The organism is Streptacidiphilus melanogenes (genome assembly GCF_000787835.1).
In the GTDB taxonomy this organism is placed as follows: domain Bacteria; phylum Actinomycetota; class Actinomycetes; order Streptomycetales; family Streptomycetaceae; genus Streptacidiphilus; species Streptacidiphilus melanogenes.
The window spans coordinates 3114-59548 of record NZ_BBPP01000026.1 but is presented as its reverse complement, the minus strand read 5'-3'; the positions used below and the strand labels follow the sequence as shown (position 1 = coordinate 59548).

General features: G+C 72.7%; 53 protein-coding genes (1 of these 53 only partly in view). 36 read left to right on the top strand and 17 right to left on the bottom strand.

Annotation, left to right across the window (positions count from 1 at the left end; genetic code table 11):
* Window positions 1-354: the 3' portion of a hypothetical protein gene (locus TR49_RS24955; protein WP_042385501.1), read on the top strand. 891 nt of this gene lie to the left of the window's left edge; 354 of the gene's 1245 nt are visible here — the last part of the coding sequence; its start codon lies off the left edge, out of view; its stop codon occupies window positions 352-354.
* A gap of 69 nt (window positions 355-423) precedes the next feature.
* Here the strand turns inward: TR49_RS24955 and TR49_RS24950 are convergent, their stop codons facing one another.
* Window positions 424-1593: an NADH-quinone oxidoreductase subunit D gene (locus tag TR49_RS24950; protein ID WP_042385498.1), complete on the bottom strand. Its 1170-nt coding sequence runs from the start codon at window positions 1591-1593 to the stop codon at window positions 424-426.
* Window positions 1590-2690 (bottom strand): SAM-dependent methyltransferase, encoded by a 1101-nt coding sequence (locus TR49_RS24945; protein ID WP_042385495.1) that lies wholly within the window; start codon window positions 2688-2690, stop codon window positions 1590-1592. The genes TR49_RS24950 and TR49_RS24945 overlap by 4 nt, the downstream gene beginning before the upstream one ends.
* A 167-nt stretch (window positions 2691-2857) precedes the next feature.
* On the opposite strand from TR49_RS24945, the gene TR49_RS24940 reads away from it, so the two are divergent.
* Window positions 2858-4033: a sensor histidine kinase gene (locus tag TR49_RS24940; RefSeq protein WP_042385491.1), complete on the top strand. Its 1176-nt coding sequence runs from the start codon at window positions 2858-2860 to the stop codon at window positions 4031-4033.
* A gap of 56 nt (window positions 4034-4089) precedes the next feature.
* Complete coding sequence (locus TR49_RS24935) at window positions 4090-4767, top strand: response regulator (protein ID WP_042385488.1); 678 nt, start codon at window positions 4090-4092, stop codon at window positions 4765-4767.
* A gap of 18 nt (window positions 4768-4785) precedes the next feature.
* On the opposite strand, the gene TR49_RS24930 is transcribed toward TR49_RS24935, so the two are convergent.
* Entirely contained in the window at window positions 4786-5940 is a 1155-nt protein-coding gene (locus tag TR49_RS24930) for a threonine aldolase family protein (protein ID WP_042385486.1), read from the bottom strand.
* A 148-nt stretch (window positions 5941-6088) separates the two neighbouring features.
* Here TR49_RS24930 and TR49_RS24925 point away from each other — a divergent pair, with 148 nt between their 5' ends.
* The 14 genes from TR49_RS24925 to TR49_RS24860 all read left to right on the top strand — a co-directional run bounded on the left by TR49_RS24925 (window position 6089) and on the right by TR49_RS24860 (window position 19055).
* Complete coding sequence (locus tag TR49_RS24925) at window positions 6089-6760, top strand: lysophospholipid acyltransferase family protein (RefSeq protein ID WP_236653515.1); 672 nt, start codon at window positions 6089-6091, stop codon at window positions 6758-6760.
* A 232-nt stretch (window positions 6761-6992) separates the two neighbouring features.
* Entirely contained in the window at window positions 6993-7928 is a 936-nt protein-coding gene (locus TR49_RS24920) for a Rossmann-like and DUF2520 domain-containing protein (RefSeq protein WP_042385484.1), read from the top strand.
* Window positions 7925-8785: a pantoate--beta-alanine ligase gene (gene panC, locus TR49_RS24915; protein WP_042385482.1), complete on the top strand. Its 861-nt coding sequence runs from the start codon at window positions 7925-7927 to the stop codon at window positions 8783-8785. The genes TR49_RS24920 and panC overlap by 4 nt, the downstream gene beginning before the upstream one ends.
* Before the next feature lie 55 nt (window positions 8786-8840).
* Window positions 8841-9287, top strand: coding sequence for an aspartate 1-decarboxylase (gene panD, locus TR49_RS24910; protein ID WP_042385479.1), 447 nt, complete (start codon window positions 8841-8843; stop codon window positions 9285-9287).
* Window positions 9284-10951 carry an L-aspartate oxidase gene (locus TR49_RS24905; protein ID WP_042385475.1) on the top strand — a complete coding sequence of 556 codons (1668 nt, stop codon included), beginning with the start codon at window positions 9284-9286 and terminating at the stop codon, window positions 10949-10951. The genes panD and TR49_RS24905 overlap by 4 nt, the downstream gene beginning before the upstream one ends.
* 149 nt (window positions 10952-11100) lie before the next feature.
* The gene (gene nadC, locus TR49_RS24900) at window positions 11101-12054 is read left to right on the top strand and encodes a carboxylating nicotinate-nucleotide diphosphorylase (RefSeq protein WP_042385473.1); all 954 of its coding nucleotides are present in this window, start codon (window positions 11101-11103) and stop codon (window positions 12052-12054) included.
* A gap of 29 nt (window positions 12055-12083) precedes the next feature.
* Window positions 12084-12866, top strand: coding sequence for a type III pantothenate kinase (locus tag TR49_RS24895; RefSeq protein WP_042385470.1), 783 nt, complete (start codon window positions 12084-12086; stop codon window positions 12864-12866).
* Window positions 12867-12969: 103 nt separating this feature from the next.
* Window positions 12970-13863, top strand: a complete 894-nt coding sequence (locus TR49_RS24890) for a hypothetical protein (RefSeq protein ID WP_236653514.1) — start codon at window positions 12970-12972, stop codon at window positions 13861-13863.
* Window positions 13864-14001: 138 nt separating this feature from the next.
* On the top strand, window positions 14002-15690 hold the full coding sequence (locus tag TR49_RS24885; RefSeq protein WP_042385464.1) for an LPXTG cell wall anchor domain-containing protein: 1689 nt from the start codon (window positions 14002-14004) through the stop codon (window positions 15688-15690).
* A gap of 195 nt (window positions 15691-15885) precedes the next feature.
* Entirely contained in the window at window positions 15886-17415 is a 1530-nt protein-coding gene (gene lysX / locus TR49_RS24880; RefSeq protein ID WP_084725381.1) for a bifunctional lysylphosphatidylglycerol synthetase/lysine--tRNA ligase LysX, read from the top strand.
* 10 nt (window positions 17416-17425) lie between these two features.
* Window positions 17426-17572 (top strand): hypothetical protein, encoded by a 147-nt coding sequence (locus TR49_RS44600; protein WP_042366215.1) that lies wholly within the window; start codon window positions 17426-17428, stop codon window positions 17570-17572.
* Window positions 17573-17659: 87 nt separating this feature from the next.
* The gene (locus TR49_RS24870) at window positions 17660-18100 is read left to right on the top strand and encodes a BlaI/MecI/CopY family transcriptional regulator (protein WP_042385461.1); all 441 of its coding nucleotides are present in this window, start codon (window positions 17660-17662) and stop codon (window positions 18098-18100) included.
* A gap of 9 nt (window positions 18101-18109) precedes the next feature.
* Complete coding sequence (locus tag TR49_RS24865; protein ID WP_042385458.1) at window positions 18110-18613, top strand: amino-acid N-acetyltransferase; 504 nt, start codon at window positions 18110-18112, stop codon at window positions 18611-18613.
* 91 nt (window positions 18614-18704) lie between these two features.
* Window positions 18705-19055, top strand: coding sequence for a histone-like nucleoid-structuring protein Lsr2 (locus TR49_RS24860; RefSeq protein WP_042366218.1), 351 nt, complete (start codon window positions 18705-18707; stop codon window positions 19053-19055).
* Here TR49_RS24860 and TR49_RS24855 read toward each other — a convergent pair.
* Window positions 18986-19432 (bottom strand): hypothetical protein, encoded by a 447-nt coding sequence (locus TR49_RS24855; RefSeq protein WP_042385455.1) that lies wholly within the window; start codon window positions 19430-19432, stop codon window positions 18986-18988. The genes TR49_RS24860 and TR49_RS24855 overlap by 70 nt on opposite strands.
* A 420-nt stretch (window positions 19433-19852) precedes the next feature.
* Here TR49_RS24855 and TR49_RS24850 point away from each other — a divergent pair, with 420 nt between their 5' ends.
* Window positions 19853-22375: an ATP-dependent Clp protease ATP-binding subunit gene (locus TR49_RS24850; protein ID WP_042385453.1), complete on the top strand. Its 2523-nt coding sequence runs from the start codon at window positions 19853-19855 to the stop codon at window positions 22373-22375.
* 81 nt (window positions 22376-22456) lie between these two features.
* Here the strand turns inward: TR49_RS24850 and TR49_RS24845 are convergent, their stop codons facing one another.
* Window positions 22457-25684, bottom strand: coding sequence for a serine protease (locus TR49_RS24845; protein ID WP_052434613.1), 3228 nt, complete (start codon window positions 25682-25684; stop codon window positions 22457-22459).
* A gap of 8 nt (window positions 25685-25692) precedes the next feature.
* Complete coding sequence (locus TR49_RS24840; protein ID WP_042385449.1) at window positions 25693-26010, bottom strand: trypco2 family protein; 318 nt, start codon at window positions 26008-26010, stop codon at window positions 25693-25695.
* Between the two features lie 155 nt (window positions 26011-26165).
* Here TR49_RS24840 and TR49_RS40330 point away from each other — a divergent pair, with 155 nt between their 5' ends.
* Complete coding sequence (locus tag TR49_RS40330; protein ID WP_052434612.1) at window positions 26166-27125, top strand: hypothetical protein; 960 nt, start codon at window positions 26166-26168, stop codon at window positions 27123-27125.
* Between the two features lie 37 nt (window positions 27126-27162).
* Here the strand turns inward: TR49_RS40330 and TR49_RS24830 are convergent, their stop codons facing one another.
* The 5 genes from TR49_RS24830 to TR49_RS24810 form a co-directional block, all read right to left on the bottom strand.
* Window positions 27163-28275: a ferritin-like domain-containing protein gene (locus tag TR49_RS24830; RefSeq protein WP_042385446.1), complete on the bottom strand. Its 1113-nt coding sequence runs from the start codon at window positions 28273-28275 to the stop codon at window positions 27163-27165.
* A gap of 173 nt (window positions 28276-28448) precedes the next feature.
* Window positions 28449-29060 carry a TetR/AcrR family transcriptional regulator gene (locus tag TR49_RS24825; protein WP_042385444.1) on the bottom strand — a complete coding sequence of 204 codons (612 nt, stop codon included), beginning with the start codon at window positions 29058-29060 and terminating at the stop codon, window positions 28449-28451.
* Between the two features lie 103 nt (window positions 29061-29163).
* Window positions 29164-30045, bottom strand: a complete 882-nt coding sequence (locus TR49_RS24820) for an iron-sulfur binding domain-containing protein (protein ID WP_042385440.1) — start codon at window positions 30043-30045, stop codon at window positions 29164-29166.
* 209 nt (window positions 30046-30254) lie between these two features.
* A complete protein-coding gene (locus tag TR49_RS24815) occupies window positions 30255-31721 on the bottom strand; it encodes a sensor histidine kinase (protein WP_236653513.1) in 1467 nt (488 codons plus the stop codon).
* Window positions 31718-32425, bottom strand: coding sequence for a response regulator transcription factor (locus tag TR49_RS24810; RefSeq protein WP_042385434.1), 708 nt, complete (start codon window positions 32423-32425; stop codon window positions 31718-31720). The genes TR49_RS24815 and TR49_RS24810 overlap by 4 nt, the downstream gene beginning before the upstream one ends.
* Window positions 32426-32580: 155 nt before the next feature.
* On the opposite strand from TR49_RS24810, the gene TR49_RS24805 reads away from it, so the two are divergent.
* Together TR49_RS24805 and TR49_RS24800 are read left to right on the top strand one after the other, a co-directional pair.
* Window positions 32581-33438, top strand: a complete 858-nt coding sequence (locus TR49_RS24805) for a hypothetical protein (protein ID WP_160311634.1) — start codon at window positions 32581-32583, stop codon at window positions 33436-33438.
* A 111-nt stretch (window positions 33439-33549) separates the two neighbouring features.
* Window positions 33550-34995, top strand: coding sequence for a chloride channel protein (locus tag TR49_RS24800; RefSeq protein ID WP_063770163.1), 1446 nt, complete (start codon window positions 33550-33552; stop codon window positions 34993-34995).
* Here the strand turns inward: TR49_RS24800 and disA are convergent.
* Window positions 34986-36092 (bottom strand): DNA integrity scanning diadenylate cyclase DisA, encoded by a 1107-nt coding sequence (gene disA / locus TR49_RS24795; protein WP_042385433.1) that lies wholly within the window; start codon window positions 36090-36092, stop codon window positions 34986-34988. The two genes, TR49_RS24800 and disA, sit on opposite strands and share 10 nt — an antisense overlap.
* 202 nt (window positions 36093-36294) lie before the next feature.
* Window positions 36295-37851, bottom strand: coding sequence for a DNA repair protein RadA (gene radA, locus TR49_RS24790; RefSeq protein WP_084725379.1), 1557 nt, complete (start codon window positions 37849-37851; stop codon window positions 36295-36297).
* A gap of 166 nt (window positions 37852-38017) precedes the next feature.
* Here radA and TR49_RS24780 point away from each other — a divergent pair, with 166 nt between their 5' ends.
* Entirely contained in the window at window positions 38018-39658 is a 1641-nt protein-coding gene (locus TR49_RS24780) for a BACON domain-containing protein (RefSeq protein WP_052434610.1), read from the top strand.
* A gap of 33 nt (window positions 39659-39691) precedes the next feature.
* Here TR49_RS24780 and TR49_RS24775 read toward each other — a convergent pair whose 3' ends face one another.
* Window positions 39692-40513: a DUF3109 family protein gene (locus TR49_RS24775; protein ID WP_169790005.1), complete on the bottom strand. Its 822-nt coding sequence runs from the start codon at window positions 40511-40513 to the stop codon at window positions 39692-39694.
* 138 nt (window positions 40514-40651) lie between these two features.
* Here TR49_RS24775 and TR49_RS24770 point away from each other — a divergent pair, with 138 nt between their 5' ends.
* The 4 genes from TR49_RS24770 (at window position 40652) to TR49_RS24755 (ending at window position 44994) form a co-directional block, all read left to right on the top strand.
* A complete protein-coding gene (locus tag TR49_RS24770) occupies window positions 40652-41581 on the top strand; it encodes a Ppx/GppA family phosphatase (RefSeq protein ID WP_042385426.1) in 930 nt (309 codons plus the stop codon).
* Between the two features lie 108 nt (window positions 41582-41689).
* Window positions 41690-42559 carry a sugar phosphate isomerase/epimerase family protein gene (locus TR49_RS24765; RefSeq protein ID WP_042385424.1) on the top strand — a complete coding sequence of 290 codons (870 nt, stop codon included), beginning with the start codon at window positions 41690-41692 and terminating at the stop codon, window positions 42557-42559.
* A gap of 39 nt (window positions 42560-42598) precedes the next feature.
* Complete coding sequence (gene ilvD / locus TR49_RS24760; RefSeq protein WP_042385420.1) at window positions 42599-44449, top strand: dihydroxy-acid dehydratase; 1851 nt, start codon at window positions 42599-42601, stop codon at window positions 44447-44449.
* A 35-nt stretch (window positions 44450-44484) separates the two neighbouring features.
* Complete coding sequence (locus TR49_RS24755; protein ID WP_042385418.1) at window positions 44485-44994, top strand: hypothetical protein; 510 nt, start codon at window positions 44485-44487, stop codon at window positions 44992-44994.
* Window positions 44995-44997: 3 nt separating this feature from the next.
* Here the strand turns inward: TR49_RS24755 and TR49_RS24750 are convergent, their stop codons facing one another.
* A complete protein-coding gene (locus TR49_RS24750) occupies window positions 44998-46134 on the bottom strand; it encodes an SCO2583/SCO2584 N-terminal domain-containing protein (protein WP_042385415.1) in 1137 nt (378 codons plus the stop codon).
* 130 nt (window positions 46135-46264) lie between these two features.
* Window positions 46265-46720 carry a hypothetical protein gene (locus tag TR49_RS24745; protein ID WP_042385413.1) on the bottom strand — a complete coding sequence of 152 codons (456 nt, stop codon included), beginning with the start codon at window positions 46718-46720 and terminating at the stop codon, window positions 46265-46267.
* Window positions 46721-46869: 149 nt separating this feature from the next.
* Here TR49_RS24745 and TR49_RS24740 point away from each other — a divergent pair, with 149 nt between their 5' ends.
* From TR49_RS24740 to TR49_RS24730, 3 genes are all read left to right on the top strand, one after another.
* Window positions 46870-47799 carry a proline dehydrogenase family protein gene (locus tag TR49_RS24740; RefSeq protein ID WP_439654126.1) on the top strand — a complete coding sequence of 310 codons (930 nt, stop codon included), beginning with the start codon at window positions 46870-46872 and terminating at the stop codon, window positions 47797-47799.
* 91 nt (window positions 47800-47890) lie between these two features.
* On the top strand, window positions 47891-48700 hold the full coding sequence (proC, locus tag TR49_RS24735) for a pyrroline-5-carboxylate reductase (protein WP_042385409.1): 810 nt from the start codon (window positions 47891-47893) through the stop codon (window positions 48698-48700).
* Between the two features lie 57 nt (window positions 48701-48757).
* Window positions 48758-49399 (top strand): HAD family hydrolase, encoded by a 642-nt coding sequence (locus TR49_RS24730; RefSeq protein ID WP_042385632.1) that lies wholly within the window; start codon window positions 48758-48760, stop codon window positions 49397-49399.
* A gap of 17 nt (window positions 49400-49416) precedes the next feature.
* Here TR49_RS24730 and TR49_RS40325 read toward each other — a convergent pair whose 3' ends face one another.
* On the bottom strand, window positions 49417-50964 hold the full coding sequence (locus tag TR49_RS40325; RefSeq protein ID WP_152627443.1) for a peptidoglycan DD-metalloendopeptidase family protein: 1548 nt from the start codon (window positions 50962-50964) through the stop codon (window positions 49417-49419).
* A gap of 164 nt (window positions 50965-51128) precedes the next feature.
* On the opposite strand from TR49_RS40325, the gene TR49_RS24720 reads away from it, so the two are divergent.
* The 7 genes from TR49_RS24720 to TR49_RS44000 all read left to right on the top strand — a co-directional run.
* Window positions 51129-52337 (top strand): MFS transporter, encoded by a 1209-nt coding sequence (locus tag TR49_RS24720; protein ID WP_042385406.1) that lies wholly within the window; start codon window positions 51129-51131, stop codon window positions 52335-52337.
* Window positions 52334-53494, top strand: a complete 1161-nt coding sequence (locus TR49_RS24715; RefSeq protein WP_042385404.1) for an acetoin utilization protein AcuC — start codon at window positions 52334-52336, stop codon at window positions 53492-53494. Before TR49_RS24720 ends, TR49_RS24715 begins: the two co-directional genes overlap by 4 nt.
* A 49-nt stretch (window positions 53495-53543) precedes the next feature.
* Window positions 53544-54389 carry a phosphatase gene (locus TR49_RS24710; RefSeq protein WP_042385402.1) on the top strand — a complete coding sequence of 282 codons (846 nt, stop codon included), beginning with the start codon at window positions 53544-53546 and terminating at the stop codon, window positions 54387-54389.
* A gap of 125 nt (window positions 54390-54514) precedes the next feature.
* Complete coding sequence (locus tag TR49_RS24705; protein WP_037602249.1) at window positions 54515-54724, top strand: helix-turn-helix domain-containing protein; 210 nt, start codon at window positions 54515-54517, stop codon at window positions 54722-54724.
* Between the two features lie 176 nt (window positions 54725-54900).
* Window positions 54901-54990: a 30S ribosomal protein bS22 gene (locus TR49_RS41740; protein WP_438363660.1), complete on the top strand. Its 90-nt coding sequence runs from the start codon at window positions 54901-54903 to the stop codon at window positions 54988-54990.
* 131 nt (window positions 54991-55121) lie between these two features.
* Complete coding sequence (locus TR49_RS24700; protein ID WP_042385401.1) at window positions 55122-56174, top strand: NAD-dependent epimerase/dehydratase family protein; 1053 nt, start codon at window positions 55122-55124, stop codon at window positions 56172-56174.
* 5 nt (window positions 56175-56179) lie between these two features.
* On the top strand, window positions 56180-56435 hold a 256-nt coding region (locus TR49_RS44000; protein ID WP_042385399.1), incomplete at its 3' end, for a hypothetical protein.

Genomic DNA, 56435 nt, shown 5'->3' with positions numbered 1-56435 from the left:
CCGACGCGGGCCCCGGCCTGGGCCCGTGCCGCGCTCCCGCCGCTGCGGCCGGCCGCAGCGGTCCCCCCGCAGTCGGCGCTGCCGCGCCAGGGCGGCACGCCCTCAGGCGCGTTCAACTTCTTCTCCCGCCAGGAGGCGGCGATCGGCAGCAAGCTCGGCGCTCCGGCCGAGCAGGACGCCGCCGACGTCATCGGCGAGGAGGCGGCCGCCGCCCAGGCCCGCTACGTCGCCGCGCCCGAGGCCCCCTCGGTCCTCCCGACGCACGCGCACGAGCGCACCGAGCACGCGATCGTCGACCTCACGGCCGAGGACGAGACCGAGCCCATCGACGTGCGGGCCATCCGCGCCGTCTAGTTGCCACACCTACCTCAGCGGAGCCCCGCGCCCCTGGACAGTGCAACCGGCCCTTGGTGAAGAGTGCGGCTACTTGTCGACGTCTCCGACGACGAAGAACATCGAGCCCAGGATCGCCACCATGTCCGGGACCAGCGTGCCCGGCAGGACCTCGCTGAGGATCTGGAGGTTGTTGAAGGACGCGGAGCGGAGCTTCAGGCGCCAGGGGGTCTTGTCGCCGCGGGAGACCAGGTAGTAGCCGTTGATGCCCAGCGGGTTCTCCGTCCAGGCGTAGGTCGCACCCTCGGGGGCCTTGAGGACCTTGGGGAGGCGCAGGTTCACGGGCCCCTGCGGGAGCTCCGCGATGCGGGTGAGGCAGGCGTCGGCGAGGTCCAGGCTGTTGTGCAGCTGGTCGAGGAGGATCTCGAAGCGGGCCAGGCAGTCGCCGCTCTGACGGACCGGGACCTTGAGGACGTCCGCCAGCTCGCCGTAGGCGAGGTACGGCTCGTCGCGGCGGAGGTCGAAGTCGACGCCCGAGCCGCGGGCGATCGGGCCGCTCACGCCGTAGGCGTGGACCAGCTCGGGGGAGAGCACGCCGACTCCGGCCGTGCGCGCGCGGAAGATCTCGTTGCCGAGGACCAGGCGGTCGAAGACGTCCATCCGCGACCGGACCGCCGCGACCGCGCCGCGGACGCGGCCGTACCAGCCGGCCGGGAGGTCCTCCTTCAGGCCGCCGACGCGGTTGAACATGTAGTGCATGCGCCCGCCGGAGGCCTCCTCCAGGACGGACTGGAGGCGCTCGCGCTCGTCGAAGGCGTGGAAGATCGGGGTGATCCCGCCCAGTTCCAGGGGGTAGGAGCCGAGGAACATCAGGTGGTTCAGCACCCGGTTCAGCTCGGCCAGCAGCGTCCGCGTCCAGGTGGCGCGGACCGGGACCTCCATGCCGAGCATGCGCTCGACGGCCAGGACGACGCCGAGCTCGTTGGCGAAGGCGGAGAGCCAGTCGTGCCGGTTGGCCAGCATGATGATCTGGCGGTAGTCGCGCGCCTCGAAGAGCTTCTCCGCGCCGCGGTGCATGTAGCCGATGATCGGTTCGGCCTCGCCGATCCGCTCGCCGTCCAGGCGCAGCCGTAGCCGGAGCACACCGTGGGTGCTGGGGTGCTGCGGCCCGATGTTCAGCACCATGTCGCTGGTGCCCAGCTCCGTGCCGCTGCCCGCCAGGCCCGCGCCTGCGCCGATGCCGACCGTCGTCTCCGTCATGACACCAGAGTCTGCCATCCTCCGGCAGGCCCGCCGTCGCCCATGTCCGCAGCTTGGATGCCAACCGTCTGCACGCCCCACAGGAAGGAGCCGAGGCCTCCGGTCGCGGTCAGCTCGGCGGCCTCCCCTGCGGACGCCAGGGCGCGCAGGTATGCGGACGGGTCGCTCGACGCCAGCGCGAGCGGGGGCCGCGCGCCGTTCACGCCCAGCGCGTGCAGCGCGGCGCGCTGCGTCGTCCACAGGCTGTGGGTGACGCGCGGGTTCGCCCGCGCGGCCGCGTCGAGGCAGGCGTCGAGGGCGACATGCGCGGTCAGGTCGCAGGAGCCGTCCGGGACGGGTTCGACCTGGCGGCCGTCCCGGTAGCCGGTGAGTGTGCCGAACGGCGGCCGGTCCGCGCGGGTGTGCGCGTAGTCGACGGCGACCGCGAGTCCGCGTCCGACCGCGCCGACCGCCTCCGCCCACGCCTGGTCCCGCCACCGGCCGAGCTCCGCACGCTCCACGGACGGGGTGTCGGACGTGGGGTCGGTCCGCGCGCCCGACGAGGCCCCGTCCGGCCCGGCGGAGAACCAGTCCCGCAGCCACGCGGCGTCCGCCGCGTCCAGCGGACCGCCCGGCCGCTCCGCCCCCGTCGCCGGATCGACCAGCACGTAGCGCGGGACGCCGTCCTCGTCGGCCTCGGCAACCTCGCACGGGATGTTGTCCAGCCACTCGTTGGCGAAGAGCAGCCCCGTCGGGATTGGTTCGATCCGGTCCGTCCAGGTGATCCAGGCGGGCAGCCCCTGTGGACGCGCGGCCCGTTCCACGGCGACCAGCCGCAACCGGTCGGCCAGCTCCGGGTCGGCCGCGCGGGCCTGCGCGCCGAGCGCGAGCAGCAACTCGCCGCGGCCCGCCCCGACGTCGCAGACGGTCAGCTGCTCCGGACGGTCCAGCGCCTCGTCCACCCACCGGGTCAACCGCAGCACCGCCTGGGCGAACAGCGGCGAGGCGTGGACGGAGGTGCGGAAGTGCGCGGCGGGTCCGGTCTCTTCGTTCACGAAGAACCCCTGCGGGCCGTACAGGGCCCGCTCCATGGCCGCGCGCCAGGGCAGATGGCTCATGCGTCCAAGCCTCCCAGCGGTCCCGGCCCCCGATCCAGTCGGCCGATCGGCCGGGGCCGGTCTACGCTGGAACGATTGCCGCCGGCAACCAACTCCGACTTCCGGAGGATGCCGGAGTCACCCCGGCGACGGAGGGCGCGGCTTTGCGCGCTGCCTAACCTGGAAGCGTGCAATTCCTCTACAGCTGGTTCCGCAGCCACCCGATGGTGTCCGACACCGTGTGGGCCGTGCTGCTGTTCCTGCTGTCGATGCCCGAGGCGATCTCGCAGGACAGCCTGGGACAGGTGCTGCTCGCGCTCGCGCTCTGCACCCTCGTGGCGATCCGCCGGCGGCATCCGAACTTCGCGCTGTGGGCGGCGGCCGCCGTGGCCTTCGTGCAGCTTGCCTACGGCCGCAACATCCACGCCTCCGACCTGGCGCTGCTCGTCCTCGGCTACGGCGCGGCCGCCTTCGGCAAGCCGTGGACCGCGCGGGCAGCGCTCGCACTCGGCTTCGTCTCCGGGCCGCTGGCCTTCGTCGCGTTCGGCGACACCTCGCTGAACCGGCCCCAGGACATCGTCTTCTCGCTGGTCGCCTCCACGCCGTTCGTGCTCGCCTGGCTGCTCGGCCGGTTCACCAGCATCCGCCGCGCCTACTACCTGGAGCTCGAGGACCGGGCCGCCCGGCTGGAGCGCGAGCGCGACGCCCAGTCCAAGGTGGCCGTCGCCGCCGAGCGCGCCCGCATCGCCCGCGAGCTGCACGACGTCGTCGCCCACAACGTCTCGGTGATGATCGTCCAGGCCGACGGCGCCTCGTACGTCATGGACACCTCCCCGGAGCAGGCCAAGGAGGCGCTCGGCACCATCGCCGCCACCGGCCGCCAGGCGCTCGCGGAGATGCGCCGCCTGCTGGGCCTGCTGCGCAGCGAGGAGTCCACCGGCGAGTACGTGCCGCAGCCCGGCGTCGAGCAGCTGCCGGACCTGCTGGAGCAGGTCCGCAGCGCGGGGCTGCCGGTCGCGTTCACGGTCGAGGGGGAGCCCCGCCCGCTGCCGCGCGGCGTGGAGCTGACGGCGTATCGCATCGTCCAGGAGGCGCTCACCAACGCCCGCAAGCACGGCGGCCCCGCCGCCAGCGCGACGGTGCGGATCCGCTTCCAGGACAGCGACCTCGCCATGGTCATCGAGGACGACGGCCGCGGCGCCAGCGCCGAGCTCGTCCACGCCGGAGGTGAGGACGGCTTCGGGCATGGTCTGATCGGGATGCGCGAGCGTGTCGGCATGGTCGGCGGCAGCCTCGACGCGGGCCCGCGCGTCGGCGGCGGCTTCCGCATCGAGGCCGTGCTGCCGCTCGGCTCCGCCCGTTAGCGGACCGCAGGACAGAGCACCGAGAACAGAGCACCCAGAACAGAGGGAGAGCCCGCGTGACCGTCCGGATCATGCTCGTCGACGACCAGGAGCTGCTGCGCACCGGCTTCCGCATGGTGCTGCAGTCCCAGCCCGACATCGAGATCGTCGCCGAGGCCGGCGACGGCGCCCAGGCGCTGGAGGTCCTCTCCGCCGTCGAGGTCGACGTGGTCCTCATGGACGTGCGGATGCCGCGCCTCGACGGCGTCGAGGCCACCCGCCGTATCTGCGACCCGGCGACGGAACTCGCCTCGCGGCCCAAGGTGCTCATCCTGACCACCTTCGACCTGGACGAGTACGCCTTCTCCGCGCTCAAGGCGGGCGCGAGCGGCTTCCTGCTCAAGGACGTCCCGCCGGTCGAGCTCGTCGCGGCGATCCGCGCGGTCGACAGCGGCGAGGCCGTCGTCGCGCCGACGACGACCCGCCGCATGATCGACCGCTTCACGACCGTGCTGCCCGCCGCGGCCGAGCCCAAGCTGACGCCGGAGCTGGAGCGGCTGACCGAGCGCGAGCGCGAGGTGCTGCTGCTGGTCGCGCAGGGCCTGTCCAACGGCGAGATCGCCGAGCGCCTGGGTCTGTCCGAGGCCACCGTCAAGACGCACGTCGGCCGCATCCTCACCAAGCTGGACCTGCGCGACCGGGTCCAGGCCGTGGTCCTCGCCTACGAGACCGGCCTGGTCCGCGCGTCCCGCTGAGCCCCCGTTCGGCCCGGCCTAGCGGAGCATCTTCAGGAACTGCCCCAGCGCGTCCTCGATGTCCTGCGGGGACCACTCCAGCGCCGGCCCGGCGACGGTGATCTCCGTGAAGGACATGCCCGGCACCGCCGTCGCCCGCCAGCCCCGGAACAACGCCCTCCCGGTCTCCTCGGCCTGACGCAGCGTCGTCTCGTTCAGCGTGTCGGCGGCGTACGGGAGCAGGTACTGGAACTGGTGCGTCTGCGGCACGCCCGGGTTGACCCGGCTGCCCGGCACCGCGGCCAGCGCCTTCGCCACCACCTTGGCGTGCTTGACGTACTCGGGCAGCCGCGGCAGCTCCCGCTCCAGCCCGACGAGTGCGGAGAGCACGGCCGGCCACTGCTGGTACAGCTGGCCCCCGTAGCGGTGGCGCCACGCCTTGGCCTGCGCCACGAACTCCTCCGGCCCGGCGAGCGCGGCGCCGCTGACGCCGCCGAGGGTCTTGTAGAAGGACACGTACACGGAGTCCGCCAGCTCCGCGATCTCCGGCAGGGTGCGCCCGAAGTGAGGCGTCGTCTCCCACAGCCGCGCGCCGTCGAAGTGCACGACGGCGTCCCGCTCGCGGGCCGCCTCGACGGTGGCCGTCAGCTCCTCCCAGCTCGGCAGCACGAAGCCGGCGTCGCGCAGCGGCAGCTCCAGCATCAGCGTGCCGAAGGGCTCGTCGCAGTCGGCGACCTCGTCGGCGTTCGGCAGCCGCGGCTCGCGCGTCGGCCAGACGCTGCGCAGGCCCGTCAGCTGGGCGTAGGCCTGCCGCTCGTGCACCTCGGGGTGGGCGAGCGGATGCATCGCGACGAGCTGGTTCCCGGTTCGCTCGGCCCAGCAGCGCAGCGCGACCTGCTGCGCCATCGTCCCGGTCGGGAAGAACGCGGCGGCCTCCATGCCGAGCAGCTCGGCGACCCGGTCCTCCAGCGCGGCGACGATCCCGTCGCCGTAGAGGTCCGTCCGCCCGTCGAGGTCGTACGCGGCCCGGCCCGCCTCACCGGACAGCTCCGCCAGCCACTCGCCCAGACTGAGCGGGCGCGCACCGGACAGCAGCCGCTCCGCCCCGCGCACCGCCGCGAAGCGGCGCTCGGCGCCGTCCACGGGGGGCTCGGCCGACGGGGGCACGGACGCGGAGGAGTGTTCGTTTGCCATGACGTCAGCCTCCCAGACCAGGGCCCGTACGTCGCCGGACGTGCGCTCCCCGACCGGGCGACATGACGTAGCATCCGCAAGGCCCGTCCCTCTCTCGTCCGCTCTCGTCCGCTTCGCCCACGGCTTGATCTGTTCAGGAGCAGCCACCTTGTCCCAAGCCCTCGCCAAGCTGGTGCTGTCCCCGATGACGCGGGCGGTGTACCGCCCGGTCGTGCTCGGCCGCGAGAACGTCCCGAGGACCGGCCCGGTCATCATCGCCAGCAACCACCTCGCCGCGATCGACAGCGCGGTCATCCCGCTGGTCGCGCCGCGCCCCGTGGCGTTCCTGGCGAAGGCGGAGTACTTCACCGGCACGGGCGTCAAGGGCAGGGCGAACAAGATCTTCTTCTCCTCCATGGGCTCCATTCCGGTCGAACGCGGCACCCACCGCGCGGCGCAGGCCGCGTTGGACGCGGGCCTCGCGGTCCTCCAGGAGGGCGGCGCCTTCGGCATCTACCCGGAGGGCACGCGCTCGCGCGACGGCCGGCTGTACAAGGGCCGCACGGGCGTCGCCTGGCTCGCACTCGCCTCCGGCGCCCCCGTCGTCCCGGTCGCCCTGACGGGCACGGAGCGGATCCAGCCGGTCGGCAAGCTGATGCCCCGGCTGCGCCGGATCACGGTGCAGTTCGGCAAGCCGCTGGACTTCTCCGACCGCATCGGCATCACGCCGGTGGGGCCGGTCCGCAGGGCGATCACGGACGAGATCATGCAGGCGATCCACGCGATGAGCGCCCAGCCTCTGGCCGACGCCTACAACGAGCCTCCGAAGGAGGCTTCCTAGCCGGGGGTGCGGCTCCGCTGATCTGCGGCTCTGCCGCGCGGGCGCGACACGGCCCCCGGTGCGGTCAGATCCCGGTGCGGTCAGATCCCGAGCGAGCAGGGCCACCCGCCTCGGTCGGTCTCTCGTGCCCCTGGCCGGAGAGTGGCTGGGGCCACAGCGAGTGCTCGGGCTTGCGCCGTAAACTGGCCGGGAACGTCTGGTACCTGCGTAGGACTGGAACGGAAACCGCACCATGGACGACCTCGGGCTGCCCGCCTTCGGCGATCCCGACCCCACCGCGCCCGACAACCGGCCCGGGCGACTCGCCGTAGGCGTCGTCGGCACCGGCCGCGTCGGCCCGGCCCTCGGCGCGGCGCTGCAGTATGCCGGGCACAAGGTCGTCGCCGCCTCCGGCGTCTCCCTCGCGTCCCAGCGCAGAGCGAACGCGCTGCTGCCGGGCGTTCGGCTGGTCACCCCGCCCCAGGTGATGGCCGCCGCCGACCTCGTGCTGCTGACCGTTCCCGACGACGCGCTGGAGGACCTCGTCGCCGGTCTCGCCGCGACCGGCGCGGTGAGACCGGGGCAGATCCTCGTGCACACCTCCGGCGCGAAGGGCATCGCCGTGCTGGAGCCCGCCACCCGCGCGGGTGCGCTGCCGCTGGCCCTGCACCCGGCGATGACCTTCACCGGCACCTCCGTCGACGTCGCGCGCCTCGCGGGCTGCCCCTTCGGGGTGACCGCGCCGGAGGAGCTGCGGCCGGTGGCCGAGGCGCTGGTCGTGGAGATGGGCGGCGAGCCCGAGTGGATCCCCGAGGATCGGCGGCCGCTCTACCACACGGCCCTTGCCCACGGCTCGAACCACCTGGTCACCCTGGTCGCGCAGGCGATGGAGCTGCTGTCGCGCGCAGGGGTCGCCGAGCCAGGGCAGATGCTGGGCCCGCTGCTCGGCGCGGCCCTCGACAACACGCTGCGGGCGGGGGACCTGGCCCTGACCGGGCCCGTCGCCCGGGGGGACGCGGGCACCGTCCGCACCCACATCGAGCAGCTGCGCGGCACCACGCCGCAGCTGCTGGAGGCCTACCGGGCCATGGCCCGGGCCACCGCGGACCGCGCGCTGGCCAACGGAACACTGAAGCCCGAGGCCGCCGAGGCCCTGCTGGACGCCCTCGCCGAGGAGAACAACCGATGACCGTCCTGGTGCACACCAAGCGCGAGCTCGAGGCCCAGCGCGGCGGCGGCGCGACGGGCCCGCGCGCCGTCGTGATGACGATGGGCGCCCTGCACGAGGGGCACGCGGCCCTGATCCGCGCCGCGCGCGAGCGCGCCGGGGCCGAAGGCACGGTCGTCGTCACCGTCTTCGTCAACCCGCTCCAGTTCGGTGCGGGCGAGGACCTGGACCGCTACCCGCGCACCCTGGACGCTGACCTGATGCTGGCCAGCGAGGCCGGCGCCGACGTGGTCTTCGCGCCGGGCGTGGACGAGGTCTACCCCGGCGGCGAGCCGCAGGTCCGGCTGTCCGCCGGGCCGATGGGCCGCGGCTACGAGGGCGCCTCGCGCCCCGGCCACTTCGACGGCATGCTGACCGTCGTCGCCAAGCTGCTCCACCTCACCTCGCCCGACGTGGCGTTCTTCGGTGAGAAGGACGGCCAGCAGCTGGCGCTGATCCGGCGCATGGTCGCCGACCTGAACTTCCCGGTGGAGATCGCGGGCGTGCCGACCGTCCGCGAGGCGGACGGGCTGGCGCTGTCCAGCCGCAACCGCTTCCTGACCGCCGAGGAGCGGGAGCGCGCACTCGCGCTCTCCCGCGCGCTGTTCGCCGGGCGTGACGCCCGCGCGGCCGGCGCGGCCCCGTCGGCGGTGAAGAAGGCGGCTTCAGCGGTCCTCGAGGGGGCGGGAAGCACCATCGCTCTCGACTACCTCGGCCTGATCGACCCGTCCGACTTCACCGAGATCGACCGGGAGGACTTCACCGGCGAGGCGGTTCTGGCCGTCGCCGCCAAGGTGGGGGCCACCCGCCTCATCGACAACGTCCGCGTCCGGTTCTGACGGCCCTCGTCAGCGCCCCCGGCATGTACTTCCCCACAGGAGACGTGACCACGCCATGATCCGCACGATGCTCAAGTCCAAGATCCACCGCGCCACCGTCACCCAGGCCGACCTGCACTACGTCGGCTCGGTCACCGTGGACGAGGACCTGCTCGACGCCGCCGACCTGCTGCCCGGCGAGCTGGTCCACATCGTCGACATCGACAACGGCGCGCGCCTGGAGACCTACACCATCGCCGGGGAGCGCGGCACCGGCGTGATCGGCATCAACGGCGCGGCGGCCCGCCTGGTCCACCCCGGTGACCTGGTCATCCTCATCGCCTACGGTCAGATGGAGGACGCCGAGGCCCGCGCCTACGAGCCGCGTATCGTCTTCGTCGACCGCGACAACCGGATCACCCACACCGGTGCGGACGCCGCCGCTGCTCCAGAGGGCAGCGGCCTGACGCGGGGAGACGCGATCGTCGCCGCCCCCGCCCTCGCAGTACGGAGTCACGAATGAGCAGCACGGCCTTTGTGCCCAGCCCCTCGGTGCGCAGACTCGCAGCCCCCGCGCCGGGTTGGACGAAGACGACCGACGTGGTCGTCGTCGGCTCCGGCGTGGCCGGGCTCACCACGGCCCTGCGCGTGCGCGAGGCGGGCCTGCGCGTGCTGGTCGTCACCAAGGCCATGCTCGACGACGGCTCGACCCGCTGGGCGCAGGGCGGCATCGCCGCCGCGCTCGGCGACGGCGACACCCCCGAGCAGCACCTGTCGGACACCCTCGTCGCGGGTGCGGGCCTGTGCGACGAGGACGCGGTGCGGATGCTGGTCACCGAGGGCCCCGGCGCGGTGCGCCGCCTGATCGCCACCGGCGCGGCCTTCGACCGCGACGACGAGGGCGAGATCCTGCTCACCCGGGAGGGCGGCCACCACCGTCGCCGCATCGCCCACGCGGGCGGCGACGCGACCGGTGCGGAGATATCGCGCGCCCTGGTCGAGGCCGTCCGCACCGACGACGACCTCGAACTGATCGAGCACGCCCTGGTGCTGGACCTGCTGACGGACGCGAAGGGCCGCACGGCGGGCCTGACCCTGCACGTCATGGGTGAGGGCCAGCGCGACGGCGTCGGCGCGGTCCACGCCCGGGCGGTCGTCCTCGCGACGGGCGGCCTCGGTCAGGTCTTCTCCGCCACCACCAACCCGGCCGTCTCCACCGGAGACGGCGTTGCCCTGGCGCTGCGCGCGGGCGCGGAGGTCGCGGACCTGGAGTTCGTGCAGTTCCACCCGACGGTGCTGTGGCTCGGCCCGGACGCGGAGGGCCAGCAGCCGCTGATCTCCGAGGCGGTCCGCGGTGAGGGCGCGCACCTGGTCGACGCGGACGGCGTCCGCTTCATGGTCGGGCAGCACGAGCTCGCGGAGCTCGCCCCGCGCGACATCGTCGCCAAGGGCATCATGCGCCGCATGCACGAGACCGGCGCGGAGCACATGTTCCTCGACGGCCGCCACTTCGGCGCGCAGATGTGGGAGGAGCGCTTCCCCACCATCCTCGCCTCCTGCCGCTCCCACGGCATCGACCCGGTCACCGAGCTGATCCCGGTCGCCCCCGCCGCGCACTACGCCTCCGGCGGCGTGCGTACCGACCTGCGCGGCCACACCTCGGTCTCCGGCCTCTACGCCTGCGGCGAGGCCGCGTGCACCGGCGTCCACGGCGCGAACCGTCTGGCGTCGAACTCGCTGCTGGAGGGCCTGGTCTTCGCGGAGCGGATCGCGGCGGACATCATCGAGCGGGACCGTCTCGGCAAGCTCGCCCCGCGCCACGAGGACACGACCCGTCCGGTGGAGGTCGTCCCGCTGCTGGCCGCGGAGTCGCGCGCCGAGATCCAGCGGGTCATGACGCGCGGCGTCGGCGTGCTGCGGTCCGCGGACAGCATGGCCGCGGCGGTCGAGGGCCTGGCCGCTCTCGCGGAGCCGGACGCGGACCCCGACAAGTCCGAGTTCCCGCAGGTGGAGACCTGGGAGGCCACCAACCTCCACCTGGTCGCCTCCGCCTTGTCGGCTGCCGCCTTGTTGAGGGAGGAGACCCGCGGCTGCCACTGGCGCGAGGACTTCCCCGACCGGGACGACGTGAACTGGCAGAGGCACCTGACCACGACGCTCGTCGCAGGACGTCTCCACGTGGGATGAGATATCAGGGGCGCGGGGAACTGCGCGAGCAGCCACCGGAGTACGGATGGCCCTGCTCGTTCGGCGAATCCGCGCCCTGGCTGGCTGCTCGCGCAGTTCCTCGCGCCCCTAAATAGTGCAACTCCCCTTCTCCACAAAGGATTTCCCCAGTGTCCACGCACGAAGACCTCCCCCTGATCGAAGACGGCTGCGGCGACGACTGCGCCTGCGGCGAGTACGAGACCGCTCTCGACCCCGCGCTCGCGGCCCTGCTGGAGGACGCGGGGCTGGACCCGGTCGAGGTCGAGGACATCGCGACCCTGGCCCTGGCCGAGGACCTCGCCGGTGGGGAGGACGTCACGTCCGTCGCCACCGTCCCGGCCGAGGCCGTCGCGACGGCCGACTTCGTCGCCCGGCAGGCGGGCGTGGTCGCCGGACTGCGGGTCGCGGAGGCGGTGCTCTCGCTCGTCGCCGAGGAGGAGTTCACCGTCGAGCGACACGTCGAGGACGGCGCGCAGGTCGAGGCCGGCACCGTGCTGCTGAGCGTCACCACCCGCACCCGCGACCTGCTCACGGCCGAGCGCTCCGCGCTCAACCTGCTGTGCCACCTGTCCGGCATCGCCACCGCGACCCGCGCCTGGGCGGACGCCCTCGCCGGCACCGGCGCCGTCGTCCGCGACACCCGCAAGACCACGCCGGGCCTGCGCGCGCTGCAGAAGTACGCGGTGCGCTGCGGCGGCGGGGCGAACCACCGCATGGCGCTGTCGGACGCGGCGCTGGTCAAGGACAACCACGTGGTGGCCGCCGGCGGCGTCGCGGAGGCGTTCAAGGCCGTCCGCGCGGCCTACCCGGACCTTCCGGTCGAGGTCGAGGTGGACACCCTCGCGCAGATCGCGCCCGTGCTGGAGGCCGGCGCGGACCTGATCCTGCTCGACAACTTCAGCGTGGCGGAGCTGCGCGAGGCCGTCGCGCTGGTCGCGGGTCGGGCGAAGCTCGAGTCGTCCGGCGGGCTGACCCTCGACACTGCCCGCGCCGTGGGCGAGACCGGCGTCGACTACCTCGCCGTCGGCGCTCTCACGCACTCCTCGCCGATTCTCGACATCGGCCTCGACCTGCGCGGTTAGTCACCCCCTTCCCACGAGAAAGCGCGCCCATGCTGCTCACGATCGACGTCGGCAACACCCAGACGGTCCTCGGCATCTTCGACGGCGAGGAGATCGTCGAGCACTGGCGCGTCTCCACGGACCCGCGTCGGACCGCCGACGAGCTCGCGGTGCTGATGCAGGGGCTCATGGGCGCGCATCCGGTGCTGAAGAACGAGGGTGTGGACGGGCTGGCGATCTGCTGCACCGTCCCCACCGTCCTGCACGAGCTGCGCGAGGTGACCCGGCGTTACTACGGCGACGTCCCGGCGGTCCTGGTCGAGCCGGGGGTGAAGACCGGGGTGCACGTGCTGACCGACAACCCCAAGGAGGTCGGCACCGACCGGATCGTCAACACGCTGGCGGCCAAGCACCTCTACGGCGGTCCGTGCATCGTGGTGGACTTCGGCACCGCGACGAGCTTCGACGCGATCAACGAGCGCGGCGACTTCGTCGGCGGCGCGATCGCGCCGGGCATCGAGATCTCCGTCGAGGCGCTGGGCGTGCGCGGCGCGATGCTGCGGAAGATCGAGGTGGCCCGACCGCGCAGCGTGATCGGCAAGAACACCGTAGAGGCGATGCAGTCCGGCGTGCTGTTCGGCTTTGCCGGGCAGGTGGACGGCATCGTCAACCGCATGGCCGCCGAGCTGGCGGAGAACCCGGACGACGTCCAGGTGATCGCGACGGGCGGTCTGGCGCCGCTGGTGCTGGGCGAGGCGACCAGCATCGACGTCCACGAGCCGTGGCTGACGCTGATCGGTCTGCGTCTGGTCTACGAGCGCAACACAGCGTGACCTGAACCGCCCGCTGGGCCGAACGACTGTCAGTTTTCCGGAAGACCCGCCGACATGCGGCGGGTTCATCCGATTTTCCCTTTTCGTTACGTACAGTCGTCCCATGCCTACGCCTCACGGTTCGCGCGGCGGCATGGCCTTCAGCGCGGACGAGCTCCGGGTCCTTCGGCGGGCCCTGGCCCACGTGCTCAACCCCTCGGCCGCCACGGACAGCAGACCGGGCGGGACGGCCGCTCGTGCCGTCTGGGTCGAGGACGTCCAGGACGTGCTGCGTCTCTCCGAGGCGATCGAGGAGGCGGTTCTCGAAGGCGGCCGGATGCGCGCCTTCGCCCTCGCCGAACTGGTCCGCTACCGCACCGCCCTGCCCGGCAGTGCCTCGGGGTACCTGCAGCGCCTGGAGGAGGCCGTCGCCGACGGCTACCTTCCGGACTCCGACGACCTCTCCGCGCTGCGCGCGCTGAACGCCCTGCCCTGCGCCCAGGCCGAACACCGCCGCCGGACCCAGCTCCGCAAACGGTGCGCCGAGTTGGCGGAGGCGGGGGTGCGCCGCCGGCTCGACCTGCCGACCGTCCCGCCGCCCGCGCCCGCGCCCGCAGCCGCCGCCCCCGCGCCGACGGTGGTGGCGTTGGTGCCGCCGCGCGCCGCCCCGGCCCTGCGGGAGATCCCGCGGCCGCCGCGGATCGCGAGCGTGTCGATCGGCGGGAAGGTGGCGGACTTCGCCCGCGCCAACCGTCCGGTGAGGCTGCGCGAGCCGGGCTCGGTCGAGCACGGCCGCGTGGAGTCGTATCCCCTGCCCATCCGACGTGGAGGAACGAGCGACATGAGCAGCAGCAACGAGCACCCCGCCCCGGCCACGCCCCCGGCGCAGGGCAAGCCGAAGCCGAAGCCCGCGGCCGACCGCCCGGTCCGGCCGATCCCCACGCCGGGCGACATCTTCCCGCGCGGAGTGCGCCGCACCGGTGGTGAGGACGAGGAGCTGGCCACCGGTACAGGCTGATTGATCCGGTTTCAGGCAGGGCGGCGGGTATCCGGACGATAACGTTCGGGCCACCGCCCTGGTCTGCGTGTTTCCCCAGGTGCTTGGATCTTGCTCGTTTCACACCTCACGTACCTCTTCCTCACCGGGGAACCACAGATGTCCTTCGTTCGTGCGCGAGGGGCGGTCCGTTTCGGAGCCGTCGCCGCCGCCGTCCTCATGTCCGGCGGTCTGACCGCCCTTCCCGCCGCGGCGGCCGGAGGCAGCACCTTCGCCGCGATCGTCAGCACCGCCGACGCGACGCTGCTGCCGCAGACCGACGGCGCCGCGGCGCAGGCGTTCCACCAGGTCGACCTCGCGGTCATCGCCGAGGACGCGCCGCTGAGCGGGGTCGCCGTCGACGTCGACGCCAGTGGCGCGACCGGCGTCGTCGAGCTGTCCCTGCCCGTGGGCTGCAGCTACTCCGACGCCGCCAAGCTGCACGAGCACTGCGCTCTCGGCTCGGTGGAGTCGATCGGCCAGCTGGAGATCGGCATGCGCTCGGCGGCCGGCGCGGCGCTCGGCGCCAAGGGCACGGTGCGCTTCACGGTGACCGCCGCCAACGCCACCGTGGACAAGCACAACCCGCCGACCGTCACCACCGTCACCGTCGGATCCGGCCCGGACCTCGCCGTCGACGCGCTGCCCGCGACCGTGGGCGTGAAGCCCGGTCAGGCCACACCGGTGAACCCGGTCGTGCGGAACGTCGGCGACCAGGCCGCCACCGGGGGCGTCACGCTCGTCCTCGACACCGGGAGCGGCACCTACGACTTCGGCGGCGGCTTCGGCAACTGCTTCTACGGCGGCGCGGCCGCCGTGGTCTGCCACTTCGACACCGTGATCAAGCCGGGCCAGGCCTACCAGCTGTCCACCCCGGTTCCGTTGACCGCAGGTCAGCAGGCGCAGAGCGGTGACGCGCTGCTGTACGGCTGGGACGTCAAGGGCGGCGCCATCGACACCCAGCTCGGCGGCGGCACGCCCGGCAAGGGCGCCCCGCTGACCCTGGTGCCGGCCCCCGCGCAGCCGCAGGCGCACACGGCCGACATCAACTACGACAACAACCTCCGCATCTCCGAGCTGCACCTGGTCAGCCAGAACGACCTCGCCGCGGTGGCCCCGCACCGGATCACCGGCACCGTCGGGCACACCGTCGAGGCCACCTTCGGCGTCCGCAACGCGGGCAGCGTCCCGACGTCGGTCTTCCCCGGCACGAAGGACATCACCGCGGGCGTGATGGTGCTGCTGCCGAAGGGCGTCTCGGTCAGCGCACTGCCCAAGGACTGCGAGCTCCTCCCCGACACCCCGCCGTCCACCCAGCCGGGCGACGCGTCCGGCAGCCTCCAGGGCCTGCTGCCCCACGCCGGCTTCGGCGCGCACGCCGTCACCCGCGCGAGCGGCGCCGCGTCCGACCCGTCCGACCCGTACGGCGCGATCTACGCCTGCGCGGTGCGCCAGGTGCTGAAGCCCGGCGCGCAGGCCGGCTTCACCTTCGGCCTCAAGGCCACCAAGGCGCTGAAGCAGGCGCCCGGCCTGGCCGGCGTCGTGAGCGCGCAGCCGGACAACAACCCCGCCGACGACGTGGCCCCGTTCACGGTGACCGCCACCACGGTGACCGCCACCGCCACGCCCACCCCGGCCGGCTCCGCCCCGGCGTCGGCGTCCCCGACCACCTCTGCGACCGGCGGCCTCGCCCACACCGGTGGCGGCTCCGCCGCGCTCCCGCTGGCCGCGGCCGGCTTCGCCGCGGTCGCGCTCGGCACGGGCGCGGTGCTGCTGACGCGCCGTCGCCGCCGCAGCGGCCACGCATAGTCTTCCGACGACCGGCCTGACGACGACCGGCCTGACGACGACCCCGAAGGGCGGCCCCTGTGGCCGCCCTTCGGCGTCCCTGCGGGCCGCCTCGGCCGTACGACTGAATCCGGTAAGAACTGCCACCCCGATCCGCCGGGCGCGCGGGGTTTAACGAGTGGCGGGGCACGCCCGTGCGGTCGATACCCTGGTGGGGTGAGCGATCAGCAGACCCCCGCAGCCCCGGCCGTAGCAGGCGCCGACGACCTCCCCGAGCAGATGCGGGTGAGGCGCGAGAAGCTGGAGCGGCTCAAGGCCGCCGGCGTCGATCCGTACCCCGTCGGGTTCCCGCGCACCAGCACGCTGGCCGATCTGCGCGCCGCTTACCCGGGCCTGGAGCCCGACACCGCCACCGGCGACCGGGCCGGCGTCACCGGCCGCGTCATGCTCAGCCGCACCGGCGGCAAGCTCTGCTTCGCGACGCTGCGCGACGGCACCGGCGACCTCCAGGTCATGCTCTCGCTCGACAAGCTCGGCGAGGAGCGCCTCGCGGCCTGGAAGGCCGACGTCGACCTCGGCGACCACGTCGGCGTGGAGGGCGAGGTGATCACCTCCAAGCGCGGCGAGCTGTCGATCATGGTCGACCGCTGGGAGCTCACGTCCAAGTGCCTGCGCCCGCTGCCGGAGAAGCACAAGGGTCTGGCCGACCCGGAGGCCCGCGTGCGCCAGCGCTACGTGGACCTGATCATGAACCCCGAGGCCCGCGAGATGATGCAGCTGCGCGTCCGCGTGCTGCGCTCGCTGCGCGACACCTTCGAGCGCCGCGGCTTCCTCGAGGTCGAGACGCCGATGCTGCAGCCGATCCACGGCGGCGCCAACGCGCGTCCGTTCACCACGCACATCAACGCGTACGACATGACGCTGTACCTGCGCATCGCCACCGAGCTCTACCTCAAGCGGCTCATGGTCGGCGGCGTGGAGAAGGTCTTCGAGATCAACCGGAACTTCCGCAACGAGGGCGCCGACGCGACCCACAACCCCGAGTTCACCGCGATCGAGTCCTACGAGGCCTACGGCGACTACGACACCCAGGCCGAGCTGACCCGCGACCTGATCCTCAGCGCGGCCAAGGACGCGCTGGGCACCACCGTCATCAAGGGCGTGGACCAGCACGGCGAGGAGGTCGAGATCGACCTGGCCGACCCGTGGGAGGAGGTCAGCGTCTACCCGGGCATCAGCGCCCACCTCGGCGTCCCGGTGACCCCGGAGACCTCGGTGGACGAGCTGCGCAAGCTCGCCGACGAGCACGGCGTGCCCTACGAGAAGAAGTGGGGCCACGGCCAGCTGATCCTGGAGTTCGTCGAGCGCCTGCTGGAGCACAACGCGGTCCGGCCGACCTTCATCCGGGACTACCCGACCGAGGTCTCGCCGCTGACCCGCAAGCACCGCTCGATCGACGGCGTCGCGGAGAAGTGGGACCTGGTGATCTTCGGCAAGGAGATCGCCACCGCCTACTCCGAGCTGATCGACCCGGTCGACCAGCGCGAGCGGCTGACCCAGCAGTCCCTGCTGGCGGCCGGCGGCGACGTCGAGGCCATGCAGGTGGACGAGGACTTCCTGCGGGCCCTGGAGTACGGCATGCCGCCCACCGGCGGTATGGGCCTCGGTGTCGACCGCCTGGTGATGCTGCTCACCAACAAGTCGATCCGGGAGACCCTCCTCTTCCCGCTCGTGAAGCCCGAGTAGAGTCGGGCCCATGCAGTACATCGAGGCTCTGACTCCGCCGGTCGTGATGGCCATCGCCTTCGGCTTCATGATCCGCACGCTCTTCCGCAACCAGGGCGGCGCGAACGCGTCCAAGGAGGACGCGGCGGCCGAGGCGATGACGGCCTCCCAGGAGTAGTACGAACGGACCGGGGTGTGGGGTCTGCTGACCCCACACCCCCTTCTGTCGTGGATTAATTCGGGCAAAAGTGATATTTGCACTGTCATGGTGCGCCCACTCGGTGAACTCGAGAACGCGGTCATGACCCGGCTCTGGCAGTGGAACCGGCTCGTGACCGTTCGCGACGTTCTGGAGGATCTCCAGCAGGAACGGGAGATCGCATACACCACGGTGATGACCGTGATGGACAAGCTGTTCCAGAAGGGCTGGCTGCGCCGGGAACAGGAAGGGCGCGCGTATCGATATGCGCCCGTCTCCACCCGCGAGGCCTATACCGCGGCGCTGATGAACGACGCGTGGGAGACGAGTGACAACCCGGCGGCGGCTCTGGTGCACTTCTTCGGCATGATGTCGCCGGAGCAGCAGGAGGCACTCGGCGACGCTCTTCGCATCTTCGCGCCTTCCATCTTCCCGGTCGAAATCGACGCGGGCGAGGCCCGTTCCTCGCCGGAAGGCGGGTCATCGCAAGAGGGTGAGGCGCGGTAGCGTCTGCGCATGCAGGTCACCATCCGCCGTGCGCGGACCGCCGATGTGCCCACGATCCGACGTCTGGTGGACGGGTACGCCCGCGAACGGATCCTGCTCAACAAGCCCACGGTGACCCTCTTCGAGTCGCTCCAGGAGTTCTGGGTCGCCGAACGCGACGACAGTGCGGAGGTCGTCGCCTGTGGCGCGCTGCACGTCATGTGGGAGGACCTGGCCGAGGTCCGCACCCTGGCCGTGGACCGTTCCTGCCGCGGCACCGGCATCGGGCACGCGCTGCTGCAGAAGCTGGTGGACACCGCCCGATGGATCGGCGTGCGTCGTATTTTCTGCCTGACGTTCGAAGTCGAGTTCTTCACCAAACACGGCTTCCAGGAGATCGCCTCGACTCCGGTCGACGCCGCCGTGTACGAGGAGCTCTTGCGCAGCTACGACGAAGGTGTCGCGGAGTTCCTGGATCTGGAACGCGTCAAGCCGAACACCCTCGGCAACACCCGGATGCTGCTGCATCTGTGAGAGATGAGTTCTCGGGGGCCGGTTGAATTTTTCGCGGAAAGACGGTTTGCTTTCCTACGAGTAATCCAGGCTTTTGAGGAAAGGGACACCCGTGGCGCAGAAGGTCCAGGTCCTTCTTGTCGACGATCTCGAAGGCGGCGAGGCGGACGAGACGGTGACGTTCGCTCTCGACGGGGTTGCCTACGAGATCGACCTCACCCACGCGAATGCGGGCAAGCTGCGCGAGCTGCTGGCCCCCTACACGGACAAGGGCCGCAAGCAGAGCGGCCGCTCCGCCGGCGGCCGCGGCCGCGGCCGGGCCGCCGTCGCGGCCCGTCCGGTCGGCGGCAACCCGGACACCGCCAAGATGCGGGCCTGGGCCAAGGAGCAGGGCTACGAGGTCAACGAGCGCGGCCGCGTGCCGAGCAACATCCGTGAGGCGTACGAGAAGGCGCACGGCTGATCGGGCCGTCCGGCCCGTAGCAGCTCCAGGTGGGCGCAGGCGTCGGCGCAGGTGTCGAGCAGCCGCGTGAGCGGTTCGGGGCAGGGCGTCACGCCCGGCCGTAGCGGGACTGCCGCCGCGGCGGTCCGGGACCGCGTCACGCTCAGCAGGCCGTGCAGATGGCCCCAGCCGAGCCAGTGCAGCAGCCCCGGCAGTTCGTCGGCCGCCCCCGGAGGAACCGGGAGCAGCAGGCGGTCGCCGAGCGTCCACGCCGCTCCGGTCGGTCGGCCGCGCAGGTCCATCCGGGCCAGCGCGAGCAGACCGCCGACCAGGGGTACGTCGAGCAGGTCGCAGCTCTCCGGAGGGGGAGAGGCGGCCTGCTTCGCTGCGAAGGGCACATATCAACCAACCGGTGGCCACTCATTCCGGTTACGCTCGAGATAGGGAATCGCCGGATTCCTCGGTCAGCGAACACCGGACGCCGTCGCCCCGGGAGTCACCCAGCCCGGGACGGGGTACGCCACTGGGTATGAATGCCCAAGTGGGGAGCCCCGTGAGCGGTGGGGTCGCGGCGTGTCGGTGACGCCCTTCGGGGGGCGTTCGCCGTCGGCGTAGCGATTCCAGGTGGATCTGCCTGGCCTGCGGGAACACCATCCCGCAGCATTCGGTTTGAGTCATTGTCGGCCGTCGCACGGTCCCCCACCAGCGGGTGTCGACGGTTGGAGTGAGGAGCTGTTCCGGCCTCCGGGACTAGCATGCGGTAGGACAGGGAGGGGATTTTCCCTCACTGCCCCGACCGCTCTGAGGAGCGATTAACGATGTTCGAGAGGTTCACCGACCGCGCGCGGCGGGTTGTCGTCCTGGCTCAGGAAGAAGCCCGGATGCTCAACCACAACTACATCGGCACCGAGCACATCCTCCTGGGCCTGATCCACGAGGGTGAGGGTGTCGCCGCTAAGGCCCTGGAGAGCCTCGGGATCTCGCTCGAGGCGGTTCGCCAGCAGGTCGAGGAGATCATCGGCCAGGGCCAGCAGGCCCCGTCCGGTCACATCCCCTTCACCCCCCGGGCGAAGAAGGTCCTGGAGCTGTCGCTCCGCGAGGCACTTCAGCTGGGCCACAACTACATCGGCACCGAGCACATCCTGCTCGGCCTGATCCGCGAGGGCGAGGGCGTCGCCGCCCAGGTCCTGGTGAAGCTGGGCGCCGATCTCAACCGGGTGCGCCAGCAGGTCATCCAGCTGCTCTCCGGTTACCAGACTTCCGGCGGCAAGGAGTCCGCCACGGCCGGCGGTCCGGCCGAGGGCACCCCGTCGACCTCCCTGGTCCTCGACCAGTTCGGCCGCAACCTGACGCAGGCCGCCCGCGAGGCCAAGCTCGACCCGGTCATCGGGCGCGAGAAGGAGATCGAGCGGGTCATGCAGGTGCTGTCCCGCCGCACCAAGAACAACCCGGTGCTCATCGGCGAGCCCGGCGTCGGCAAGACGGCCGTCGTCGAGGGCCTGGCCCAGGCGATCGTCAAGGGCGAGGTGCCCGAGACGATCAAGGACAAGCAGCTCTACACGCTGGACCTCGGCGCCCTGGTCGCCGGCTCCCGCTACCGCGGTGACTTCGAGGAGCGCCTGAAGAAGGTCCTCAAGGAGATCCGCACCCGCGGCGACATCATCCTGTTCATCGACGAGATCCACACCCTGGTCGGTGCGGGCGCCGCCGAGGGCGCGATCGACGCCGCCTCGATCCTCAAGCCGATGCTGGCCCGGGGTGAGCTGCAGACCATCGGCGCCACCACGCTGGACGAGTACCGCAAGCACCTGGAGAAGGACGCGGCCCTGGAGCGCCGCTTCCAGCCGATCCAGGTCGCCGAGCCGTCGCTCGCCCACACCATCGAGATCCTCAAGGGTCTGCGCGACCGCTACGAGGCGCACCACCGCGTCTCCATCACGGACGCCGCCCTGGTGGCCGCCGCCACCCTGGCCGACCGCTACATCTCGGACCGCTTCCTGCCGGACAAGGCGATCGACCTGATCGACGAGGCCGGTTCCCGGATGCGCATCCGCCGGATGACGGCTCCGCCGGACCTCCGCGAGTTCGACGAGAAGATCGCGGATGTGCGGCGCGAGAAGGAGTCCGCGATCGACGCGCAGGACTTCGAGAAGGCCGCCTCGCTGCGTGACAACGAGAAGCAGCTCCTGACCGCGAAGGCCAAGCGCGAGAAGGAGTGGAAGGCCGGCGACATGGACGTCGTGGCCGAGGTCGACGAGGAGCTCATCGCCGAGGTCCTGGCCACCGCCACCGGCATCCCGGTCTTCAAGCTGACCGAGGAGGAGTCCTCGCGTCTGCTGCGCATGGAGGACGAGCTGCACAAGCGCGTCATCGGCCAGAAGGACGCGATCAAGGCCCTGTCGCAGGCCATCCGCCGTACCCGCGCGGGCCTGAAGGACCCGAAGCGTCCCGGTGGCTCCTTCATCTTCGCCGGCCCTTCGGGCGTCGGTAAGACGGAGCTGTCCAAGACACTCGCCGAGTTCCTCTTCGGCGACGAGGACGCGCTGATCCAGCTCGACATGTCCGAGTTCAGCGAGAAGCACACCGTCTCCCGCCTGTTCGGCTCCCCGCCCGGCTACGTCGGGTACGAGGAGGGCGGCCAGCTGACGGAGAAGGTGCGCCGCAAGCCGTTCTCGGTCGTCCTCTTCGACGAGGTCGAGAAGGCCCACCCGGACATCTTCAACTCGCTGCTGCAGATCCTGGAGGACGGTCGCCTGACCGACTCCCAGGGCCGGGTCGTGGACTTCAAGAACACGGTCATCATCATGACCACCAACCTCGGCACCCGGGACATCTCCAAGGGCTTCAACCTGGGCTTCGCGGCCACGGGCGACGTCCAGACCGGCTACGAGCGGATGAAGGCCAAGGTCGGCGAGGAGCTCAAGCAGCACTTCCGCCCCGAGTTCCTCAACCGTGTCGACGACATCGTGGTCTTCCACCAGCTCGGCGAGGACGAGATCATCCAGATCGTCGACCTGATGGCCGCCAAGGTGGACGAGCGCCTCAAGGACCGCGACATGGGCCTCGAGCTCCGTCCGGCCGCCAAGATGCTGCTCGCCAAGCGCGGTTACGACCCGCTGCTGGGCGCGCGTCCGCTGCGTCGCACGATCCAGCGCGAGATCGAGGACACGCTCTCCGAGAAGATCCTCTTCGGCGAGCTGCGCTCCGGCCACATCGTCGTCGTCGACGTCGAGGGCGAGGGCAAGGAGGCCAAGTTCACCTTCCACGGTGCGGACAAGGCCCCCGTGGCCGACGCCCCGCCGGTCGCCGCGACCGGTGGCCCGACGGACATGACCGCGTGACGGCCGCCGCCTGAACGAGGCCGGACAGGCCGAACGAAAGGGCCCGGCTCCCCTCAGGGAGCCGGGCCCTTCGCCGTCCGCTCAGCGCTCCAGGAGCCGGTACCAGGGGAGCTGGCCGGCCCAGCGGACCGGTGGGGTGGCGACGGGCTCGGTGCCGGGCGGCTGCCCGCCGTCCACGGCGAGGAGCAGGCCCGGCGGCAGGCCGTCCGTGGGCAGCCCGCCTCCGTCCGCGCCGTAGATCCAGAGCGAGGTGAGCCCGGGGAAGACCCGGGGGAGCTCGGGCAGCAGCTCCGCGCGGCGCGGGTTCCGCACCCGCAGCGAGGTGACCCGGGGCAGGGGTTCGAGCCGGGACAGGCTTCCGAGGTCGAGGTCGTCCAGGTCGAGCGCGGTGATCCGGCCGTGCGCGCGGAGCGTCGGCCAGCCCTCGGGCAGCAGGTCCCGTGCCATCACCCGCAGCGAGCCGAGCGCGGGAGCCTGCAGGATCCCCTCCAGCTCCCCGGGCAGGACGTCGAGGAAGGACCCGGCGTCGGCCAGACTCAGGTGGGTGAGCCGCGGCATCCGTCCCAGCGCGGACCATGACGCGGTTCCGGGGCAGCCGAGGATGATGACCCGCTGGATGTCCGTGCCGGCGAGCGGCGCCAGGTCCAGCGCTCCCGAGCAGTTGATCACCATCAGCTGCTCCAGCTGCGGCGCGTCCCGCAGGAAGGCCAGGTCGATCGCGCGCGGGTTCTCGTGCAGTCGCCACTCGACCAACGGGCCGAGCGGCAGCGTCTCGACGACGTCCTGCGGCAGGTCCCCCGAGTACTCGATCCGGCGGACGTCGGCCAGGTTCGCGGCGGCGAACTCCGCCTCGCCCCGGCTGCTGATCATCAGCCGGAGGTCGGGGGAGCGGTCCAGCCGCGCGATCACCTCGCGGCCGTACTCCTCGGTGTCGAAGTTCCGCCACGAGTAGGCCAGCTGGGCGCGCACGTCCAGGTACGGGTGGTCCGCGTAGGCGGCCAGCAGTGGCAGGGCGCGCTCGCTCAGGATGTTGCCCGCACAGACGACGACGGCGTGGGCCGTCTCGTCGTCCAGGCCCTCCGGGCCGGGCAGCAGTTCCAGCACCACCGGGCCGGCCGAGGCCAGCTCCCGGGCCGCCGTCGCGTCGCGCGGCGGCACCAGCGCGGTGGCGGCCGTGGTGACGGCCTCGCGGACGGCGGGGTCGAGTTCGACGGCCATGTCCAGGCAGGCCGCCGCCAGCAGCCTGAGGCGGTGGGCGTGCTCCGGTTCGGCCTCCGCGCGCTGGAGCACACGGGTGAGCAGGTCGGCGCGCTCGCGGGGGCGGGCGTGGCCGGTGGCGAGGCGGATCACGTCCTCCCACTGGTCCTCGTGGGCGCGGTCGACCAGCAGCGGGATGTCGCCCTCCTCGATCGCCGCCTGCGCGCCGAGGTAGTCCTGGAAGGTGCGGTGCACGAAGTCGACCGCTCCGGGCGCCGGTTCGCGCAGCAGCCCGCTGCGGACCAGCAGGTGGCGCAGCACCGCCTCGGCCGAGCCCTGGATGTGCGGCATCTGCGGCAGCGCGTGCTCGATCCGGGCCAGGGCCTGGCTCGCGGACAGCTCCGACTGCCCGTTGCGGATCAGCCAGTAGGCGAGCTTGCCCAGCAGCGCCTGCTGCTGGGCCTCGCTGAGGGCCAGGCCCTCGGAGGCCGGGTCGACGCCGCGTTCCTCGTCGCGGCGGACCAGCAGCATCTCCAGCGCCGCGTCGTAGAGGGCCATCCGGCCGCTCGGCAGATGCCCCTGGCGGTCGGCGTTGAGCGCGCAGATCAGGGAGCACATCAGCGGGTTGGTGGCGAGGCGGCCGAGGTCCTGCTTGCGGCCGACGGCTTCCGTCAGCATGGACCGCCATCGTTCCAGCCGTTCCCGCTGCTCCTCGTCCGGCCCGGCGCCGGCGGCCGCGGCGGCGTGCCAGCGCTCGATGAACGCCGCCACGTCGGAGCGGCTCATCGGCAGCAGGTCCAGCTCGGCGAAGCCGAGGTCGGCGAGCCAGCCCTCGCGGACGGCGGAGGGGCGGGTCGTCACCACGCAGCGCACGTCCGGATAGGCGGCGAGCAGCCCGCTCAGCCACTCCCGCACCCGGCGGCGCTCACTCGCCGGCGCCTCGTCGATCCCGTCGACGAGCAGCAGCACCCGGCCCTCGGCCATCCGGGCGCCGACCCACCCCTGTGAGCCGGGAAACCCGGACAGCGGATTCCCGGACGCCTTCAGGAACTCCTCCGGGCCGGGCAGGGCCTGCCCACTGCGCGCGAGCGCGCGCAGCCGTAGCAGGATCGGCGTGCAACCCTTGAACTGAGCCAACTGGTCCGGCAGTTCGTCGCGAGCCGAGAGCGTGGTGAGCCACTGCAGCAGTGTCGTCTTGCCGGAGCCCGCGTTCCCGCGCAGCAGGATCCGCCGTTGCTGCGCCAGCGCGTCCTCGACGCGCCGTGACGCGGGCGCGGCCTCCTCGTCGCCCGCGTCACGGCGAGCCTGTTCACGGTTGGCCAGCTCCAGGCTGAGGTAGGCGATGTCGAGCCGCCAGCTGCCGTCACCGCCGCCGGAGCGGGTGACCCCGTAGATCTTGACCTTGTCCCACTCCCGGCCGAGGTAGGCGCGCAGGCGTTCCTCGAAGCTCTCGGCGGGCGGCTGGAGGACGGTGTCGAGGAACGCGACGTCGTTCCGCTCGAAGAGACGCCGGACCTCGACGTCCTGCACGAACTCCTCGCCGAGGGTCAGTTCGAGTCGCGCCTCCCCCCACTGCCGCGGCACCGAACGCACGAGCCCGGCCAGGCAGTTGTCGAGGAAGACCGGCGCGCCGGACATCCCCGCCCAGGGCGAGCCGTCCTTTGGGGCGAGCGGCGCGCCGTGCTCGCTGTCCAGCACGGCCCGCCCACTGATCAGTCCGCTGGCGGGCTTCAGCGTGCCGACGATCTGCTCGCTGTCCAGCCGTCGTTCGGCCGACCGCTGCGCCTGGGGGAAACCGACCGCCGTCGCTCCACGCCGGGCGGTGAGGCCGCGCAGAAGCCCCCAGGAGAGCCGTTCGAACCCCTGGGTCACCGCGGTCGGCAGCAGTTCCTCCTCCGCCACCAGCAACGCGGCGTCGCACCGCTTGTCCTGCCGCCGCCAGACCACCCGGCAGGTCTTCGGCCCCCCGAACCCCGGGATCGCCACCTGTGCCGTCGGCTCCTCGCCGACGACGTGCGCCGCCGTCAGCACCATCCACGGGCTCAGCAGGTAACCGCTGCCCTGGCTGCGGCCCAGCACGGCCGCGATGCGCTCGCGTTGAGGATGCGTCACGGCTGACCTCAGAAGCCGTCCAGGTCGGGGGCCTCGTCATTGCCGACGAGGACGTCCGCTCCGCTCGCCCGCCGCTTCGGCCTGAGGGTGACGCTGACCCGCTGTGTCTCGGCGCGTGCCTGCGCGGACTCGTAGCCGGCCGTCAGCACCCATGCCTTCACGCCGCCCCTGGCCGTCCGGTCGTGGCTCAGCTGGACGCTGAACTCCAGCTGTATGTCCCCGACTTCGAAGGCCAGCTCGGACCCGGCGCCGCGCTCGGCGGCGTCGACGAGCTGGCCGCGGATCGCCTCGATGGCGTCGGCGAGACCGACGCGGTGTTCGTCCATGCCGCCATGATCCCTGAAGTCCGCGCCTGGGAACGAGCTTTCGCCTGTTGCGAAGCGGTGACACGACAGGGATCGGGTGCGAACGGCCGTGGGTGAGGATTTCCCGTGTCGCCGCGATGGCGACCAACGAAATGCGCACCTGTGGGGGTCCGTTCATGTCCGTTCGCCGCAAGGTCCTCGCCGGGGCCGCTGTCGTCGCCGCAGTTTCCGCCGCCGTCGCCCTGCCCGGGGCGGCGCAGGCCGCTCAGCCCGCGAAGGCGGCCGCCACCAGCCCGCTGGTGATGACGCTGGGCCGGATCCAGTCCGGCCCGCTGATGCCCGGCGGGGCGGCGAAGGTCTTCGACCTGTCCGTCACCAACACCTCCGGCAAGGCCGTGGCGTTCGGCAGCGAGCTCGGCGGCGGCCCGCACGGGGCGCTCGCGGTCGACGGGACCGACGTGAAGCTGAGCGTGACGCCCGTCCACGCGCCCGCGACGGGCCTGACGTTCGGGGGGCAGGACGGCGGCCTGCTCGGCTCCTTCTTCCCCAAGGGCGGCGAGTTCGGCAGCACCTTCACGCTGCCGGCGCACGCCACGTACACCTGGAAGGTCACCCTGGCCGCGACCAAGGCCTGGCCGGTCAACGACGACCGCCTCCAGTTCGGCTTCAACGTGGCCGCGCAGAACGGCGGCGCGTCGGCCGACCGGCAGCTGAACCTCCAGGTCGGCACCGCCCACACCGGCGGCCCGATCGTGCAGACGCTGACCGGCGGCAACGTGGTGGCGCCCGGCAAGCCGCTGGTGCTGCGCTACACCCTGACCAACCACACCGGCGCGGCGGTCGCGCAGCGGCTCCAGCCGGGCGTGCTCGAGGAGCTGCCCGGTGCCGGGTCCCTCGACGCCACGCTCGCCTACGACCTGTGGGAGAACGGCCGCTGGGTGACGATCGGCACCGACGGCGCCGGGCTGCCCAAGCTGCCCGCCCACTGGGCGAACGGCGCGAGCGCCGCCTACACGGTCCGGGTGCGCGTGACGCACTGGGACGCCGGCGCCCCGGCGTCCCAGAAGGTGATCGTCTCGGCCTCCTACGACCCGTTCGAGAAGTCCGCCGACCGTCTGGTGACGGTCACCCACTGACCCTGACCGGGGGTCACCACCCGCATGAGGCGGTCGCTCAGGACTCCGCGCCCTGGGCGATCGCCTCGGCGACCTCCTCGACCCGGGCGCTCTCCTCGGCGGCGAAGCGCTCCGCGTCGAGCTGTTCGGCGATCTCCTCGTCCTGCTGCATCAGCGCGTCGAGGTTGGAGTCGCCCATGTCGAAGACCCCCATGTCGAGGTAGGCCTGCTGGAGCCCCGGGCCCCACAGGCCGATGTCCTTCACGCAGGGCACGATCCGCGAGAACAGCAGCTTGCGGAAGAACTGCAGGTACTCGCTGTTCTCGCTGAGCTCCTCCGCGTCCTTCCTCGGGATGCCGAAGTTCTCCAGCACCTCGACGCCGCGCAGCCGGTCGCGCATCAGGTAGCAGCCCTCGATGACGAACTCCTCGCGCTCGGCGAGCTCCTTCGCCGACAGCTGGGAGTAGTAGTCGCGCAGGGCCATCCGGCCGAAGGCGACATGGCGCGCCTCGTCCTGCATCACGTAGGCGAGCAGCTGCTTGGGCAGCGGCTTGCTGGTGGTGTCGCGCAGCATGCCGAACGCGGCCAGCGCCAAGCCCTCGATCAGCACCTGCATGCCGAGGTAGGGCATGTCCCAGCGGGAGTCGCGCAGGGTGTCGCCCAGGAGCGACTGCAGGTTGTCGTTGATCGGGTAGAGCATGCCGATCTTCTCGTGCAGGAAGCGCGAGTACAGTTCGACGTGGCGGGCCTCGTCCATGGTCTGGGTGGCCGAGTAGAACTTCGCGTCCATGTCGGGGACCGACTCCACGATGCGGGCCGCGCAGACCATCGCGCCCTGCTCACCGTGGAGGAACTGGCTGAACTGCCAGGAGGCGTAGTGCCGGCGCAGGTCGGCGCGGTTGGCCTCGCTCATCCTGTCCCAGTACGGCGAGCCGTAGAGGGTCATCGCCTCGTCGGGGACGCCGAGCGGGTCGTACGGGTCGACCTCGAGGGACCAGTCGATGCGCTTGACCTGGTCCCACTGCTTGTCCTTGCCCTTCTGGTACAGGTTCAGCAGCCGTTCGCGGCCCTCGTCGTACTCCCAGTTGAACCGGGCTTCGCCGGAGGCCGGCACGGTCCACTGGCCGTCCTGCTCCGGGGGCTTGGTGGTGTACAGGTCGTACGTCGACATTGACTCGCTCCTTGGACGCCGGAAGGGCTCCTCAGGAGCGTCACATGGCATTACCAACCGGTCAACGGCGTCCGGAGACAGCGACCGGGCACTCCGGTCCCCGGGTTCCTTGTGGCACCTGAGTATTGACTCGGTGTCAATACCCGGCGTAGGGCCGGTGTGGGGAGCGCCCGCTACGCCTCGGTGGCGACCTTGCCGATCCGGTCGGCGACGTCGAGCGCGATCCGCAGCGCGGTCTCCCTGCGGGTGCCGTCGTCGGGGAGCTCCGGCAGGTCGCGCACGTCCTCCTCGCGCTCGTGCGCGTCGGCGACGAAGGCGGCGATGTTGATCGTCATCAGGGCGACGGTGGCCCGGACCCGGTCCTCGAAGGAGGGGTTCGGCCCCTGCATCAGCCGGGTGAGCACGATGATCCGGTCCTTGAAGGCATTGCCGACCTCCAGCTCCCGGATCGCGGGCTGGTTCTCGTGGAAGAACCGCAGGATCGGCTGGCGGTCGGCCATGCCCTCGGCGAAGCGGCGCAGGATCTCGTCCCGGACGGCCGGGCTGTACTCCTGCTGCTGCCCCCAGGCGATGGTCTGCTCGATCGGCTCGGAGATCCGCGCGACGATGCCCGCGAGGATGTCCTCCTTGGTGCGGAAGTGGTAGTACAGCGCCGCCTTGGTGACCCCCAGCTGGTCGGCGATCTCGCGGAGCGAGGTCTTCTCGTAGCCATGCTCCACGAAGAGCTCCAGGGCCACGTCGAGAATGCGCTCCCGGGTATCCCCGCGGGGGGTCTGGGTGGTCATCGCTGTCTACTCGCTCCGCCGGATCAGCTGCGCTCCGCGCGCAGGACTAGCACGAGCTTAGCGTGCTCCGATCGGCGCTACTAGCCGGTCGGCAAGCAAGTGATCAACCCGGCAGACGGTAGACGCCCGCCGCGACCGGCTCCACGAGCCCGTCCGCGACCAGGCCGTCCAGCGCCCGCGCCCGCTGCACGCCGTCCGACCACACCGCGTCCAGCTGCGCCTGCGTCACCGTTCCCGGCGCCTCGCGCAGCACGGCCAGCAGCTTGCCGCGCACCTGCCGGTCCGTCCCCTCGTAGCTCTGCCCGCGCCGCGCCGGTCCCTCCCACGGCGGCGATCCCGCCTGCCGCCAGGCGCAGCCCCGCGCGACCGGACAGCGCCCGCAGTCCGGCGTCCGCGCGGTGCACACCAGCGCGCCCAGCTCCATCACGGCCACCGCCCAGGTCGCGGCGGTCTCCGGATCGTCGGGCAGCAGCGTCGTCGCCGTCCGGCGCTCGGCGGCGGTGGTGGCGTTCGCCGGGTACTCCTGCCCGGACACGGCACGGGCGAGGACGCGCCGCACGTTCGTGTCCAGCACCGCGTGCCGTTGACGGAACGCGAACGACGCGACGGCGGCCGCGGTGTACTCGCCGACTCCCGGCAGCGCGAGCAGCTGCCCGTGGTCGGCCGGGACCTCCCCGTCGTGCTGCTCCGTGATCGCGGTCGCCGCGGCGTGCAGCCGCAGGGCCCTGCGGGGGTAGCCCAACCGCCCCCACGCCCGCACGGCCTCGCCGGCCGGCTCGTTCGCGAGCGCCTTCGGCGTGGGCCAACGGCGCAGCCACTCCTCGTAGACCGGCAGCACGCGCTTGACCGGGGTCTGCTGCAGCATGAACTCGCTGACCATCACCGCCCACGGCGAGGCGTCCTCCCGCCGCCACGGCAGGTCCCGCGCGGAGACGGAGTACCAGGCGAGCACGGGACGGTGGAGGGTGTCAGCGGCGGTATCCATGGCGGGGACGAGTCTAGTGGGACCGGCGCCACACTCGGCGCTGCCGGGCCCTGGAGCCGGGGCCGCCGACCTCGGCCACGACCCCGGCCTTCGGCGTCGTGGGACACCGCCCCGCCGAAGGCCGAGCGCGTGCCGGGTGTTGTGGGCAGGGCCAGGAGTCGGCGGCCGCACACTCGTTGCCCCTGCCGGGCCTCGGTGACCCGGCCCGGCTACGGGCGGTCGCCGCGGCCCTGGAGTTGCAGGTTGAGGGTCTGCGTCAGCCAGTTGCGCCGGCCGGGTTCCTGGAACGGGCTGCCGCTCAGGGGCAGGCGGACCAGGAAGCGGGTGCCGGGGCCGCCCGGGGCGTCGGAGACGGTGACGGTGCCGCCGTGCAGCGCGGCCTGCTGGGCGACGAGGGTCAGACCGAGACCGGAGCCCGGGCTCTCCGCGCCCCGGACGAACCGCTCGAACACCTCCGCCCGCCGCTGCGGCGGGATGCCCGGTCCGCGGTCGTCCACCGTCAGCAGCGCCTCCTGCCCGGCCACCACCAGCCCCACCGAGACCTGCGAGGGACGGCCCGGTGGATGTCCGTGCACGGTCGCGTTCGTCAGCAGATTGGTCACCAGGATCTTCAGTCCCGGCTCCCAGGCCCGCACCCGCACGCCGTAGCCGCCCGAGAACGAGAGCGACGCCTCCGGCCTCGCGCGGCCCACGGCCGCCACGCAGGAGTCGACCAGTTCGCCCAGGTCGAGCTCAGTGAACGCGTCGGCCTCGACGAGATCGCCGCGGGCCAGCGTGCGCAGCGCGGTCAGCAGCTCCAGCAGGCGCGCGTGCTCGACGCGCAGATCCGTGACGACCTCCGCCCGCTCGCCGACCGGGAGGTCGGGGTGCGCGGCGAGGACGTCCAGGTTGGTCTGCATCGACATCAGCGGCGTGCGCAGCTCGTGGGAGGCCGCGGAGGCGAACGCACGGGCGGTCTCCAGGGCCTCGCCCGTCCGCGCGGCCTGCTCGTCGTAGCGGGCGAGGACGGTGCTCAGCGCCGTCGCGAGGTCGTCGACCTCGGCGACGCCGGAGGCGTCACGCCGGAAGGCGGCCGCGCCGCCGCGCGGGTCGAGTGCGGACGCCTGCGCCGCGAGCGCGCGCAGCGACCGGGTGGCGCGGCGGGCGAGCGCCAGCGCCAGCAGGCCGGCCAGCGGGATCGCGGCCAGCGTGGCGAGCAGCACGTTCCCGCGGAGGCTCTTGAGCTGGGTGTCGACCGAGCTGTCGGGGGAGAAGACCCAGAGCGTGCCGCCCGTGCCGGCCAGGGAGACGCCGACGGCCCGGAAACCGGGCAGGCTGACGAGCGCGTCGGTGGGCCGCGGCAGGGTTACGGTCGCGGCGGGCCTCGGGCCGCCGTCCAGGGCGACGGCGCCCTGGCTGTCGAGCACGAGCACGCCCGCGTCCAGCGCGGCCGAGAGGACCTGCCGGTTGCGCAGCCGCTCGACGTTCGGCCGCCCGCCCCGCTGGGCGTTGAGAATGCTGCGGACATCCGGCTGGAGGGCGACGGCGAGGGTGCGCAGCCGGGTGTTCTGCTGCTGCCGCAGGTCGTGGCCGACCAGTCCGACCAGCAGCGCGCCGAGCGCCAGCACCACCAGCGGCACGGTCAGCGCGACCCACAGGGCCAGTCGCGTCGACAGCTTCATCGGCCGGGCTCTCATATGGCCCCCTCTCCTCTGTTCGGTCCAGCCTCTCGCAGTACGAAGCCGACGCCGCGCACGGTGTGCAGCAGCCGTGGCCGGCCGCCCTCCTCCAGCTTGCGGCGCAGATAGCTGACGAAGGTGTCCACGGCGTCGGTGCGCACCTCGAAGTCGTAGCCCCAGACGCGGTCCAGCAGCTGGTCGCGGGTGAGCACGATGCCGGGGTTGCGGACGAACTGCTCCAGCAGCGCGAACTCCCGGCGGGTCAGCTTGAGTTCCGCGCCCTCGCGGAAGGCCTGCCGAGTGGTCGGGTTGACCACCAGCGGACCGGCCTGGAGGACCTCCGTGGGCGCGGGGGCGGGGCGGCGGCGCAGCAGGGCGTGCAGCCGCAGCACCAGCTCCTCCAGTGCGAAGGGCTTGATCAGGTAGTCGTCGGCGCCCGCCTGCAGCCCGGCGACCCGGTCCGCCAGCTCGTCCAGGGCCGAGAGCATCAGCACCGGCGTCTCGTCGCCCTCGGCCCGGATCCGGCGGCAGACCTCGATCCCGGACAGCCCGGGCATCGACACGTCCAGGACGAGCACGTCCGGCGATGCGGTCCCCATCAGGTCCAGCGCCGCCGAGCCGTCCGGGGCGACCAGCACGGTGAATCCGCTGAGCCGCAGTCCGCGCTCCAACGAGCGGCGGATCGCCGCGTCGTCGTCGACGACGAGCACGCGTCCCGACATCACGCCTCCACGTCTATTCGAAGTTCTCGCCAACGCCAGTCGGGCGGCCCAGTGCTGACCACCAGTCGGCCGAACAGGACGATGATGTGAAAGAAGAAGCAGCAGGTACGGCGGTGTTGCACTGAGGAGGGGCGGAACTCTCGTAAGGTTTGCTCGTGCCTTCCTTGCGCAATCCTGTCGGACCACTGCCGGCGTCAATCTACTGGCGGCGGCGCATCGTCGTGCTCGCGGCCCTCGCCGCCGCGGTCGTGCTGGTCGGCGTGCTCGCCTTCGGCGGCAGCGGCCCGGACCGGAAGGCGAGCGCGGGCAGCGTCGGAACCCCGGCCAGCTCGCTGACGCCCGGCCCGACGCGCGGCGGGTCCAACGACGGCGCGGTCGGCGGCAGCGGCTCGGCCTCGCCGAGTGCCGGAGCCTCCGCCTCGGGCACGCCCACGAGCGCGCCGACCGGCGCTCCGGTCGTGACAGGCCCCTCCGGCCCCGGCTCGGGTGGCACGGCTGCGACGTCCGGCGGCACGGGCTCGACCTCCGGCCAAGCGGGCGGCACGGGCGGTTCCGGCTCGACGCTGACGCCGAACGAGCCGGGCACCAGGAATCTCCCCACCTGCGCGGCGACCGACCTCGACCTGTCGCTGACCAGCACCGCGCAGACCTACCGGCCCTCGCAGTTCCCCGGCTTCCAGCTCGGGATCACCAACACCGGCGGCTCCGCGTGCAAGGTGGACCTGGGAGCCAAGTCGGCGGTGCTGACCATCACCTCCGACACGGGCGCGACGGTCTGGTCCTCCAGCTTCTGCCCGAAGGACACCTCGTCCCAGTGGTACGCCGTTCCGGCGGCGGGCGACGGTCCGCTGACCGCCCTGTTCGGCTGGGGCCGGACGACCTCGAAGCCGGGCTGCACCCCGGGCGACGGCGGCAGTAGCGCCCCGGCGGGGACGTACGTCGCCCACATCGGCATCGGCGGCGTCTCGGCACAGCCGCAGCACTGGTTCAAGCTGGCGCCGTTCGGCAGCTGACCGCCTCGGCGGGGTGCCTGGGCCCGGGGAGACTCGCCCGAACGGGTGAGTCGTCAGATTGTCCGGAATGTCCGCTCGTTCGCGCGACGCGGCGCGCCTGAAGCTGAGCCCATGGCGTCGAACCAGGCAGGCACCGAAGCACCGCCGGCCCAGCAGGAGTCCCCCGGAGCGGTACAGCTCAAGGCCGTGCTGCTCAGCCCCGGTTATCTGAAGCTGCTGCTGCTCGCCGCCCTGGTCGGCATCCCGGTCTCCCTGGTGGCCTTCGGCTTCGTCGGGCTGGAGCACCAGATGCAGAACTGGATCTGGACGTCGCTCCCCTCGGGGCTCGGTTACCACCAGCCGCCGTGGTGGTGGCCGCTGCCGACGCTCGCCCTGGCCGGCCTGCTGCTCGTGCCCGTGCTGACCCGGATGCCCGGCAAGGGCGGCCATCTGCCGGTGCGGGGCCTGGGTGGACCGCCGCAGCCGCCGACGTACCTGCCCTCGGTCCTCGTCGCCGCCCTCATCGCCCTGCCGCTCGGCGCCTCCCTGGGTCCCGAGGCGCCGCTGATGGCGCTCGGCGGCGCCCTGGCGCTGCTCGGCGTCCGCCGGGCCCAGCGCGAGGCGCAGCCGAAGGCGGCGGCGATCGTCGCGACCGCCGGCTCCTCGGCGGCCATCGCGACGATCTTCGGCAATCCGGTGGTGGGCTGTGTGATGGTGCTGGAGGCGGCCGGGCTCGGCGGCCCGCAGCTGCTGCTGCTCGTGGTGCCCTGCCTGCTGGCGAGCGGCGTGGGCGGGCTGGTCTTCACCGGGTTCGGCCACTGGACCGGTCTCGACATCGGTGCGCTGACCCTGCAGAGCGTCCCCAAGAGCGAGGTCCCCACGGCCCCGGACTACCTGTGGGGCATCCCGCTCGCGGCACTGATCGCGATCCTGGTCGTCAGCGTGCAGGCGCTCGGCTGGAACACCGCCGCCTTCACCACGCACCGGACCGGCCTGCGCATCGTCGTCTGCGCCGTCGGCGTCGGCGCCTGCACCGCCGCCTACGCCCTGCTCACCGGCCGCTCACCGGAGGAGGCCGCCCTCTCGGGGCAGGCGACGTTGAGTCAGCTGGCCGCGAACCCGCAGTCCTGGGGCGTCGCCACCCTCGTGCTACTGGTCCTGTTCAAGGGTCTGGCCTGGGGCATCAGCCTCGGCTCACTGCGCGGTGGGCCGATCTTCCCGGCCATCATGGTCGGGGCGGCCTGCGGGATCGCCTGCGCGGGCCTGCCCGGCTTCGGTGCGGCGGCCGGACTCTCCGTCGGCATGGCCGCCTCGGGGGCGGCGATCACCGGGCTGCCGGTCACCGCGAGTCTGCTGGCGATCCTGCTGGTCGGGGCGAACGCGCGGGATGCGGCGCCGCTGATACTCGTCGCCGCCGTGGTGAGCTTCGTCGTCGCCACGAAGCTCAGGCCCCGGCCGCCCGAGGCCGTCCAGGGCTCGTCGTCCGCGGCGTCGCCGAACGTCTCGCCGACCGGGTCGGGCTCGCGGACGGACTCCGCGCCGGGCTCGGCTCCGGGCTCAGGAACGGCTCAGACGTAGCGCTCGAGGATGGACGACTCGGCCAGACGCGAGAGCCCCTCGCGGACCGAGCGGGCCCGGGACTCGCCGACGCCCTCGACCGTCTGCAGGTCGTCGATGCTGGCGGCGAGCAGCTTCTGCAGCCCGCCGAAGTGCTCGACCAGGCGCTCGATGACGGTGTTCGGCAGCCGCGGCACCTTGGCCAGCAGGCGGTAGCCGCGCGGGCTGACCGCGGAGTCCAGCGCCTCGGGCGTGCCCGGGTAGCCGAGCGCCTTGGCGACCGTCTGGATCTCCAGCAGCTCGGAGTGGGTCAGCGCCTCCAGGTCCGTCAGCACGTCCTGGACGGAGCGGCCGCGCTTGGCGGCGCGCTCGGGGAAGTAGTCGCGGGCCACCAGCTCGCGGTCCGGCTCCACGCCCGCGATCAGCTCGTCGAGCTGCAGCGAGAGCAGGCGGCCGTCGGTGCCCAGCTCCACCACGTAGCCCGCGATCTCACTGGCGATCAGGCGGACCATCTCCTGCCGCTGTGCCACCGCCGCCACGTCACGAACCGTCACCAGGTCCTCGATCTCCAGGGCGGAGAGCGTGCCGGAGACCTCGTCCAGGCGCAGCTTGTAGCGCTCCAGCGTGGCCAGCGCCTGGTTGGCGCGGGAGAGGATCGCGGCGGAGTCCTCGATGACGCGACGGGCACCGTTGACGTAGAGGGCGATCAGCCGCATCGACTGGCTGACCGACACCACCGGGTAGCCGGTCTGCTTGTTGACCCGCTCGGCGGTGCGGTGCCGGGTGCCGGTCTCCTCGGTGGGGATGTCCGCGTCCGGGACCAGCTGCACGCCCGCGCGCACGATCTTGGTGATGTCCTTGTCGAGCACCACCGCGCCGTCCAGCTTGCACAGCTCGCGCAGGCGCGTCGCGGAGAACTCGACGTCGAGGACGAAACCGCCGGTGCACAGCGCCTCGACCTGCTTGTCGAAGCCCATGACGATCAGGCCGCCGGTCCGGCCGCGCAGCACGCGCTCGAGACCGTCCCGCAGGGCGGTGCCAGGGGCGACGGCGCTGAGGGAAGCCCGGAGCAGGGCCTCCTCGCGGGAGGAGCGGTCCGCCCGGTCGTTGGCTGCCACGGCGGCGACTCCTCCGGTGGGGTGCGGTGTGCGCGTACGAGTTTACCGGTGACCGCCTGTGAGTGTGCCCGGATATTACGGAGGTCGGGGAATCGGTGTTATTTCGTCACTTCACTCACACAGGTCACACGGGGCGCTTCGCACACCCACCGCGAGGCCCCGCAAGCACCGTGGCAGCCCCTGGCCGAGGGAATCCACCGGATCACTCCGGCTCGATCTCCTCCCAGCCGGCCATCAGCTCGTCCGCACTGTCGGGAATGTCGAGGTAGTTCGGCACGGCCCGCTGCCGCTCGTCCGTCAGATCGACCCGGCCGCGGCGGTTCTCCGCGCCGTCCGTCTCTCGGCCCTGACGCGGGGCGCGCCGCCCGCCGCGCCCCGGACGGCCCGGGATCGCCGCCAGCGCGTCGCCGATCGTGGCGACCTCCACCACGCGCATGCCCTTCGGTACCTTGCCCGGCTCCGGCGGCACCAGCGCGTGCGTGAAGCCGAGCCGCGCCGCCTCGGCCAGCCGCCGCTCCACACCCGTCACCCGGCGCACCTCGCCCGCGAGGCCGACCTCGCCGATCGCCACCATCCCCTGCGGCAGCGGCGTGTCGGCGGCGGAGGAGGCCAGCGCCAGCGCGATGGCGAGATCGGCGGACGGCTCGGAGAGCTTCACCCCGCCCACCGTGGCCGCGTAGATGTCCATCTTGCCGAGCCGGACCCCGCCGTGGCGCTCCAGCATCGCCAGGATCATCGCGATCCGCGGCGAGTCCAGGCCCGAGGTGGCCCGGCGCGGGGAGGGGATCACCGAGTCCACCAGCAGCGCCTGCACCTCCGCCACCAGCGGCCGCCGCCCCTCCAGGGTGACGGTCAGACAGGTGCCGGGGACGGGCTCGGCCCGCTTGGTCAGGAACAGGCCGGAGGGATCGGGCAGACCGACGATGCCCGAGTCGTGCAGCTCGAAGCAGCCGACCTCGTCCGTGGCGCCGTAGCGGTTCTTGACGCCGCGGATCAGCCGCAGCCGGGCGTGCCGGTCGCCCTCGAAGTGCAGCACCACGTCGACCAGGTGCTCCAGCAGGCGCGGGCCCGCGATCGCGCCCTCCTTGGTGACGTGGCCGACCAGCAGGGTCGACATGGCCCGCGTCTTGGACTCGCGGATCAGGGCGTTCGCCACCTCCCGGATCTGCGCCGGACCGCCCGGCGCGCCGTCCAGCTCGGCGGAGGCGACCGTCTGCACGGAGTCCAGGATCAGCAGGGCCGGCTGCACCTGCTCGATGTGCCCGAGCACCGCCGCCAGGTCGGTCTCGGCGGCGAGGTAGAGATGCGGGGAGAGCGCGTCGATCCGGTCCGCGCGCAGGCGCACCTGCGAGGCGGACTCCTCCCCGGTGATGTACAGCGTCCGCCGCTCCGGCCCCGCCGCCTTGGCGGCGACGTCCAGCAGCAGCGTCGACTTGCCGACGCCCGGCTCCCCGGCCAGCAGCACGACCGCACCCGGCACCAGGCCGCCGCCGAGCACCCGGTCCAGCTCGTCGATGTTCGTCGGCCGTGAGACCGCGACCGTCGCGTCCACCTGCGCGATCGGCCGGGCGGGGGAGGAGACGGGCCCGGCCGCCGTCGTCCGCACCGCCGGCGATCCGCCGACCTCCTCCACCGTGCCCCAGGCGTTGCACTCGGTGCACCGCCCCGTCCACTTGGGCGGCGTGGCACCGCACTCGGAGCACCGGTAGGTGCTGCGAGAACTGCTGCGTGCCTTCGAGGTGCTGGATCGCGCGGCCATGCGGGGAACGCTACAGGGGACCACTGACAGCCACGGTCCGTCGGTCGTTCCCGGGTATACCGACGAGTCGGCGAAAGGCTGTGCGAGCTCCGCTCGTCTCACCCGAAAGGGTGGATGGAGGTGGCTTCCCCGGAAGGGGTGGCGCGGCGTCTCTACCGTCGGAGAGGTGGAGACCCTGCAGGACCAACTCGCCGACGCGCTGTTCAGTTACTGCCTGTCGGTGCTGTGCGACCAGGACGCGGCCGTGGCCGCCGTGCGGCAGACGCGGCGGCTGGCCGCGCGCCATCGGCGGCGGCTGCGGCGGCCGGAGTCGGAGCGCGCGTGGCTGTACGCGCTCGCCCGGCACGTGTGCCTGGGGCGGCTGGAGGCGCGGGCGGAGGCCGGCGGGGCCCGGCCGGTGGCCGAGTCGGCCGCGGCGCGCTCACGGCTGGCCCGGCTCGCCTGGCCGGAGGCGGCCGGGACGACGCCCGCCCAGCGCGAGGCGTTGGAGCTGGCGGGTCGGCACTCGCTGGAGACGGAGGAGATCGCCGCCGTGCTCGGGGTGCGGGCCGAGGCGGCGGGGGTGCTGCTGACGCAGGGCGTCTGCGAGGTGGAGCGCACGGCCGCCGCCCTGTCGGTCCTCGCCGCGGACGCCTGCCCGGAGCTGAACCGGCTCGGGCGCGGGCGCGGGCCCGTCCTCGGCAGGGCGCTGCGCAACGAGCTGGTCCGGCATCTGGACGACTGTCCCACCTGTCGCGGCACGGCGGAACGCGGCGCGGCCGAGGGCCCGTGGCCGGGCGCCTTCCGGGCGGCCGGGTCGCTGCCGCTGGTGCACCTGCCCCGGGCGGCGTTGCGCGCCGCCGGGGAGGTGCAGGACGCGCCGGAGCCGCGCTTCGACCGGCGCGGCTTCCCGGTGCACGTGACGATCGTGCGCCCGCGCGAGCGGGCGCGGGAGCAGGAGCAGCCCCCGGCGGTGCGGCAGCGGGCCGTCCTCGGGTCGGTCGCGGCGGCGGTCGTGGCCGGCCCGGCCGTGGCGCTGTGGGCGGTGCACGCCGGGGGCGGGCCGAGCAGTCCGGCCGCGCAGGTCACCTCGGTGCGGGTGTCCGACGGCACGCCGGTGGCCCCGGGTGTGTCGGCGGGCTCGTCGGGGGGTGCGGGCGACGCGAGCGGCGCTACCGGTGCGCCGCCCCCCGCTGGTGGCACCACGGCGGGCGGCGGCCACCTGGGCGAGAACATCGGCTTCACCGTCACCTTGCCCGGCCCGTCCGCGAGTTCGGCTCCCGGCGGCTCGCCCGGGGCCGGACCGGGCGCCGGAGCGGGCGGCGGCGTGTCGCCGGGGCAGCTCCAGGTGGGTGCGGCGCAGTCCGGCGACCGCACGGTGATCACGCTGACCAACACCGGCGGCAGCGCCTTGCTGTGGACGGCGAGCGCGAACGCCCCCTGGCTGCGGCTGAGCCGCGACGGCGGCACGCTCGCGCCCGGCGCGCAGCTGACGGTCCTGGTCAGCGTGGACGAGTCGGCGGCCCCGGCCGACCCGTGGTCCGCCCGGATCGTCTTCCAGCCGTCGGGCGCGGTGGTGACGCTCGAGGGGACGGGCACCCGCCGCGGCGCCCCCAGTCCGAGTCCCAGTCCGAGTTCAAGCCCGAGCACCGGCCCGAGCACCGGCCCGAGCACCGGCCCGAGTTCCGGTCCGAGCCCCAGTCAGACGCCGTCGTCCGGCCCCACGTCCGCCTCGCCGACGCCGACGCCCACCCCGACACCGAGCGGCGGCGCGACGGACAGTCCGTCGGCGAGCTCCTCCTCGGCGCCGGTCACCGCCGCGCCCTGATCGCGAGGTCCGGCCGGAAGCCTGCAGAAAGGTTCAGTCAGCCGGGTGCGGGGCGACCGGGCCGGCCGGGTGGTCGAGGTGACGCTCGCAGTGGCGGACCAGCTCGGCGTAGCCGCCGGGGCCCATCAGCTCGGTGAGCTCGGCCCGGTAGCTGACGTACACGGGCTCCGCGCCGACATGGGCGTCCGGGCTGCCGGTGCACCACCACTGCAGGTCGTGGCCACCGGGGCCCCAGCCGCGACGGTCGTACTCGCCGATGGTGACCTGGAGGTAGCGGGTTTCGTCGGGGCGGTCGATCCAGTCGTAGCCGCGACGGATCGGCAGCTGCCAGCAGACGTCCGGCTTGGTCTCCAGCGGCTCGCGGCCCTCGGCGAGCGCGAGCGTGTGCAGGGCGCAGCCCTCGCCGCCGGCGAAGCCGGGGCGGTTGAGGAAGATGCACGCGCCGTCGATCCGGCGGGTGCGCAGGTCGCCGTCCTCGTCGGGCTCGCTGATGCCCTTGGGGCCGGTGCCCTGCTTGTGGAACTGCCAGGTGCCGGGTGTGAGTCGGGCGGCATGCCCGAGGACGCGCTTCTGGTCGTCGTCGTCGGACCAGTGCGCCCCGAGCGTGCAGCAGCCGTCGGCCGCGCGGCCGGGGCGGATGCCGTGGCAGCCGCGTCCGAAGACGCAGGTCCAGCGGGAGGTGAGCCAGGTCAGGTCGCACCGGAAGACCTGCTCCTGGTCGTCCGGGTCGGCGAACTCGACCCAGGCGCGGGGGAAGTCGAGCGGGACCTCGCGCTTGCGCGCGGCCTTGGCCGCCTTCTTCGCCGCCTTCTCGGCCGCCCTGACCTCGGCGGTGCTGCTGATCGTCACATCCACTGCTGCCACCCATACAGCCTATGCCGCGGCGGGGCCGGCACCGCCGACCGGCGTCGCGGACGCGCCGGAGGGGCGAGAGCCGGCGATCGACCCAGGTCGAGCCAGAGGGGCATGCGGCATCGCGTAGCGTGGACCCTTATGCGACTAGGCGTTCTCGACGTGGGATCCAACACCGTCCACTTCCTCGTGGTGGACGCGCACCCCGGTGCGGCTCCGTTGCCCGCGTACTCCCACAAGATAGAGCTGCGCCTGGCCGAACTCCTGGACGCCGGAGGCTCGATCCGCGAGGACGGTGTGCAGCAGCTGGTCGACATGGTCGTCTCCTCGATGCGGGTCGCGGAGGACAAGGGCGTCGAGGAGGTCCTGCCGTTCGCCACCAGCGCCGTGCGCGAGGCGGCGAACGGCGAGGCGGTGCTGAAGCGCGTCCAGGACGAGACGGGCGTGGAACTGCGCGTCCTGTCCGGCGGCGACGAGGCCAGACTCACCTTCCTCGCCGCCCGCCGCTGGTACGGCTGGTCCAGTGGCCGTCTGCTGTTGCTCGACATCGGCGGCGGGTCGCTGGAGATCGCCTGCGGCCTCGACGAGGAGCCGGACACGGCCGTCTCCCTCCCGCTGGGCGCCGGCCGGCTGACGGCGGGCTGGCTGCCGGGCGACCCGCCGGGCCCCGAGCGGGTGCGGGAGCTGCGCAAGCACATCCGTGCGGAGATCGCGCGCACGGTGGCCGAGGTCTCCCGCCTCGGTCCGCCGGACCACGTGGTCGGCACCTCGAAGACCTTCAAGCAGCTCGCCCGCATCACCGGCGCCGCCCGCGAGTCCGAGGGGCCGCTCGTGTCGCGTCGGCTGCCCCGCGGCGCGCTGGAGGACTGGGTGCCGCGCCTGGCCGCGATGACGACCGACCAGCGGGTGCTGCTGCCGGGGGTCTCCGCCGGACGTGCCCGCCAACTGCTGGCCGGGGCGCTGGTCGCCGAGGCGGCGATGGACCTGTACCGCGTCGACGAGCTGGACATCTGCCCGTGGGCGCTGCGCGAGGGCGTGATCCTGCGGCGGTTGGACCGGATGTCGGGCTGAGGGGACGGCGGCGCGTCCCACGCAGCCGTGCGCGTGGTCGTGCGCGAGCGCGCCACTGTGGCAGGCGCCACCTCGGGTCCCGGCAAAAGGGTCCCTAAGCTGTAGAGCGTGGCGAAAGAGTGCATTGTCGTGCCGAAAGCCAAGGTCGCGCTGTCGACCGCCTCCGTCTACCCCGAGAACACCGCCGCCGCGTTCGAGATCGCCGGGCGGCTCGGGTACGACGGAGTCGAGGTCATGGTCTGGACGGACCCGATCAGCCAGGACATCGAGGCACTGCGACGGCTCTCCGACTACCACCAGGTGCCGATCCTCGCCGTCCACGCGCCCTGCCTGCTGATCACGCAGCGGGTGTGGAGCACGGACCCGTGGCAGAAGCTGCAGAAGGCGCGCGCCGCCGCCGAGAAGCTCGGGGCGCAGACCGTCGTCGTCCACCCGCCGTTCCGATGGCAGCGCCAGTACGCGCGGGACTTCGTCCAGGGGATCTGGCGGATGGCGGACGAGACGGACGTCCGCTTCGCGGTGGAGAACATGTACCCCTGGCGCTACCGCGACCGTGAGGTCGCTGCCTACGCGCCGGACTGGGACCCGACCGGCGAGGACTACCGCCACTTCACCATCGACCTCTCCCATGTCGCGACCTCCCGCGCGGACGCGCTGGCGATGCTGGACCGGATGGGCGACCGGCTCGGGCACGTGCACCTCGCCGACGGGTCCGGTTCGGCCAAGGACGAGCACCTGATCCCCGGGCGCGGCACGCAGCCCTGCGCGGAGCTGCTGGAGCGGCTGGCCCGGAACGGCTTCGACGGGCACGTGGTGCTGGAGGTCAACACCCGCCGCTCGCCGGGGCCCGTCGAACGCGAGGCCGACCTGGCCGAGGCTCTCGCGTTCACCCGCCTGAACCTGGCGGCCGCCAGCCAGGAGGCCGCCCCCTCCGCCGGTGCTCGCATGCCGGACAGCGTGTCCGACAGGCGGTCATAAGGCGTACCCTCGACGGCACGAGCGAAGGAGTTGGTTCACGTGCCGCAGCTGAGGTCCCGCACGGTCACACACGGTCGCAACATGGCGGGCGCGCGCGCTCTCATGCGCGCGTCCGGTGTAGCCAATGAGGACATCGGCAAGCCGATCGTCGCGGTGGCGAACTCCTTCACCGAGTTCGTGCCCGGGCACACCCACCTGGCCCCGGTCGGCCGGATCGTCTCCGAGGCGATCAAGGCCGCGGGCGCCGTGCCCCGCGAGTTCAACACCATCGCGGTCGACGACGGCATCGCCATGGGCCACGGCGGCATGCTCTACTCGCTGCCCTCGCGCGACCTGATCGCGGACAGCGTCGAGTACATGGTCGAGGCGCACTGCGCCGACGCGCTGATCTGCATCTCGAACTGCGACAAGATCACCCCGGGCATGTTGATGGCCGCGCTGCGGCTGAACATCCCCACCGTCTTCGTCTCCGGCGGCCCGATGGAGGCCGGCCGGGCCGTGCTCGTGGACGGCACCGTCCGCAAGCTCGACCTGATCAACGCCATCGCGGACGCGGTCAACGAGAACGTCTCCGACGAGGACATCCGCCGGATCGAGGAGAACGCCTGCCCGACCTGCGGCTCCTGCTCGGGCATGTTCACCGCCAACTCGATGAACTGCCTGACCGAGGCCATCGGCCTCTCGCTGCCGGGCAACGGCTCCGTGCTGGCCACCCACACCGCCCGCCGCGGCCTCTACGAGGACGCCGGGCGCACGGTCGTGGAGCTGGCCCGCCGCCACTACGAGCAGGACGACGCGTCGGTGCTGCCGCGCTCGATCGCCACCAAGGCGGCGTTCGAGAACGCGATGGCCCTGGACATCGCCATGGGCGGCTCGACCAACACGATCCTGCACCTGCTGGCCGCCGCGCAGGAGGCCGGGGTCGACTTCACCGTCCACGACATCGACCGGCTCTCCCGCCACGTGCCGTGTCTGGCCAAGGTCGCCCCGAACGTCGCGCCGCAGGGCACGTACTACATGGAGGACGTGCACCGCGCCGGCGGCATCCCGGCCATCCTGGGCGAGCTGCACCGCGGCGGCCTGCTCAACGAGGACGTCCACACCGTCCACTCCGCCTCGCTGGAGGAGTGGCTGAAGACCTGGGACGTGCGCGGGGGCTCTCCGTCCGACGCGGCCGTCGAGCTGTGGCACGCGGCCCCCGGCGGGGTCCGCTCCGCCACGGCGTTCTCGCAGTCCGAGCGCTGGGACTCGCTGGACACCGACGCCGCAGGCGGCTGCATCCGCTCCGCCGAGCACGCCTACTCCAAGGACGGCGGCCTGGCGGTGCTCCACGGCAACCTGGCCGAGGACGGCTGCGTCGTGAAGACCGCCGGCGTCGACGAGTCGATCTGGACCTTCGAGGGCCCGGCCGTGGTCTGCGAGTCGCAGGACGAGGCCGTCGAGAAGATCCTGGCCAAGCAGGTCAAGGAGGGCGACGTCGTCGTCATCCGCTACGAGGGCCCCAAGGGCGGCCCCGGCATGCAGGAGATGCTCTACCCGACCTCGTTCCTCAAGGGCCGGGGTCTGGGCAAGGCCTGCGCGCTGATCACCGACGGACGCTTCTCCGGCGGCACCAGCGGGCTCTCCATCGGCCACGTCTCGCCCGAGGCGGCCTCCGGCGGCCTCATCGCGCTGGTGCGCGACGGCGACCGGATCCGTATCGACATCCCGAACCGCGGCATCGAGCTGCTGGTCCCGGAGCAGGAACTGGCCGCCCGCCGTGCCGAGCACGGCGGCGTCTACGCGCCGAAGAACCGCGAGCGCAAGGTCTCGGCCGCGCTGCGCGCCTATGCCGCGATGGCCACCAGCGCGGACAAGGGCGCCGTGCGCGACGTCACCAGGCTGGGCTGATCCGGCAGGGGCCACCGTCCCCGCATAATCGAAGAATGCCCGACAGCAACGCCCTCGCCCCCGCCGCCCCCACGTCCGTGGAGGCGGCACCCGTCCGCTGGTTCGGAACCACCTGGGTGGACCGGGGCCCCGACTACTGGCTGCGCCGCGTCAGCGTCAGCGTCGGAGCCCTGGTCGCGGCCGCGGCGGGGGCGTTCGTCATGCAGCTGGCCGTGCAGGGCGTCGTCGTCGCCAACACGGGCTCGTTCGTCGAGATCCTGCTCGTGCTGGCCATCGCCGTGTGCAGCTGTGTGGCCGCGCTGCGCACCTGGAGCGTGCTCACCCGCGGCAAGGAGTCGCTGACCGGCTGGATGGCCGACGACAAGTCCCTCGGGGTGATGCTGGCCGTGGGCTTCGTCGGCTCGCTCGTCTCCTACTTCCTGCGCAGCCTCGTCGAGGCCCCGGGCGAGAGCGTGCAGCGCTCCCGCTACGAGCTCGCCGTCGCCGCTGCGGCCCGCCGCCAGGCCGGCCGGAAGCCGGCCAAGGCGGCGAAGCGCAAGCGGTGACGGCTACTGCCGGCTGAGCGGGCTGCAGTCGGTCGAGCCCTGGGCGTCGACAGGCTTGCTCATGTCGTACGGGTCGATCGGCGTACCGCTCGGAGCCGGCTCACTCGCCGAGTCCGTGGGCATCAGGGTCTCGAAGGCCGGGACGATGAGGTCGTGCGTGAAGCCGCACGACGAATTGCCGGTGCTGCCCTGCCACTCGGCGAGGAAGACCTTGCCGGGCGCCAGCGCCTGGTAGCGGTTGGGGTCGAAGAACCGGAACGTCAGCGTGCGCCGTGCGATCGTCCGCGCGACCTGGTCGGTCGAGCCGACGGGGTGGGAGGCGTAGACGAAGAGGAAGTCCGCTCGGACGTCCAGGCCGTTGGCGCCGTCCCCGGCAAGGCTCACCACGCCCTGGACCCGGACGTCCGCGAGCGGCACCGCGACCTTCGGGTCGAAGCGGCTGGCGAGCAGGTCCGAGGCGTCCTTGGGCTTGGGGTCGTCGAGCTGCGGCTTGACCTGGCGGCGCATCTGCGCGTCCATCAGGTCGACGGCGGCCTGCGGGTAGCCGCCCGCGAGCGTCTCCGGATCCAGATAGGCGGCCACCAGGTAGTTCTTGACCAGCTGCTCGTCCCTGGCGACCGTGCTCGCCGAGAAGATGCCGACAGGCTTTGCCGTCGGCAGGGCGATACCGGAGGCGCCGGAGGGCCACTTGTCCGCGGGGGAGCCGGCGAACGGGTGCTGCATGTCCGGCGTCTGCTCGGCGACCGGGGTCGGCGGCGCGGCCGTGGGGCTGGCGGTGAGGGCCGGTGCGGTGCTCCGGTCGGGGGACGGGGACTCCGCCGCGGCTGCGGCTGCCTTGGCGCCCGGCGTCTTGCCGAAGGCCCAGTCGTGGACCTTCTTGGCGTTCAGGCTGACCAGGACGAGAGCGGCCGCCAGCAGGACGAACAGCGGCAGCTGCCAACGCCGTCGGCGGCGCGGCTTCGGTTGCAGCGGGACGACCGGCGCCCGCCAGGAGGTGTCCTGCGGAGGGTTCTTCTTCCACCGGGCGGAGAGCATCCGGGCGCGCGCCGAACTCTCCTTGTGCTCGGCGGCGCGGACGAAGTCCTCGTCGAGCACAAGCTTCTCGAACGGGTCATCCTGGTGATCGTCGATCTTCGGCACCGCGCCAGTCTGACCAGCGCGTAAACACGCGCACAGGAGTGGCCGGGTAAGAAATGGGCAAGAGGGCGCGTGTCACGCGCCCTTCTGCCCAGGTCGCCCGCTATGTCCCAGTGCTCGGCTGTCCTGGTGCTCAGCCGCCCGAGCGCTTACGGGCCCCGGCGACGCTGCTGACCACGCCGATGACCGCGTACAGCACCGCGGCGTGCCACAGGCCCGTCCATATGCTCGCGAAGAGGCCGCTGGAGCTCAGGAAGTACTGCGTGATCGTGTTGGTCACCGCGAGCGCGGCCGCGGGCGCGCCCGCCGCCTGCCAGGGGTGCTCCTGCGCCCAACGACGCAGGCGGTTGTCCCCGCCCTTCTTCTGGAGCGCCGCGCCGGCGCCGCCGACCAGGAAGAAGAGGAAGAGACCGATGCTGGCGGGGCCCGCAAGGATGCCCAGCGACCAGTGCAGGGTGATCAGGTCGATGCCGACGGCCGCCCCGGCACCCACCAGACCGACGACACCCGCCGTGCGCCACGGCCCGCGCGAGGCCGACGCGACGGCCAGCGTGCCGGATTCGCGCGGGCTGATCTCACTACGACTCATGCTTCCAAGGTGCGCCTGCGCCGCCCCAGAAGCCATAGGGGACGTCCCTGAGTTTGCCCCTAGTCCGACCCTCATCCCCGCGAAGGACCCCGGAGGCCGCCGCCTTCCGTCGCCCCGCCTCCCACAGCCCTGGCCCCTAAGCTGACGCCATGCTGACCCGACGCCTCCTCCTCGCCGCCGCAGACAGCCAGATGGCCCGGCAGGCCGTGCTGGCCGCGCCGGGAGGGCGGGCCGTGGTGGCCAGGTTCGTGGCCGGGGAGACCCGGGCCGACGCCGTCGTGGCCACGGACAGCCTGGTGGCGCGCGGGCTCGGCGTCACCCTCGACCACCTCGGGGAGGACACCCGGGACGCCGCGCAGGCCGAGGCCGTCGCCGACGAGTACGTCGGCGTCCTCGGCGCCCTCGACCGGGCGGGGCTGGCCCGGCGCGCGGAGGTGTCCGTCAAGCTGTCCGCCCTCGGCTCCGGCCTCGGCGCCGACGGCCCCGCGCTCGCCCGCGGGCACCTGCGCGCGATCTGCCGTGCCGCCGACGCGGCCGCCACCACCGTCACCGTCGACATGGAGGACCATGCCGCGACCGAGGCCACCCTGGCCACCGTCGCCGAACTGCGTGTCGAGCACCCCACCCTCGGCGTCGTGCTCCAGTCCTACCTGCGCCGCACCGAGTCCGACTGCCGCGAGCTGCTGGGCGCCGGCTTGCGGATCCGGCTGGTCAAGGGCGCGTACGCCGAACCGGACTCCGTCGCCTACCGCGACCGCGCCGACGTGGACCGCTCCTACGTGCGCTGCCTGCGGCTGCTGATGGAGGGTCAGGGCTATCCCATGGTCGCCACCCACGACCAGCGCCTGATCGAGATCGCCGGCGCCCTCGCCGTCCGCGCCGGACGGCCGCAGGACAGCTACGAGTTCCAGATGCTCTACGGGATCCGCGCCGACGAGCAGCGGCGCCTCGCCGAGGCGGGCGAGACGGTCCGCGTCTACGTCCCCTATGGCACCGACTGGTACGCCTACTTCATGCGCCGCCTCGCCGAACGCCCAGCCAACCTCGGCTTCTTCGCCCGCTCCCTGGCCGGCCGCTGACCGGCCGGGCGAGCGCGCGCCCGACGTCGGGACCTGCCCGCGTTTCGGACGCTCCCGCGCCCCGCGCGCGCCCGGTGCCACACTGGGGCCCATGACGCAACGAGTCGCCGTCCTCGGCACCGGAAAGATCGGTGAGGCCCTGGTCTCCGGCCTGCTGCGGGCCGGGAAGTCCCCCGCCGACGTGCTGGTCACCGCCCGCCGCCCCGAGCGTGCGCAGGAGCTGCGCACCCGCTACGGCGTCGAGGCCGTCGGCAACGAGGACGCCGTCAAGGCCGCGGACACGGTGATCCTCACCGTGAAGCCGCAGGACATGGGCACGCTCCTGGACGAGCTCGCGCCCGCGCTGCCCGCCGACCGGCTCGTCATCTCCGGCGCCGCCGGCATCCCCACCGCCTGGTTCGAGGAGCGCCTCGCCCCCGGCACCCCCGTGGTCCGCGTCATGACCAACACCCCCGTCCTCGTCGACGAGGCGATGAGCGTCATCTCGGCCGGCTCCCATGCCACGGAGGAGCACCTGCTCCGCACCGAGGAGATCTTCCGCCAGGTCGGCAAGACCCTGCGCGTCCCCGAGTCGCAGCAGGACGCGGCGACCGCGCTCTCCGGGTCCGGCCCGGCCTACTTCTTCTACCTGGTCGAGGCGATGACCGACGCCGGCATCCTGCTCGGCCTGCCGCGCACCGTCGCCCACGAGCTGATCGTGCAGGCCGCGGTCGGCGCGTCCGTCATGCTGCGGGACTCCGGTGAGCACCCGGTCAAGCTCCGCGAGGCGGTCACGTCCCCGGCCGGCACGACGATCGCCGCGATCCGCGAGCTGGAGAACCACGGCGTCCGAGCCGCGCTGCTGGGCGCGCTGGAGGCCGCCCGCGACCGCTCGCAGGAGCTGGCTTCCGGCGGCAGGTAGCCCGCGCGGGCGGGGCCCACGGGCGGCCCCGGCGGGCGCAGTAGGGTTGGCCGGGTGCTGCGATACGACCTGGTGATCTTCGACAACGACGGCGTGCTGGTGGACAGCGAGCCGCTCTCCAACCGCCTGCTGGCCGACTACCTCACGGAGCTCGGCTTCCCCACCACGGTCGAGGACTCGTACCGCGACTTCATGGGCGCCGCGGCGCACACGGTCCACGACGTCATAGCCGAGCGCTACGACGGCGCCCGGCTGCCCGAGACCTTCGACGTGAACTTCCACGGCCGGGTCTTCGCCTCCTTCCGCGAGCAGCTGTCGGCCGTCGCGGGCGCGGCGGAGCTGCTGAAGTTCGTCGCGGACCGGGCCCCCTACTGCGTCGCCTCGTCCGCGCACCACGAGTGGATCCGCACGGCCCACGAGGTCACCGGGCTCGGCCCCTTCTTCACCGACGCCCAGCTCTTCAGCGCACAGGACGTGGGCCGCGGCAAGCCCGCCCCCGACCTCTTCCTCCACGCCGCGGAGCGGATGGGCGTGGCCCCCGAGCGCTGCGTCGTCATCGAGGACAGTCCCCTGGGCGTCGCCGCGGCGCGCGCGGCGGGCATGGACGTCTACGGCTACGCCGCGCTGACGCCGCGGGCACGGCTGGCGGACGCGACGGGGATCGTCGACGACCTGGCCCAGCTGCACGCCCTGCTGTAGTCGGGTCGCTCGTCGACCTACTCCCCGACGGCCAGGCGCTTCCCTCGTTGCAGGTCCCCGCGAACTTCCGTCAGGCGGAACGGGAGCCCCAGGCCGACGCTGCTCTCCGCGCGCACCCGCAGGGCCGGTTCGGGCCCCGCCGCGCTGTTGCCGACCGAGCCGAGCGGGGTCCCGGCGACGACGTGCTGGCCGCGGCGGACCTGGACGGAGTCCTCGCGCAGGCCGCTCAGGACGACGACGCCGCGGTCGGTGCCGATGCGGACGTGGTTGCCGTCCGGGTGGCTCGTGCCGGAGGCCAGCGGGGGGCGGTCGGGCAGACCGTCCACCGCCGCCAGCACCACGCCGTCGACGGGGCTCAGGACCGGGTGGCCGAACACGGCGTAGCGCTCGTTCGTCGCGGGCGCCAGCCCGAGCGCGCGGCGGCCCCGCCACTGGGGGCCCTCGCCGAGCTGGACCAGGTCGACCGCGTAGCGGGCGCAGCGGTCCCCGCCGGGGGAGAGCGAGGCCTCGGCGTAGCGGTTCACAGCGGGGCCGCCCGCTTCCGTGCAGACGAAGACGCCGCCGCGCAGCGGCGAACGCAGCTGCAGCGGGTGCGCGGTCGGCGCGCCGGAGACCGGACGGGACCGCTGCCACGTCCACGCCGCGAGGCCGGTCACGCCGACGAAGAGGCCGATCTCGGGCAGGCCGGGCGGACCCCAGGCGAGGCCCGCACCCAGGACATGGCCGAAGGCCAGCACCGAGACCACCGCCGGGGCGAGCGGCAGCGAGCGGAACCATGGCGGCAGCGCCCACGTCGGCGCGGTCCGCAGCACGTACCAGGCGAACGCGGGCGTCTGAGCCAGGATCAGCAGCCAGCCCGTCGCGCCGCCGGGGAGCCAGGGGAACGTCAGCTCCGCCGCCGTCGCCGCCGCGTAGGCCAGCACCGTGCGCTGCAGGCGCACCACCGCGGCGGGCTTCGGCCCGGCGGGCCCGGCGCTGGGTCCGGCCGTGCGCACGGGTCGGGGCATGGGCGCGGGCGTGGGCACGGGCGGCTCCGCGAACGCCACCTCGGCTTCCGACGCGAGCGCCACCTCGGGCTCCGATGCGACCTCAGCTGCTGCGACGGGCGCCGCCTCCGGGGAGGTCACGGGCGGGGCGGCGGACACCGCCGGGTCCGCGCCCGGCGGAGCGCCGCCCGGCTGGGTCTCCGCCGCGACGCGCGGGACCGGGACGGTGCCGGTCCGGGCCGCGAGGCGCGCGGTGAGGGCGCCGGGGCCGGTGACGAAGGAGGCGAGCCGGCCGTCCTCGTCCAGGCGGGCCCAGACCAGCTCCGCGCCGGTGGCGAAGACCAGCAGGTGCAGGTCCTTCTGCCGGCGCACGCTCCGCAGCTCGCCGTGGCGCTCGCGCAGGGCGTCGACCGCCTCCTGCAAGCGGTGCACCGGCACCCGCTCCAGCAGCCGCTCGCCGATCAGCGTCGGCGCCACCTCCGGCGCGCCGAACAGCGCGAGGAGCGTCTGCGCGACCGGGTCCGTCGTCCCCGGGGCGCGGCCGGCCGAGCGGAGACGAAGAAGCGTTGCCATACCCATGCGCCAACCGTAGGCAACGCGGGGCGTTCTGCCCCGGAACGACGTGGTTCGGCACGGGTTGCCTTTGCGGATCAATCCTCGGACGGGGGTTCCGCTGCCGCCCGCGAGTCCGTACGCTCACGCCAACCTGTTCGGATACCGGCCGGTAGGGTAGGGACTCCCGCATGACCACAGCAGCCCTCGAAGTGACGCCGAGACTTCGGCAGGCGCGCCGTTCCCTGCTGTTCAGCTACGTGGCCCAGGGCGCCGTCTTCGCGCTGCTCGTGACCCGCATCCCGGGCATCCAGACCCAGTACGGGATCAGCGACGGGCTGCTGCCGGTCTTCCTCGCCGCCGTGCCGATCCTGGCCGGTGTCGGTTCCATCTCCATGGAGTACCTGGTCAAGCGGACCTCGCCGCGTGCCGTGCTGCGCGTGGTGCAGCCGCTGGTCTGCCTCACCCTGCTGGGCGTCGGTCTCGGCGACCGGATGTGGGAGGCCGCGATCGCGCTGGCCGCCTTCGGTCTCACCGTCGGCGGACTGGACGCCAGCCAGGCCATGTCCGCCGTCGCCCTGCAGCACCGCTACGGGCGCAGCATCATGCAGACCTTCTACGCCGCGTTCAGTCTCGGCGGCATCGTCGGCGCCTCGCTGGCCTGGACCCAGGTGCACTTCAAACTGAGCCTGCTGTCGATGTTCGGCACCGTCGGCGTCCTCGTGGCGGCCTCCGTGCTGGTGGCCGGACGCTGGTACGCGGGCCCGGCGGAGCTCGGGCGGGCCGTAGAGGAGGCCACGGAGGCCGCGAACCGCTCCATCCCGTGGAAGCCGCTGCTGCCGCTCTGCCTCGCCATGTGCGTCGCCTACATCGGCGACGCCACCGTCTCGAACTGGGCTGCCAAGTACCTCCAGGAGGGCCTGCACAGCTCCGACCAGATGACCACCGTCCCCTACAACGCGTACATGGTCGTCATGCTGATCGGCCGTCTGCTGGGCGACGCCCGCGTGCAGAGCTGGGGCAGCGTCCGCACCGTCCGGCTGGGCGCGGCGGTCTGCGCCGCCGGCTTCCTGCTGGTGGCGGTCTCGCCGAGCTCCTGGATCGCGGTGGCCGCCTTCGCCGTCGTCGGCCTCGGCATCTCCGTGATCGTCCCGCAGGTCTTCGCAGCGGGCGGCCGGCTCTTCCCGAAGGACTCGGACGCGGCCGTGGCCCGGCTCAACATCTTCAACTACGTCGGCTTCCTGGTCGGCGCCCCGCTGGTCGGCGGTCTCGCGGGGGCCATGGGCTACCGCGTCGCGATGCTGGTGCCGATGGTGCTGATCCTGGCGGTCTTCGCCGTCAGCAAGGCGTTCGGGCCGAGCGCCGTCAGGGAGCCGGAGGCCGATACCGTGGCGGTATGACCGTCACGCGGCTGTACTGGGACGACGCCCTCACGACGTACGACTTCGGGCCGGGCCATCCGATGGACCCGGTCCGACTCCGGCTGACGATGGACCTGGTGCGGGCCTTCGGGCTGGACGCGCTGCCCGAGGTCCGCGTGCTCGCGGCGCCGGCCGCGGGGGAGTCGACCCTGCGGCTGGTGCACGACCCCGGCTACATCACCGCGGTCGAGGCGGTCGCCGCCACGGGCGTCCCCAACCCGGCCCGCGGCCTCGGCACCGAGGACAACCCCGCGTTCGCGACCATCCACGCCGCCTCCGCGCTGATCGCGGGCCAGTCCGTGGCCGGCGCCGAGGCGGTCTGGGCCGAGGGCGGCCACGCCGTCAACTTCGCCGGCGGCCTGCACCACGCGATGCCCGGTCAGGCCTCCGGCTTCTGCATCTACAACGACGCCGCGCTGGCGATCGCCCGACTGCTGGAGCTGGGCGCGGAGCGGGTCGTCTACGTCGACGTCGACGTCCACCACGGAGACGGGGTGGAGAGAGTCTTCTGGGACGACCCGCGAGTGCTCACGATCTCGCTGCACGAGCACCCGCGCACCCTCTTCCCGCAGACCGGCTGGCCCGAGGAGACGGGCGGCGCGGCGGGCTACGCGGTCAACGTGGCGCTCCCGGCGGGCACCGGCGACGCCGGCTGGCTGCGGGCCTTCCACGCGATCGTCCCGCCGCTGGTGGAGGCGTTCGACCCGCAGGTGATCGTCTCCCAGCACGGCGCCGACACCCACATCGAGGACCCGCTGGCCCACCTCGCCATCAGCCTGGACGCCCAGCGCGCCGTCATGTCGTCCGTCCGCGACCTCGCCGCGGCCCACACCGGGGACCGCTGGCTGGCCCTCGGGGGAGGCGGCTACGCCGTCGTCGACGTGGTCCCGCGCTCCTGGTCCCATCTGGTCGCACTCTCCGCCGGGCACCCGATCGCACCGGACACGGAGACCCCCGAGCAGTGGCGGGCCGAGGTCCGCGCCCTCACCCGCGCCACGGCCCCGCAGCGCATGACGGACGGCTTCGCGGCGACGTGGAAGGACTTCGGAGACGGCTACGACCCCGCCGACCGGGTCGACCAGGCGATCATCGCCACCCGCAAGGCCGTCTTCCCGCACCACGGGCTGCTGCTCTGACCGCCGCCGCTCCGCTGTGACCGCTGCTGCGCCGACCCCGGGCGGACGCATGGCTCTGCTGACCCGCGACGAACTCGTCTCGCACCTGCTCGCGACCCGTCTCGCGGGCGAGGTGGCCACGCCCCGGGAGGGGAACCTGCGGAACTACGCCCGGTTCGCCCGCCGTGACCCGGACGCGCTGCTCGGCCTCGACCCGTTCGGCGTCTGGACCGAGGCGGAGGTCCTCGCCCTCATGGCCCGCCGTTGCGGGGTGAACCCGGACCCGTTCCACCGGCACGGCCAGGACACCATCGATCCCGAGCGCACCGCCGACGCCCTGGAGCGACTCGCCGCCGTCCTCGGCGAGACCGCCGCCGCGCGCGGCGGGGTGCTGCTCGGCACCGGGCACCCGACCCGGCTCCAGCCCATGTACGCCGCGTTCGGCCAGGCCCTGCGCGCCGCCGGATGCGCGACGCGTACGCCCGCACGTGCACGGCACTTCTCGATGCACACGGGTGAAGGTCCGCGCCCCTGCGGCCTTGACTACCGCGAGCGGGTGGGCGTGCTGGTGGTGTATGAAGGGGGCGCGTCAAGCAGCGGAGGCGAGGACCCCCGCTCGCCGGGCGAGCCCACGCACACGCACTCGCCGCAGCCGGTCCGGATCGCCCTCGCCGCCCTCGCCGAACGTGGCGAACCCGCCCCTGACCTGGTCCTGGGCGACCACGGGTGGGTCTGTGCGGCCGGCCGGCTCGGCCTGCGCGCCGTCGGCTTCGCGGACAGCAACGACCCCGCGGTCTTCATCGCGGAGGAGGAGGGGGAGGTCGAGGTGGCCGTCCCGATCGACGACGGACTGTGTCCGGACTGCTACAGACTGCCGACCGCCTACGTACTGCAACTGGCCGATCTGTCTCGGTAATCCCGGGGCCCTTCTCCCCCTTCCCACCCGTACCACCCGCAACTACTCTGGGGATACGCGTGTGCTGGCTTAAGTCACCGGAGGGGAAGCCGGTGCCCGTCACACGGAGAAGGTGCGGTGTTGTCATGGCGTCTGGAGAGCGGCCTCTGAACGAGGTCAACTTCCTCACCGTGGCGGAAGTCGCCTCGGTGATGCGAGTGTCGAAGATGACCGTGTACCGCCTGGTGCACAGCAGCGAACTGCCGGCCATCCGGGTCGGGCGGTCGTTCCGGGTACCCGAGCAAGCGGTGCACGACTACCTCCGCGACTCCTACGTGGGACGGGAGACCGCGTAGGAAACCGACAGCACGATCCTGTGAGAATCCGGCCCGGCATCCCGCGCACGTCGCGGGCGCCGGGCCGAATTACGTTTCGCGGGCAGACTTCGGTAGTCTGTTGGCCTCCATCAACGTTTGGACCCGGTTGCCCGCACTCGCGGGTTAGTCCAGTGAGTGAGGTTCCCATGGGTTCCGTGATCAAGAAGCGCCGCAAGCGTATGGCCAAGAAGAAGCACCGCAAGCTTCTCAAGCGCACGCGCGTCCAGCGTCGTAACAAGAAGTAACACCGCTCGGCCACGCCGAAGGTGTCCAGCCGCCCGCACCGACGTTACTGTCTGGTGCGGGCGGCTTCTGTTTGTCTGGCGAAGCCGTCGTGCGGCTGTATGTGTGCAGCGGAGAGGGGCTGAGGCGCGTCGTGGGCAACGTCGTTCTCGTCACCGGGGTGGGCCGGCATCTGGGCAGTCGCTTCGCGCGGGTGATCAGAGACCAGCCCGGCGTCGACCACGTCGTCGGGGTCGACGTGCAACCCCCCTCGCGGCCGATCGAGGGGGCGGCGCCGTACAGCTTCGTCAGCGCCGACATCCGCAGGCCCGTCGTGGCGCGGGTGATAGCCGAGCACGGCGTCACCACCGTGGTGCACCTCAACGTCAGCACCACCACGCTCGGCTCGACCAGCCGCGGCGCGGTCAAGGAGACCAACGTCATCGGCACCATGCAGCTGCTCGCCGCGGTGCAGAAGGCCCCCAGCGTCTCCCGGCTGGTGGTGAAGTCCACCACCAGCGTCTACGGCTCCGCCCCGCGCGACCCGGCCGTCTTCCAGGAGCGCATGCAGCCCAAGATGCTGCCGACCGGCGGCTTCGCCAAGGACGCGGTGGAGGTCGAGGGCTACGTCCGCGGCTTCTCCCGGCGACGTCCCGACGTCGCCGTCGGCGTGCTGCGCTTCGCCAACATCCTCGGACCCGACGCGGACACCCCGCTGAACGAGTACTTCGCGCTGCCGGTCCTGCCGACCGTCCTCGGGTTCGACCCGCGGCTGCAGTTCGTCCACGAGGACGACGCCGTCGAGGTGCTGCGCCTGGCCGCGTTGGAGCCGCGACGCGGCACCACCAACAGCGGTACGTTCAACGTGGCGGGCGACGGCGTCATGCTGCTCTCTCAGGCCGCACGGCGCCTCGGCAAGCCGACCGTGCCGATGCTGCTGCAGGCGGTCAGCTTCATGGCGGGCCTGGCCCGTCAGACGCGGATGCTGGACTTCTCCCCCGAGCAGCTGCGGCTGCTGACGCACGGTCGGGTCGTGGACACCACGCTGCTGCGGGAGACCTTCGGCTACACCCCCGCCTACAGCACCGAGGAGGCCCTGGCCTGCCTCGGCGCGGTGCAGGGCCCCGGCCTGCTGCCGCCCGCACGCGTCGCCGCCTGGACCGACCGGGTCGCGAGCACGCTGCCAGTGACGAACGAGAGGACTTGAGGGAGATGAGCTCGGCGCGGGAGCAGACGTGGCGCGAGGAGCGCGACGCCAAGGTCATCCCCATCACCAAGCGCCGCGGGGTGCCCGCGGCGCGCCCGCCGCAGGCGGACGACCAGGAGCAGGACCAGGCGCGGCAGGCCGCGCCGCAGGGCCCCGGCGGCGGCGTCGCCGAGGCCGTGGCGCAGGCGGTCGGCAACGCCCTGGCGGGCCCGCTGGGCGGCGTCGCCGGCAGGGTCCTCGGCGACGGCTGGGAGCGGCGGG

Excerpts from the sequence above, each read along its gene's own strand:
- TR49_RS24950 (WP_042385498.1), bottom strand. The coding sequence starts at position 1,593 with ATGACGGAGACGACGGTCGGCATCGGCGCAGGCGCGGGCCTGGCGGGC.
- TR49_RS24945 (WP_042385495.1), bottom strand. The coding sequence starts at position 2,690 with ATGAGCCATCTGCCCTGGCGCGCGGCCATGGAGCGGGCCCTGTACGGC.
- TR49_RS24930 (WP_042385486.1), bottom strand. The coding sequence starts at position 5,940 with ATGGCAAACGAACACTCCTCCGCGTCCGTGCCCCCGTCGGCCGAGCCC.
- TR49_RS24920 (WP_042385484.1), top strand. The coding sequence starts at position 6,993 with ATGGACGACCTCGGGCTGCCCGCCTTCGGCGATCCCGACCCCACCGCG.
- panC (WP_042385482.1), top strand. The coding sequence starts at position 7,925 with ATGACCGTCCTGGTGCACACCAAGCGCGAGCTCGAGGCCCAGCGCGGC.
- panD (WP_042385479.1), top strand. The coding sequence starts at position 8,841 with ATGATCCGCACGATGCTCAAGTCCAAGATCCACCGCGCCACCGTCACC.
- TR49_RS24905 (WP_042385475.1), top strand. The coding sequence starts at position 9,284 with ATGAGCAGCACGGCCTTTGTGCCCAGCCCCTCGGTGCGCAGACTCGCA.
- TR49_RS24895 (WP_042385470.1), top strand. The coding sequence starts at position 12,084 with ATGCTGCTCACGATCGACGTCGGCAACACCCAGACGGTCCTCGGCATC.
- TR49_RS24890 (WP_236653514.1), top strand. The coding sequence starts at position 12,970 with ATGCCTACGCCTCACGGTTCGCGCGGCGGCATGGCCTTCAGCGCGGAC.
- TR49_RS24885 (WP_042385464.1), top strand. The coding sequence starts at position 14,002 with ATGTCCTTCGTTCGTGCGCGAGGGGCGGTCCGTTTCGGAGCCGTCGCC.
- TR49_RS44600 (WP_042366215.1), top strand. The coding sequence starts at position 17,426 with ATGCAGTACATCGAGGCTCTGACTCCGCCGGTCGTGATGGCCATCGCC.
- TR49_RS24870 (WP_042385461.1), top strand. The coding sequence starts at position 17,660 with ATGGTGCGCCCACTCGGTGAACTCGAGAACGCGGTCATGACCCGGCTC.
- TR49_RS24865 (WP_042385458.1), top strand. The coding sequence starts at position 18,110 with ATGCAGGTCACCATCCGCCGTGCGCGGACCGCCGATGTGCCCACGATC.
- TR49_RS24850 (WP_042385453.1), top strand. The coding sequence starts at position 19,853 with ATGTTCGAGAGGTTCACCGACCGCGCGCGGCGGGTTGTCGTCCTGGCT.
- TR49_RS24840 (WP_042385449.1), bottom strand. The coding sequence starts at position 26,010 with ATGGACGAACACCGCGTCGGTCTCGCCGACGCCATCGAGGCGATCCGC.
- TR49_RS40330 (WP_052434612.1), top strand. The coding sequence starts at position 26,166 with ATGTCCGTTCGCCGCAAGGTCCTCGCCGGGGCCGCTGTCGTCGCCGCA.
- TR49_RS24830 (WP_042385446.1), bottom strand. The coding sequence starts at position 28,275 with ATGTCGACGTACGACCTGTACACCACCAAGCCCCCGGAGCAGGACGGC.
- TR49_RS24825 (WP_042385444.1), bottom strand. The coding sequence starts at position 29,060 with ATGACCACCCAGACCCCCCGCGGGGATACCCGGGAGCGCATTCTCGAC.
- TR49_RS24820 (WP_042385440.1), bottom strand. The coding sequence starts at position 30,045 with ATGGATACCGCCGCTGACACCCTCCACCGTCCCGTGCTCGCCTGGTAC.
- TR49_RS24815 (WP_236653513.1), bottom strand. The coding sequence starts at position 31,721 with ATGAGAGCCCGGCCGATGAAGCTGTCGACGCGACTGGCCCTGTGGGTC.
- TR49_RS24810 (WP_042385434.1), bottom strand. The coding sequence starts at position 32,425 with ATGTCGGGACGCGTGCTCGTCGTCGACGACGACGCGGCGATCCGCCGC.
- TR49_RS24800 (WP_063770163.1), top strand. The coding sequence starts at position 33,550 with ATGGCGTCGAACCAGGCAGGCACCGAAGCACCGCCGGCCCAGCAGGAG.
- radA (WP_084725379.1), bottom strand. The coding sequence starts at position 37,851 with ATGGCCGCGCGATCCAGCACCTCGAAGGCACGCAGCAGTTCTCGCAGC.
- TR49_RS24770 (WP_042385426.1), top strand. The coding sequence starts at position 40,652 with ATGCGACTAGGCGTTCTCGACGTGGGATCCAACACCGTCCACTTCCTC.
- TR49_RS24755 (WP_042385418.1), top strand. The coding sequence starts at position 44,485 with ATGCCCGACAGCAACGCCCTCGCCCCCGCCGCCCCCACGTCCGTGGAG.
- TR49_RS24745 (WP_042385413.1), bottom strand. The coding sequence starts at position 46,720 with ATGAGTCGTAGTGAGATCAGCCCGCGCGAATCCGGCACGCTGGCCGTC.
- TR49_RS24740 (WP_439654126.1), top strand. The coding sequence starts at position 46,870 with ATGCTGACCCGACGCCTCCTCCTCGCCGCCGCAGACAGCCAGATGGCC.
- proC (WP_042385409.1), top strand. The coding sequence starts at position 47,891 with ATGACGCAACGAGTCGCCGTCCTCGGCACCGGAAAGATCGGTGAGGCC.
- TR49_RS40325 (WP_152627443.1), bottom strand. The coding sequence starts at position 50,964 with ATGGGTATGGCAACGCTTCTTCGTCTCCGCTCGGCCGGCCGCGCCCCG.
- TR49_RS24720 (WP_042385406.1), top strand. The coding sequence starts at position 51,129 with ATGACCACAGCAGCCCTCGAAGTGACGCCGAGACTTCGGCAGGCGCGC.
- TR49_RS24715 (WP_042385404.1), top strand. The coding sequence starts at position 52,334 with ATGACCGTCACGCGGCTGTACTGGGACGACGCCCTCACGACGTACGAC.
- TR49_RS24710 (WP_042385402.1), top strand. The coding sequence starts at position 53,544 with ATGGCTCTGCTGACCCGCGACGAACTCGTCTCGCACCTGCTCGCGACC.
- TR49_RS24705 (WP_037602249.1), top strand. The coding sequence starts at position 54,515 with ATGGCGTCTGGAGAGCGGCCTCTGAACGAGGTCAACTTCCTCACCGTG.